The sequence below is a fragment of the Brevibacterium sp. FAM 24630 genome (assembly GCF_049804075.1).
Taxonomy (GTDB): domain Bacteria; phylum Actinomycetota; class Actinomycetes; order Actinomycetales; family Brevibacteriaceae; genus Brevibacterium.
Map to the genome: position 1 here is coordinate 57,672 of NZ_JBNBZD010000001.1, position 57,671 is coordinate 115,342.

General features: G+C 66.3%; 51 protein-coding genes and 1 pseudogene (2 of these 52 cut by a window edge). 8 read left to right on the forward strand and 44 right to left on the reverse strand.

Going from position 1 to position 57,671, the window contains the following annotated elements; all coding sequences use genetic code 11:
* The 12 genes from miaA to ACPUD7_RS00300 form a co-directional block, all read right to left on the reverse strand.
* Nucleotides 1-452 carry the beginning of a tRNA (adenosine(37)-N6)-dimethylallyltransferase MiaA gene (gene miaA / locus ACPUD7_RS00245; protein ID WP_135539330.1) on the reverse strand. 481 nt of this gene lie to the left of the window's left edge, so the window shows 452 of its 933 coding nt (coding positions 1-452); the start codon lies at nt 450-452; the stop codon falls past the left edge of the window.
* Nucleotides 439-1,152, reverse strand: a complete 714-nt coding sequence (locus ACPUD7_RS00250; RefSeq protein WP_135539332.1) for a hypothetical protein — start codon at nt 1,150-1,152, stop codon at nt 439-441. Before ACPUD7_RS00250 ends, miaA begins: the two co-directional genes overlap by 14 nt.
* Nucleotide 1,153: 1 nt before the next feature.
* Nucleotides 1,154-2,650: a tRNA (N6-isopentenyl adenosine(37)-C2)-methylthiotransferase MiaB gene (gene miaB, locus ACPUD7_RS00255; protein WP_425118769.1), complete on the reverse strand. Its 1,497-nt coding sequence runs from the start codon at nt 2,648-2,650 to the stop codon at nt 1,154-1,156.
* A 34-nt stretch (nt 2,651-2,684) separates the two neighbouring features.
* The gene (locus ACPUD7_RS00260) at nt 2,685-3,587 is read right to left on the reverse strand and encodes a regulatory protein RecX (RefSeq protein WP_425118770.1); all 903 of its coding nucleotides are present in this window, start codon (nt 3,585-3,587) and stop codon (nt 2,685-2,687) included.
* Entirely contained in the window at nt 3,568-4,659 is a 1,092-nt protein-coding gene (recA, locus tag ACPUD7_RS00265; RefSeq protein WP_135539336.1) for a recombinase RecA, read from the reverse strand. The genes ACPUD7_RS00260 and recA overlap by 20 nt, the downstream gene beginning before the upstream one ends.
* Nucleotides 4,660-4,883: 224 nt before the next feature.
* Nucleotides 4,884-5,111 carry a DUF3046 domain-containing protein gene (locus ACPUD7_RS00270; RefSeq protein WP_135539338.1) on the reverse strand — a complete coding sequence of 76 codons (228 nt, stop codon included), beginning with the start codon at nt 5,109-5,111 and terminating at the stop codon, nt 4,884-4,886.
* Nucleotides 5,111-5,440 carry a helix-turn-helix domain-containing protein gene (locus ACPUD7_RS00275; RefSeq protein ID WP_135539340.1) on the reverse strand — a complete coding sequence of 110 codons (330 nt, stop codon included), beginning with the start codon at nt 5,438-5,440 and terminating at the stop codon, nt 5,111-5,113. The genes ACPUD7_RS00270 and ACPUD7_RS00275 overlap by 1 nt, the downstream gene beginning before the upstream one ends.
* A 177-nt stretch (nt 5,441-5,617) precedes the next feature.
* Nucleotides 5,618-6,187, reverse strand: a complete 570-nt coding sequence (locus ACPUD7_RS00280) for a CinA family protein (RefSeq protein ID WP_425118773.1) — start codon at nt 6,185-6,187, stop codon at nt 5,618-5,620.
* The gene (gene pgsA, locus ACPUD7_RS00285) at nt 6,180-6,845 is read right to left on the reverse strand and encodes a CDP-diacylglycerol--glycerol-3-phosphate 3-phosphatidyltransferase (protein WP_425118774.1); all 666 of its coding nucleotides are present in this window, start codon (nt 6,843-6,845) and stop codon (nt 6,180-6,182) included. Before pgsA ends, ACPUD7_RS00280 begins: the two co-directional genes overlap by 8 nt.
* A gap of 107 nt (nt 6,846-6,952) precedes the next feature.
* The gene (locus ACPUD7_RS00290; protein WP_425118776.1) at nt 6,953-9,706 is read right to left on the reverse strand and encodes a DNA translocase FtsK 4TM domain-containing protein; all 2,754 of its coding nucleotides are present in this window, start codon (nt 9,704-9,706) and stop codon (nt 6,953-6,955) included.
* A gap of 714 nt (nt 9,707-10,420) precedes the next feature.
* Nucleotides 10,421-11,080 carry a response regulator gene (locus ACPUD7_RS00295; RefSeq protein WP_240689735.1) on the reverse strand — a complete coding sequence of 220 codons (660 nt, stop codon included), beginning with the start codon at nt 11,078-11,080 and terminating at the stop codon, nt 10,421-10,423.
* On the reverse strand, nt 11,077-12,855 hold the full coding sequence (locus ACPUD7_RS00300) for an ATP-binding protein (RefSeq protein ID WP_425118778.1): 1,779 nt from the start codon (nt 12,853-12,855) through the stop codon (nt 11,077-11,079). Before ACPUD7_RS00300 ends, ACPUD7_RS00295 begins: the two co-directional genes overlap by 4 nt.
* Nucleotides 12,856-13,000: 145 nt before the next feature.
* On the opposite strand from ACPUD7_RS00300, the gene ACPUD7_RS00305 reads away from it, so the two are divergent.
* Complete coding sequence (locus tag ACPUD7_RS00305; RefSeq protein WP_425118779.1) at nt 13,001-14,530, forward strand: CitMHS family transporter; 1,530 nt, start codon at nt 13,001-13,003, stop codon at nt 14,528-14,530.
* Nucleotides 14,531-14,541: 11 nt separating this feature from the next.
* Complete coding sequence (locus ACPUD7_RS00310; protein ID WP_135539349.1) at nt 14,542-15,003, forward strand: universal stress protein; 462 nt, start codon at nt 14,542-14,544, stop codon at nt 15,001-15,003.
* An 11-nt stretch (nt 15,004-15,014) separates the two neighbouring features.
* Here the strand turns inward: ACPUD7_RS00310 and ACPUD7_RS00315 are convergent, their stop codons facing one another.
* From ACPUD7_RS00315 to ACPUD7_RS00325, 3 genes are all read right to left on the reverse strand, one after another.
* A complete protein-coding gene (locus ACPUD7_RS00315; RefSeq protein WP_425118780.1) occupies nt 15,015-16,175 on the reverse strand; it encodes an FAD-binding oxidoreductase in 1,161 nt (386 codons plus the stop codon).
* A 207-nt stretch (nt 16,176-16,382) separates the two neighbouring features.
* Complete coding sequence (gene aceB, locus ACPUD7_RS00320) at nt 16,383-17,987, reverse strand: malate synthase A (protein WP_135539353.1); 1,605 nt, start codon at nt 17,985-17,987, stop codon at nt 16,383-16,385.
* Between the two features lie 163 nt (nt 17,988-18,150).
* Complete coding sequence (locus tag ACPUD7_RS00325; RefSeq protein ID WP_135539355.1) at nt 18,151-18,357, reverse strand: hypothetical protein; 207 nt, start codon at nt 18,355-18,357, stop codon at nt 18,151-18,153.
* Between ACPUD7_RS00325 and ACPUD7_RS00330 the strand changes: the two genes are divergently transcribed.
* On the forward strand, nt 18,350-20,341 hold the full coding sequence (locus ACPUD7_RS00330; protein WP_425118781.1) for an L-lactate permease: 1,992 nt from the start codon (nt 18,350-18,352) through the stop codon (nt 20,339-20,341). The genes ACPUD7_RS00325 and ACPUD7_RS00330 overlap by 8 nt on opposite strands.
* Nucleotides 20,342-20,846: 505 nt before the next feature.
* Here the strand turns inward: ACPUD7_RS00330 and ACPUD7_RS00335 are convergent.
* The gene (locus ACPUD7_RS00335; RefSeq protein ID WP_135539665.1) at nt 20,847-22,493 is read right to left on the reverse strand and encodes a ribonuclease J; all 1,647 of its coding nucleotides are present in this window, start codon (nt 22,491-22,493) and stop codon (nt 20,847-20,849) included.
* A 34-nt stretch (nt 22,494-22,527) separates the two neighbouring features.
* Complete coding sequence (gene dapA / locus ACPUD7_RS00340; protein WP_425118782.1) at nt 22,528-23,451, reverse strand: 4-hydroxy-tetrahydrodipicolinate synthase; 924 nt, start codon at nt 23,449-23,451, stop codon at nt 22,528-22,530.
* 264 nt (nt 23,452-23,715) lie between these two features.
* Between dapA and ACPUD7_RS00345 the strand changes: the two genes are divergently transcribed.
* Nucleotides 23,716-25,032, forward strand: a complete 1,317-nt coding sequence (locus ACPUD7_RS00345) for an AAA family ATPase (protein ID WP_425118783.1) — start codon at nt 23,716-23,718, stop codon at nt 25,030-25,032.
* Nucleotides 25,033-25,048: 16 nt separating this feature from the next.
* Here the strand turns inward: ACPUD7_RS00345 and ACPUD7_RS00350 are convergent, their stop codons facing one another.
* Genes ACPUD7_RS00350 through ACPUD7_RS00360 form a run of 3 tightly spaced genes read right to left on the reverse strand, consistent with a single transcriptional unit; the run spans nt 25,049 to nt 28,366 of the window.
* A complete protein-coding gene (locus tag ACPUD7_RS00350; protein WP_425118784.1) occupies nt 25,049-25,729 on the reverse strand; it encodes a VOC family protein in 681 nt (226 codons plus the stop codon).
* Nucleotides 25,730-25,745: 16 nt separating this feature from the next.
* On the reverse strand, nt 25,746-26,369 hold the full coding sequence (locus ACPUD7_RS00355) for a TetR/AcrR family transcriptional regulator (RefSeq protein WP_135539363.1): 624 nt from the start codon (nt 26,367-26,369) through the stop codon (nt 25,746-25,748).
* Entirely contained in the window at nt 26,366-28,366 is a 2,001-nt protein-coding gene (locus tag ACPUD7_RS00360) for an FAD-dependent oxidoreductase (protein ID WP_425118785.1), read from the reverse strand. The genes ACPUD7_RS00355 and ACPUD7_RS00360 overlap by 4 nt, the downstream gene beginning before the upstream one ends.
* Before the next feature lie 191 nt (nt 28,367-28,557).
* Here ACPUD7_RS00360 and ACPUD7_RS00365 point away from each other — a divergent pair, with 191 nt between their 5' ends.
* The gene (locus ACPUD7_RS00365; protein ID WP_425118786.1) at nt 28,558-29,832 is read left to right on the forward strand and encodes a heparan-alpha-glucosaminide N-acetyltransferase domain-containing protein; all 1,275 of its coding nucleotides are present in this window, start codon (nt 28,558-28,560) and stop codon (nt 29,830-29,832) included.
* On the opposite strand, the gene ACPUD7_RS00370 is transcribed toward ACPUD7_RS00365, so the two are convergent.
* The 8 genes from ACPUD7_RS00370 to ACPUD7_RS00405 form a co-directional block, all read right to left on the reverse strand.
* Nucleotides 29,795-30,253 (reverse strand): tetratricopeptide repeat protein, encoded by a 459-nt coding sequence (locus ACPUD7_RS00370; protein WP_135539369.1) that lies wholly within the window; start codon nt 30,251-30,253, stop codon nt 29,795-29,797. The genes ACPUD7_RS00365 and ACPUD7_RS00370 overlap by 38 nt on opposite strands.
* On the reverse strand, nt 30,253-30,999 hold the full coding sequence (dapB, locus tag ACPUD7_RS00375) for a 4-hydroxy-tetrahydrodipicolinate reductase (protein ID WP_135539371.1): 747 nt from the start codon (nt 30,997-30,999) through the stop codon (nt 30,253-30,255). Before dapB ends, ACPUD7_RS00370 begins: the two co-directional genes overlap by 1 nt.
* 204 nt (nt 31,000-31,203) lie before the next feature.
* Nucleotides 31,204-31,764 carry a GNAT family N-acetyltransferase gene (locus tag ACPUD7_RS00380; RefSeq protein WP_425118787.1) on the reverse strand — a complete coding sequence of 187 codons (561 nt, stop codon included), beginning with the start codon at nt 31,762-31,764 and terminating at the stop codon, nt 31,204-31,206.
* A 112-nt stretch (nt 31,765-31,876) separates the two neighbouring features.
* Nucleotides 31,877-32,503, reverse strand: a complete 627-nt coding sequence (locus tag ACPUD7_RS00385) for a superoxide dismutase (RefSeq protein ID WP_135539373.1) — start codon at nt 32,501-32,503, stop codon at nt 31,877-31,879.
* Nucleotides 32,504-32,679: 176 nt separating this feature from the next.
* Nucleotides 32,680-33,846 (reverse strand): acyl-CoA dehydrogenase family protein, encoded by a 1,167-nt coding sequence (locus tag ACPUD7_RS00390; protein ID WP_425118788.1) that lies wholly within the window; start codon nt 33,844-33,846, stop codon nt 32,680-32,682.
* Nucleotides 33,847-33,949: 103 nt separating this feature from the next.
* A complete protein-coding gene (locus tag ACPUD7_RS00395) occupies nt 33,950-35,593 on the reverse strand; it encodes a thiamine pyrophosphate-dependent enzyme (protein ID WP_425118789.1) in 1,644 nt (547 codons plus the stop codon).
* Between the two features lie 2 nt (nt 35,594-35,595).
* Nucleotides 35,596-37,638, reverse strand: a complete 2,043-nt coding sequence (locus ACPUD7_RS00400; RefSeq protein WP_425118790.1) for an acetate--CoA ligase family protein — start codon at nt 37,636-37,638, stop codon at nt 35,596-35,598.
* A gap of 4 nt (nt 37,639-37,642) precedes the next feature.
* The gene (locus tag ACPUD7_RS00405; protein WP_425118791.1) at nt 37,643-38,827 is read right to left on the reverse strand and encodes a Glu/Leu/Phe/Val dehydrogenase dimerization domain-containing protein; all 1,185 of its coding nucleotides are present in this window, start codon (nt 38,825-38,827) and stop codon (nt 37,643-37,645) included.
* 123 nt (nt 38,828-38,950) lie between these two features.
* On the opposite strand from ACPUD7_RS00405, the pseudogene ACPUD7_RS00410 reads away from it, so the two are divergent.
* A pseudogene (locus tag ACPUD7_RS00410) lies at nt 38,951-39,043 on the forward strand (short-chain dehydrogenase); the annotation flags it as partial.
* Between the two features lie 32 nt (nt 39,044-39,075).
* Here ACPUD7_RS00410 and ACPUD7_RS00415 read toward each other — a convergent pair.
* The 14 genes from ACPUD7_RS00415 to rimP form a co-directional block, all read right to left on the reverse strand.
* The gene (locus tag ACPUD7_RS00415; RefSeq protein WP_425118793.1) at nt 39,076-39,723 is read right to left on the reverse strand and encodes a TetR/AcrR family transcriptional regulator; all 648 of its coding nucleotides are present in this window, start codon (nt 39,721-39,723) and stop codon (nt 39,076-39,078) included.
* Nucleotides 39,724-39,738: 15 nt separating this feature from the next.
* Complete coding sequence (locus tag ACPUD7_RS00420; RefSeq protein ID WP_425118795.1) at nt 39,739-40,992, reverse strand: M16 family metallopeptidase; 1,254 nt, start codon at nt 40,990-40,992, stop codon at nt 39,739-39,741.
* A gap of 62 nt (nt 40,993-41,054) precedes the next feature.
* Nucleotides 41,055-43,277 (reverse strand): polyribonucleotide nucleotidyltransferase, encoded by a 2,223-nt coding sequence (locus ACPUD7_RS00425; RefSeq protein WP_135539382.1) that lies wholly within the window; start codon nt 43,275-43,277, stop codon nt 41,055-41,057.
* 449 nt (nt 43,278-43,726) lie between these two features.
* Nucleotides 43,727-43,996: a 30S ribosomal protein S15 gene (gene rpsO / locus ACPUD7_RS00430; RefSeq protein ID WP_135539384.1), complete on the reverse strand. Its 270-nt coding sequence runs from the start codon at nt 43,994-43,996 to the stop codon at nt 43,727-43,729.
* A gap of 91 nt (nt 43,997-44,087) precedes the next feature.
* Nucleotides 44,088-45,026, reverse strand: coding sequence for a bifunctional riboflavin kinase/FAD synthetase (locus ACPUD7_RS00435; protein WP_135539385.1), 939 nt, complete (start codon nt 45,024-45,026; stop codon nt 44,088-44,090).
* Nucleotides 45,027-45,192: 166 nt separating this feature from the next.
* Nucleotides 45,193-45,564: a hypothetical protein gene (locus tag ACPUD7_RS00440; protein WP_135539387.1), complete on the reverse strand. Its 372-nt coding sequence runs from the start codon at nt 45,562-45,564 to the stop codon at nt 45,193-45,195.
* Complete coding sequence (locus ACPUD7_RS00445) at nt 45,554-46,180, reverse strand: hypothetical protein (RefSeq protein ID WP_135539389.1); 627 nt, start codon at nt 46,178-46,180, stop codon at nt 45,554-45,556. Before ACPUD7_RS00445 ends, ACPUD7_RS00440 begins: the two co-directional genes overlap by 11 nt.
* Before the next feature lie 76 nt (nt 46,181-46,256).
* On the reverse strand, nt 46,257-47,195 hold the full coding sequence (truB, locus tag ACPUD7_RS00450; RefSeq protein WP_135539391.1) for a tRNA pseudouridine(55) synthase TruB: 939 nt from the start codon (nt 47,193-47,195) through the stop codon (nt 46,257-46,259).
* A gap of 11 nt (nt 47,196-47,206) precedes the next feature.
* On the reverse strand, nt 47,207-48,067 hold the full coding sequence (locus ACPUD7_RS00455) for a ligand-binding protein SH3 (RefSeq protein ID WP_135539393.1): 861 nt from the start codon (nt 48,065-48,067) through the stop codon (nt 47,207-47,209).
* Between the two features lie 119 nt (nt 48,068-48,186).
* Complete coding sequence (rbfA, locus tag ACPUD7_RS00460; RefSeq protein WP_425118796.1) at nt 48,187-48,621, reverse strand: 30S ribosome-binding factor RbfA; 435 nt, start codon at nt 48,619-48,621, stop codon at nt 48,187-48,189.
* Between the two features lie 153 nt (nt 48,622-48,774).
* Entirely contained in the window at nt 48,775-51,711 is a 2,937-nt protein-coding gene (gene infB, locus ACPUD7_RS00465; protein ID WP_135539397.1) for a translation initiation factor IF-2, read from the reverse strand.
* A gap of 130 nt (nt 51,712-51,841) precedes the next feature.
* Entirely contained in the window at nt 51,842-52,117 is a 276-nt protein-coding gene (locus tag ACPUD7_RS00470) for a YlxR family protein (RefSeq protein ID WP_135539399.1), read from the reverse strand.
* Between the two features lie 117 nt (nt 52,118-52,234).
* A complete protein-coding gene (gene nusA, locus ACPUD7_RS00475; RefSeq protein WP_135539401.1) occupies nt 52,235-53,197 on the reverse strand; it encodes a transcription termination factor NusA in 963 nt (320 codons plus the stop codon).
* Between the two features lie 157 nt (nt 53,198-53,354).
* Nucleotides 53,355-53,819 carry a ribosome maturation factor RimP gene (gene rimP / locus ACPUD7_RS00480; protein WP_135539403.1) on the reverse strand — a complete coding sequence of 155 codons (465 nt, stop codon included), beginning with the start codon at nt 53,817-53,819 and terminating at the stop codon, nt 53,355-53,357.
* Nucleotides 53,820-54,016: 197 nt separating this feature from the next.
* Here rimP and ACPUD7_RS00485 point away from each other — a divergent pair, with 197 nt between their 5' ends.
* Nucleotides 54,017-55,021 carry a hypothetical protein gene (locus ACPUD7_RS00485; RefSeq protein WP_425118797.1) on the forward strand — a complete coding sequence of 335 codons (1,005 nt, stop codon included), beginning with the start codon at nt 54,017-54,019 and terminating at the stop codon, nt 55,019-55,021.
* Entirely contained in the window at nt 55,018-56,037 is a 1,020-nt protein-coding gene (locus tag ACPUD7_RS00490; protein WP_135539407.1) for an aminoglycoside phosphotransferase family protein, read from the forward strand. The genes ACPUD7_RS00485 and ACPUD7_RS00490 overlap by 4 nt, the downstream gene beginning before the upstream one ends.
* A gap of 51 nt (nt 56,038-56,088) precedes the next feature.
* Here ACPUD7_RS00490 and ACPUD7_RS00495 read toward each other — a convergent pair whose 3' ends face one another.
* Both ACPUD7_RS00495 and ACPUD7_RS00500 read right to left on the reverse strand, forming a co-directional pair.
* Complete coding sequence (locus tag ACPUD7_RS00495; protein ID WP_240689744.1) at nt 56,089-56,913, reverse strand: TSUP family transporter; 825 nt, start codon at nt 56,911-56,913, stop codon at nt 56,089-56,091.
* Nucleotides 56,914-56,922: 9 nt separating this feature from the next.
* On the reverse strand, nt 56,923-57,671 hold the 3' portion of the coding sequence (locus tag ACPUD7_RS00500; protein WP_135539409.1) for a proline--tRNA ligase. It continues 1,126 nt past the right edge of the window; the window shows 749 of its 1,875 coding nt (coding positions 1,127-1,875); the start codon falls outside the window, past its right edge; the stop codon is at nt 56,923-56,925.

Sequence of the window (57,671 nt, forward strand, 5' to 3'; positions counted from 1 at the left end):
TCGAGTTCCCGCAGCTTCTTGTGCAGGCTCCAGCGATCGGCTGAGGCTTCTGCTTCGAGACGGGCACGGACAGCCGGATCGGTGCCGGGGAATTCCATATGATCGACGGCGGCGCGGACGTAGAGCCCGGACCCGCCGACGAGGATCGGTCGGTGCCCATGTTCACGCACCTGCGCGATGGCGGCCCGCGCACGCGCTTGGAAGTCCTGGACGTTCGCCTCTTCCGTGACGTCGAGGATGTCGATGAGATGGTGGACGATGCCTCGGCGCTCCGTGACCGGCAGCTTCGCGGTGCCGATGTCCATCCCCCGGTAGAACTGCATCGAGTCCGTGTTGATGATCTCCCCGCCGAGGCGCTCGGCCAGATCGAGGGCGAGCTCGGACTTGCCGGTGGCGGTGGCTCCGACGACGGCGATGATCGGCGGCGGATCGTGGTGCTCAGTCACGGTCATTCACGCCCGGGTGTTGGAGAGCGCCAGTCTCCGCTGCCGTCCAGGAACCTGTACCGCACAGTGACCGCACATCGTGGACGCGCTCGTCGAACCTCACGTCGACTGACGAGATCTCAGCGCCCTGTTCGATGAGGTGTTGGATCCCGGCCTCAAGGACGGAGAGATTCGCATGCATGGACTCCCCCTGGGCACAGAGGTCGACAACGGCGGCCGCCTCAAGGGTCGCGCCGGCGGTGAGTGCCGCGACGACCGCGGTGTCGAATTCTGCGGCTCCGTCGACCGGGGCCAGAGGAGCTTCTTCGGCCGCGGCTCCGGACAGGTCGACGGGCAGCAGCAGATTCGCACTCGACCCGAGCGCTCCGACCTCGACTCCGGTGGCATGAGCATGAAGGAGGGCGACGATGATGGCGGAATCGACCGCCTCGGCGAGGGACCGTTCGGTCTCGGTCAAAGATTCGACGAGCTCGACCCAGGCACCACCGGTGTGGAGTCGGTCGGTGCGGAGGTCGAGGCCGCGATCGATGCCCCAGCCGCCGAGCCCGGCCACGGGAGGCAGGGTGTCGATAGGCAGTGCCCAGTTCGAGTGGGTGCCCAGGATCTCGCGGATCTTGGCGCGCAGTCCGGCGGTGCGGACCGTTTCGGTCCGGTCGATGTCGTCGAGCAGCACGGGGGCTGCCGGGATGATGGCGAAGCCGCTCATCTCAGTCGCGGGGGCGGATGGTCGGCATGCCGAGGTTCGTCGCCCCGCCCGCGCCCTGTCCGGGCGCAGGAGCGCCGCAGCTGTCGGCCTGCGCACGGTCGTAGGCGTCGCCGGCGCGGGACGGGCGCAGCGAATATCCGGAATCGGCGAGCAGGAAGTAGGGTTTCGCCTCGGTGACGGTGGCGGTGACGAAGTCGCCGGGGCGAGGAGGCTCTGCGCCTTCGGGGATGCCGACGTGGACGAGTCGGTTGTCCGCGGCGCGACCGCTCAGTCGTGGGGAATCATCGTGCGGAAGCTTGGTCACGAGCACCTCGACCTCGCGGCCGATCTGCTTCTTGTTCTCGTCCCAGGCGATCTCGTCCTGGAGTGCCGTGAGGCGTTCGAAGCGTTCCTGGACGACGTCCTTCGGGATCTGGTTGTCCATGGTCGCGGCCGGGGTGCCGGGCCGGATCGAGTACTGGAAGGTGAAGGCCTGAGAGAAGCGGGCGCGGCGGACGATGTCCATGGTGCCTTGGAAGTCCTCCTCGGTCTCACCGGGGAAGCCGACGATGATGTCGGTGGTGATGGCCGCGTGCGGGATACGTTCGCGCACGCTGTCGAGGATGTTCATGAATCGCTTCGTCCGGTAGGACCGGCGCATGGACTTGAGGATGGTGTCCGAACCGGACTGCAGCGGCATGTGCAGCTGCGGCATGACGGTGGGGGTCTCGGCCATCGCTTCGATGACGTCGTCGGAGAAGGCGGCCGGGTGCGGGCTGGTGAAGCGGACACGTTCGATTCCGTCGACGTTGCCGACAGCGCGCAGCAGTTTCGCGAACGCGCCTTTGTCACGGAATTCGGCACCGTAGGAGTTGACGTTCTGTCCCAGCAGGGTGACTTCGACGACTCCGTCGGCCACGAGTGCTTCGACCTCGGCGAGGATGTCGCCGGGGCGACGGTCCTTCTCTTTGCCGCGCAGGCTGGGGACGATGCAGAAGGTGCAGGTGTTGTTGCAGCCAACCGAGATCGAGACCCATCCGGAATGCTGGGATTCGCGGCGGCTGGGCAGGATCGAGGGGAAGACGTCGAGGCTCTCGAGGATCTCGACCTGGGCTTCCTCATTGTGTCGGGCGCGTTCGAGCAGCTCCGGCAGGGAGCCCATGTTGTGGGTGCCGAAGACGACATCGACCCAAGGGGCCTTCTTGACGATGGTGTCGCGGTCCTTCTGTGCCATGCATCCGCCCACGGCGATCTGCAGGCCCGGGTGGTTCTCCTTGACCTTCGCGAGTTGGCCGAGGTTGCCGTAGAGACGGTTGTCGGCGTTCTCGCGCACGGCGCAGGTATTGAAGACCACAACATCGGCCTGGTCGTCGGTGTCGGCCTGAACGTAGCCGGCGTCGTCGAGGAGTCCGGAGAGACGTTCGGAGTCGTGGACGTTCATCTGACATCCGTAGGTCTTGACCTCGTAGCTGCGAGGTGCGGTCTCGGATGTCGCCGGGGAATCAATCAGTTCAGTCATGGCGCACCTATTCTAGCCCTTCCCCGGACTCGGTTCAGTCTTCGGCGAGGACCTCGCGGGTGACCTTGATGCAGATCGCCGAGGGGAAACCGCGGCGGGCGAGCATGCCGAGGATTCGGCGCTCTCGCACGTGGTATTCGAGACGGCGGGTCGAGGCCGCTTTCTTCGCCGCGACTTCGCGTGCGAGTTCTTCCTCGCCATCGACTTCGGCGACGGCATCGTCGGCGAGTTCGGGGCTGATGCCCTTCTTGCTCAGTTCGCGTTTGAGTACGGAGCGAGAGAGTTTCCGGTTCTCCCTCTGCGCCCGGACGAAGCGGTGGGCGAATTCTTCGTCGTTGAGCAGACGGGAATTCTGCAGCTTCTCAATGAGTTCGTCGACGGCCTCAGGCATGAGGTCGCGTTTGAGCAGCTTCTTGCGCAGCTCGTCGCTGGCATGATCGCGCATGGCGAGCATGTTCATCGCTGTCTTCTTCGCCTGCGCATAGTCGGCCTCGAAGTCGGGGGCATCGTCTTCGTCGTCGAAGTGCAGGCCGCCTTCGAGGTCGGTGCCGGCGTCGGTGTCATTGTCCTCAGATGCGAAGTCAGGGGCGAGTGTGCCATCGAGTGTCTGCGCGGAGTCCGGAACAACGACGAAGTCGGGAAGCGCGTCGGTCCCACCTTCGACCCAGCCGTTTCCCGCGTCCTTCTGCGGACGTGGGCTGCGGGACGCCTTTTTCTTCTTTCGCGGCGCATTCCTCGGAGCAGGGTCCGCGTCGATACCAGAGAGCCCGGCGAAGAACCCGCCTTCGCCTTCGGCATGGCGCTGGTCGATCTCGGTGATCGCACTGCGCAGCTGGGAAAGCGTCGTCGCTTGACCGGAGTCTCCCGCACCGACCTGGGCGGCCGGTGCGGTGGACTCGTCGTCAGGCATCGGGGTGTCAGGAGACTTCGACGTCATCCGTCTGTGCTTCTCCGGCCGCTTCGGCGTCTTCCTCGGGTTCGTCGACCTTGATGAGACCCAGCTTGTGCTTGATCTTCAGTTCGATCTCCTCCGCCAGTCCGGGGTTGTCGCGGAGGAAGTTGCGGACGTTCTCCTTGCCCTGGCCGAGCTGATCGCCGTCGTAGGTGAACCAGGAGCCGGACTTGCGGATGATGCCGTTGTCGACGCCCATATCGATGAGGCTGCCTTCGCGGGAGATGCCGTGGCCGTAGAGGATGTCGAATTCGGCCTGCTTGAACGGCGGGGCGACCTTGTTCTTCACGATCTTCGCGCGCGTCCGGTTGCCGACCGCGTCCTGGCCCTCCTTGAGGGTTTCGATGCGGCGGACGTCGATGCGTACGGAGGCGTAGAACTTCAGCGCCTTACCGCCCGAGGTGGTCTCCGGCGAACCGAAGAAGACGCCGACCTTCTCACGCAGCTGGTTGATGAAGATCGCGGTGGTCTTCGACTGGGCCAGGGCGCCGGTGATCTTACGCAGCGCCTGCGACATCAGACGTGCCTGCAGGCCGACGTGGCTGTCACCCATCTCGCCCTCGATCTCAGCCTTCGGCACAAGCGCGGCCACGGAGTCGATGACGATGACGTCGAGGGCTCCCGAGCGGATGAGCATATCGGCGATCTCGAGCGCCTGTTCACCGGTGTCCGGCTGGGACACGAGCAGCTGATCGGTGTCGACGCCGAGCTTCTTCGCGTACTCCGGGTCGAGCGCGTGCTCGGCATCGATGAAGCCGGCGATTCCGCCCGCCTTCTGAGCATTGGCCACAGCGTGGAGGGCCACGGTTGTCTTACCGGAGGATTCAGGGCCGTAGATCTCCACGACGCGGCCGCGCGGCAGACCGCCGATGCCCAGAGCGATGTCAAGCGCGATCGAACCGCTCGGGATCGAGGCGATCGGCTCCCGGACCCCATCGCCGAGACGCATGATCGCGCCCTTGCCGTAGTTGCGATCGATCTGCCCCATCGCCGCTTCGAGCGCCTTCGACTTGTCGCCGCCGGTGGGGACCTGAAGGTTCTTGGGTGTACGTGCCATGACGTCTCCTCTTCGTTGCTTTTCCGTTGAGACCAAGGCTAGAAGATGGCACTGACATAACGACAGAGGAAGGATTTCCCCCGTGGATAACCAGCCACTCATGGTCACAGGTCCCGTGATTCCCTACCAGCATAACCGACATGGGAACAGGTGTTCTATATATCGGGGTGTGTCGCGCATTTCGTTCGAGCGCGACGTCTGCTGTCAGCGGGAATCAGCACGAATCAGAACGGGGTGGCGCGCGGTTTCTCTTTGCCGAGGCGGCGAGATTCGGGCACACCCATGGAATCGCAGACCGCGATCCAGATGTCGCGGGGTTCGACTCCTGCCGAGAACGCCTCTGCGGCGGTGCGTGAGCCGAGCGAGCTGAGGGTGAGGTCGGTGTGCAGGGAGGCAGCACGCGCCTCACCGAATTCCTCGTTCATGAGGATCCAGTAGAGCGTGTGCCGCATCAGGGCTTGGCGGCCAGGCGTGGCCCGGAGTAGCTCTCGGGATGGCCGAGGATCTTGTCCGACAGTTCCTGCGGAATGGTGTCGGGGATCTGCACTCCCTCTTCGAGGGCGAAGCGATCGGAAACCGAGGACAGCAGCGCTGACAGCGGCAGATCGAGTGCCTCGCAGATGGCCGACAGCAGCTCCGAGGAGGCTTCCTTCTGTCCGCGTTCGATCTCGCTGAGGTAGCCGAGCGAAACGCTGGCACCGGTGGAGACATCGCGAAGGGTGCGTCCTTGACGACGGCGGGCGGAGCGTAGCGCGTCGCCGATTTCGACTCTCAATAACATAACGCGGCCCTCCCTTTGTCAGCGCGTTCCGTCGTGGTGGTTCCAATAACCTTACAACCTGGCCGTGACACAGCACCAACCTGGTTCCCCGAGCGGATGGTTTTGCCAGTCCACTCGAAGACTTTGGAGAGATTACGTCCGATGGTCATCACTCGGTCAACCTCTTAAGCATCGAAGTTATTCCCCCGACGGCCCGAGCGCCCCGGGCTCGGTGCTCTCGGCAGGGGCAGGCTGCGACTGTTCGCGGGCCGGGCCGAAGGCGAGTGCGGTGACGAATTCGTCGAGGTTGACCGCCATCGCCTGCACCGTCTGATTGCGGATGGCATTGCGGTCGCCGCTGAACTCGTGTTCGAAGATTGTGGCTTTGCCGCCGAAGGCGATCGCCGTGTAGGCGAGCCCCACCGGCTTGTCGTCCTGCGGGTCGGGTCCGGCCACCCCGGTGCATGAGATCCCGATGTCGGCCACGCATCTCTGAGCGGTGCCGACGGCCATCTGTGCGGCGACGACCGGGTCGATGGGCCCGGTCTCCTCGAGGTGGTCGGCATCGACTCCGGCGAGGCTGGCTTTGAGGTCCGTGGCGTAGGTGACCAGTCCCCCGCGCACAACGGCTGAGGCGCCCGGAACGTCGACGAGTGAGGCGACGAAGCGCCCTCCGGTCAGGGATTCCGCCGAGGCCAGTGACAGACCCAGTCGTGTGCAGGTGGCGATGATGCGCCGGTTGGATTCGAACAGCTCGGTATCAGTCACGGGCCCCGTCCCCTGCCGCCCTCGAACCGCCGGCCTTCGCCTCCTTGTAGAGCTTCGCCGCCTGCACGCAGTAGTCGATGCCGGTGACGAGGGTGACGACGATGGCCCCGGTCATGACGACCCACGCGAAGACGAGCAGGATGACGTAGACGACGGGCGGGACCAGGTGCGCCAACGGGAAGATGAGCAGGAAGAGTCCGATGGCGACGGTCTGCAGCACCGTCTTGATCTTCCCGCCGCGTGAGGCGGGCATGACGGCGATGCGGATCATGAAGAACCGCAGCACGGTGATGCCGAGTTCGCGCACGAGGATGATCACCGGCACCCACCAGGGCAGTTCGACGATGATCGCGAGCCCGATGAGGGCGGCGGCCATGAGAGATTTGTCGGCGATCGGATCGGCGATCTTGCCGAAGTTCGTCACGAGGTTGTATCTGCGGGCCAGATCACCGTCGATCTTGTCGGTGAGCATCGCCAGGAGGAACACGACGAGGGCCCACCAGCGGGTGGTGACATCGTCGCCTCCCTGGGCCAGGAGGAGGACCAGGAAGACGGGCACCATGAGCATGCGCAGCACCGTGAGCGCATTCGGAATGTTCCATGGGCTCGGTTCTGCGGCGGGCTGCTGAGAGGCTCCGGCCTCGACTCGATCGTTCACGACTCCACCCTATCGGAGTGAGCTGGACAGATCATCGCAGCCACAATCGCCGAGGCGGCCGTCCGTGGTCACGGACGGCCGCCTCGGCGAAGGGGTGGGTTCGAGACTCACCGCCCGGTGAGCTGCCAGGCGTCCTCTCCGCTGGCTTCGACGACTTCGAGCCCGGTCTCCGGGTCGATATCACCGACGCTGAAGTCTTCGGCGTGGCCGACACCGTGGGCGTAGCGGTCGCGTCCGTGATCCGACGACTGCGAGCCGGGGTTCGACGACTGTCCGTAGTCCTCGAACTCCTCGTCGTAGTCTCCCGCCGCCGAGGCATGCCCGGACTGGCCATGGTCCTGTCCTTCGGGTTCGGCCGCGGCCCCGGAGGAGTCATCTTCGGGCGGAGTATCGCCCTTGATGATGGCCAGGGTTCCCGGCAGGTCGTCGGGGCGTACGAGCACATCGCGGGCCTTCGAACCCTCGGAGGGCCCGACGATGCCGCGGGACTCCATGAGGTCCATGAGCCGGCCGGCCTTGGCGAAGCCGACACGCAGCTTGCGCTGGAGCATCGACGTCGAACCGAACTGGGTGGTCACGACCTGTTCGACGGCCTGGAGCAGGAGGTCGAGATCGTCGCCGATCTCCTCGTCGATGACCTTCTTGGGCGCCTCGACGGCGACGTCTTCGCGGTAGTTGGGCTTGAGTTGGCCCTTGACGTGGTCGACGACCTTCTCGATCTCGGACTCGTTGACCCAGGCACCCTGGACACGCATCGGCTTCGCCGCACCCATGGGCAGGAACAGGGCGTCACCCTGACCGATGAGCTTCTCCGCACCGGGCTGGTCGAGCACGACTCGCGAGTCGGCCAGCGAGGAGGTTGCGAAGGCCAGTCGTGAGGGCACATTGGCCTTGATGAGGCCGGTGACGACGTCGACGCTGGGACGCTGGGTGGCGAGCACCAGGTGGATGCCGGCGGCACGGGCCAGCTGCGTGATGCGCTGGATCGAGGCTTCGACGTCGCGCGGGGCGACCATCATGAGGTCGGCGAGCTCGTCGACGACGACCAGCAGGTAGGGGTAGGGCTGGAGGACGCGTTCGGATCCGGCCGGCGGATGGATGCGGCCCTCGCGGACGGCCTTGTTGAATTCCTTGACGTGTTTGAACCCGTACTGGGCGAGGTCGTCGTAGCGGGCGTCCATTTCGCGCACGACCCACTCGAGCGCCTCGGCGGCCTTCTTCGGGTTCGTGATGATCGGGGTGATGAGGTGCGGGATGCCCTCGTAGATCGTCAGCTCCACGCGCTTGGGGTCGACGAGGATCATGCGCACCTCGTCGGGTGTCGCGCGCATCATGATCGAGGTGATCATCGAGTTGACGAAGCTCGACTTACCGGCACCGGTGGCACCGGCGACGAGCAGGTGGGGCATCTTCGACAGGTCGGCGACGACGAATCCGCCCTCGACGTCCTTGCCCACGCCCATGACCATCGGGTGGTCGGTCTTGCGGGCGGCCTTCGAACGCAGCACATCGCCGAGGGCGACGTTCTCACGGTCGGAGTTCGGGATCTCGATGCCGATGGCCTTCTTGCCGGGAATCGGCGAGAGGATGCGGACGTCGGCGCTGGCCACCGCGTAGGAGATGTTCTTCGACAGCGCCGTGACCTTCTCGACCTTCGTGCCGGCGCCCAGCTCCACCTCGTAGCGGGTGACCGTGGGGCCACGGGAGAATCCGGTGACCTCGGCGTCGATTTTGAACTGCTCGAGCACATCGCGCAGGGCTTCGACGACGCGGTCGTTGGCCTCGGAGCGTTCCTTCGCGGGAGGTCCGGGCTGGAGGTTGTCCGAGGCGGGCAGGGTGTAGGTGACGTCGCCGGCCAGCGTGAGCTGTTCGACGCGTTCGGGCAGCTGCTCCGTGGGCGGCGGCGGGGGTGCATTCGTCACCGGCACCGGCGTCGAGGCGGCTGCGGACTCGGACTTCTTCGCCTGGTTCGCGTCGTCGTCCATGCCGATGGTCTTCTTGAGCTCGGCGACCTCGCGTTCGGCCTTGGTCGGACGGCGCTGGCCGGGCTTGAGCTTCGGTTCGGTGTCGATGACCGTGGTGTCGGCCTCTTCGTCGCTGACATCGTCTTCGTGGATGTAGGCCTTGTCGTAGGCCTTGGTGACAGCGTCGTCGTCGGACTTCTTGTCGGAGTCCGGGATGTCGGTCTTCTTCTTCCGGCTCCGGCGCTTCGCGCCCATCACGGGCTTGAGGTCGGAGGTGCGGCTGTTGTCGGCGACGAGGTCGACGGGGTTGCCCTCAGAGTCCACCTCGGCGGTCCTGCTGGGTCGGGCACCGCCGGTGAGTCGGTAGTACAGGTCGGTGAGACGCTTCGGAATCGCGCGCACCGGGGTCGCGGTGACCACGAGCAGGGAGAAGAGTCCGAGCAGGACGAGCAGCGGCACCGCCACGTAGACGGTGGTCGCGACGACCAAAGGCGAGGACACGACGAAGCCGAGGGCTCCTCCCCCGTTGGCCATGGCTTCGCGGGAGTTCGTGAAGGACGGGTTGCCGGCGGCGATGTGTGCCAGGCCGGATGCGGCGAGCAGGCCGAAGATCATCCCGATGAGGATGCGGTTGTTGCCGCGATTGTCGTCGCCGCGCAGGAACAGGCGGATCGCGTAGCAGGTGAAGATCACGGGCAGGGCCAGGGCCACTCGCCCGAAGGTGCCTTCGACGATGCCGCGGACGCCGTCGCTGATCGCGCCGGGGATATTCCACCATTCGAAGGCGGCGATGACGATCGAGAGGCCGATGAGGAAGAAGGCTGTGCCGTCCCGCTTCGTCGGTGACTGATCGGTCGGTTCGTCGCTGAGAGTCTTTCGCGCACGGTTTCCGGCCATGTGGGCCACTCCCCTCCATGCACCGGTGACAACGTTTGTCCCGGGTTCTTCGGTCCCCGCTTGACCGGACCGACCAGCGTTTTTGCGCGCTGTGCGTTTCCCGGAACCAGAAGCGGGGGAAGTCGTTCTGGTTGCCATGTCTCTCATCTTAGGACGATATTGCGCTCCTGCCCAGCAAATCCGCAGGTTTCGGCGTGTGGCGAGGCGGGTGGTGTGGCGTGTGGTGGACGAGCCGTGCCGGACAAGTATCGACGTCAGCTGGGGTGTCGGAGGCCCGATCAGCCGGATGTTCCACCCCTGAAGTTCGCCGAATTCGAAGGAACCTCATCCCGGGCACCGTCTCGCCTGGGTTGTCTGGTCGATCCCTCGTGGCTTCCCGAGCGAATTTCGCCGTGGATCCGCCGGCAAACCCGTCTGCACCCCAAACGTAGGTCACCTTCGGAGAGAAATTTCGCGAAAAAGTATCCATTACCGACCTATGTTTGCCCGAAGCCGCTGCTGCGGATGCGCGAGCTGCCCTGCGAACACGATCTCCTCGCCGGTGATGCCGCCTCGCGTGCGACCGATGAATCTCAGAACCGAGTCGCCTGAAGCGGTCGTCCTGCACGAATCTCGCAGAAGTACACCTCGCCGGTCGTTCTGGGCCGTTGTTCCCGCGCCGCGTCCGCCCTTTTCGCCCACTCAGCGCAGGCGGCCCCACTCGCCCGTGCAGGTTCAGCGGGTGGCGTAGAGGTGTTCGGGCCTGCCCGTCGACCCGTACTGCAGGGAGACGGTGATCGTGCGCGCTTCGGCGAGCTTCGCCAGATGCCGCTGCGCGGTCGCGCGGGAGGCCCCGACCGCCTCGGCGACTTCGAGGGCCGTCATCGGACCGCTCGCCTCCTCGAGGGCTTCAAGGATCCGACTCGTCGTCGACGACCCGGCCGGACTCGCCCCGGATCCGCCCGACGCGGACGCATCGTGGAGGTTGCGCAGCTGACGTTCCAGATCGGCCTGCCCGACCTTCTCCCGCTCCCAGTACCGACGGAACCGGGCATAGCGACGGAGGAAATTCTGCAGCACCTCGGCCGCGAAGGGTTTGACGATGTACGTCATCGCCCCGGCCCGCAGCGAGGCCCTCACCACCTGGGGATCCGTCACCGCCGAGAGCACGATCGCATCGATATCGGTCTCACGGACGAGCTCGACCCCGGTGCCTTCGGGCAGCACATAGTCCGCGAGCAGCAGGTCGACACCGCCGGAGGCGATGACCTCGCGCGCCGTCTTCAGGTCGCGCACGGGTTCGAGCGCGGTGAAACCGGGCACCTCGTCGACGTAGCGGGCGTGGATCTGCCCGACGAAGAAGTCGTCATCGAGCACGAGAACGTTGACCATCATCTCTCCTCAGATCGCTGTGAGCTGTCGTCTGCCGTATCGTCGAGCGCCTCGGGCAGGACCATTCCGAAGCTCGCCCCGCCGAGGTCCGGATCGCGGCCGTCGATGAGCCACACCCGGCCGCCTCCGGACTCGGCGATGCGGCGGCTGAGTGCGAGACCGATGCCCAGCCCATGAGCGTCCCCGGTCCCGGTTCCCGTTGTCAGTCCTATGCCGAAGTCCGTCGCCGAGGCGGCCTCGACGGTGGAGAATCCCTCGTCGAAGATCGTCTCCGACAGGTCCGCATCGACCCCGTCGCCGGTGTCCGTGACGACGGCGTGGAGTTCGGCGCCGGCGCTGAGGAGCTGCACTTCGACGCGGCCGCCCGATCCCGGGAATCGGTGCCCGGCAACGGCCGCACGCACGGCATTGTCGATGAGGTTGCCGAGGATGAGTGTGACCGCCTCGGGATCGCGGACCGTACCCACAGCCAGTGAATCCGGGGTCACGGCCAGGGTCACTCCCGCCTCGGCGGCAGTGGTCCCCTTGGCCTCGAGAACGGCACGCAGATACGGGTCGGAGATCAGATCGATGTCCTCGACTGGGGTCGTGATCGGCCCGGTGCCCAGCAGCGAGGACAGATACGTGTGGGCCTCGTCGGTGGCTCCGGTGTCGACGAGGCCGAGCACGGTGTGCAATCGGTTGGCGAACTCGTGGCGCTGGGTGCGCAGGGCCCGCGCCATGGCCGTGACGGATTCGAGCTGCCGAGCCATGGCGAGCATCTGGGTCTCATCACGCAGAGTCACGACCCCGCCGACGGACACCCCGTCGCGCTGAACCCGCACAGCGGTGGCCAGGAGGATCCGCTCACCGATCGTGATCCGCCGGCGCAGGGCTCCTTCGGCCGGGGCTTCGGCCATCATCGCGGTGATTTCGTCGGGCACGTCGATCTCGTCATCCCCGTCGAATCCCCGCGCCGAGGCGGCCCTGCCCGTACCGGCGACCCTGTCCTCCCCCGAGGCCGCCCCAAGCAGCTCCTTCGCGTTCGAGTTACTCAGGGTCAGCGCGCCGTCGTTGCCGAAGCCGAGCACTCCGTCGTCGAGACCGCGCAACACGGCTGCCTGGTCTCGCGCCATCTCGGCGAGCTCTTCGGGCCCGACTCCGAGAGTCTCCCGACGCAGCCGACGCCCGAGCAGGTACGACACGACACCTCCGAGCGCCAATGCCAGCACGGCCACGGTGCCCAGCAGCAGCATCTCCCGGCGCACATCGGCATCGAGCACCGAGGCGTAGATACCCACAGACACTTCGCCGACGACCGTCTTTGAATCCTCACTCGAATAGATCGGGACCTTCGCTCGAACGGTCTCACCGAGCGTGCCCGATTCGTGGGAGACGTTCTCGCGTCCGGCCAGCGCCTCATCCGGTGAGGTCGAGACCTTGTGCCCGATCTTCGTGCGGTCCGGGTGAGTCAGCCGAATGCCGCGGTCGTCGGTGATGACGGCGAAGCTGATACCAGTACGGTCACGCAGATCGTCGGTGATCTTCAGCATCGACTTCACAAGCTGCTCATCGGGCGCAGAAGCGTGCTCGGCCGAGGCCTGTGTCGCGGCGGCCCGGACATCCGGGTCGATCGCGAGAGTGCGGGCAGTGGACAGCGCTTCGGTCTCGGTCACCTCGGTGACGGTGCGCGCCCCCATCCACCCGAACACCCCGGTCACCAGCGCCAGGATGACGACGACGAGCGCGAGCTGAGAGATCAGCACACGACGGGAGAACGATTGGCGGGGCCTTGGCACGCGGCAAGCGTAGACCGGTTTGAGCGCAATGCGCAAAAGGTGGTCAATGATCTAAACGCCATCAGTGCACACAAGCGCGCGAAGCATGTGACCTGGACCCTACGGTGTTCTCAGCCTCACATTCGCCTTCGAAGGAGAAGCTCTCGTGCTCGTCATCCTCGGTTTCGCCATGATCGGTGTCTTCATGACGCTGATCATGACCAAGCGACTCTCACCGATCCTCGCACTCATCCTCGTGCCCACGGTCTTCGGCCTCTTCGCCGGAGCCGGTCTGGGCATCGGAGAGATGGTCATGGACGCGATCGCCTCGATGTCGTCGACGGCAGCGCTGCTGCTCTTCGCCATCATCTACTTCGGCATCATGATCGACGTCGGCCTCTTCGACAAGCTCGTCGAATTCATCCTCAAGGTCGCCGGCCACGACCCGGTCAAGGTCGTCATGGGCACCGCCCTGCTCACCGGAGCGGTCTCCCTCGACGGCGACGGATCGACGACATTCATCGTCGTCACCGCCGCAATGCTGCCGATCTACCAGCGCCTCGAGATGCCCCCGGTCGTGCTCACCTGTGTGGCCGGTCTCATCAACGGCACGCTCAACATCGTCCCCTGGGGCGGGCCGACCGCACGTGCGTCATCGGCGCTGCAGATCGACGCCAACGAGATCTTCGCCCCGATGGTGCCCTCGCTGGTCGCGGGTCTGCTCGTGTGCTTCCTCTTCGCATATCTGCTCGGCCTCTCCGAGCGTCGTCGCCTGGCGAAGAACGGTGTGGCCTGGGTCGAGGAGTCCGGATCCGGCCGGTCCCGGTCGGATCTCGTCGGCGCCATAGCCGGAGGCAAGGCGGGCCGATCGTCGACGACGACCACCGCGGGCAAGTCAGCGACGGCAGGCACCGGGCAGGCAGCGACTGCGAGCGGGCACGGCACGGCCGCCTCGGGGACGGGATCGGACGGCACCGCCACCGAGGCGACCCTCGACTCCCCTGCCCCCGCAACTGGATCCGCCGGTTCGGGTTCGGCCCTGGCGAACACCGCGCTCGATCCCCATCGCGCGACACTGCGGCCGAAGCTGTTCTGGTTCAACCTCGCACTCACCGTGGCCGTGATGGTTCTGCTCATCGCCGACATTCTGCCGCTGCCGTACCTGTTCATGATCGCCACCGTCATCGCGCTCATGGTCAACTTCCCGAAGATGAAGGACCAGCAGGAGGAGCTCGCCAGCCACGCGACTGCGATCATCTCCGTCGTCGCCATGGTCATGGCCGCGGGCGTGCTCACCGGAATCATGTCCGGCACGGGAATGGTCGATGCGATGGCCGCGTGGCTCGTCGACGTCATCCCGAACGCGATGGGCCCCTATATGGCCGTCATCACCGGTCTGCTGTCGATCCCGATGACGTTCTTCATGAGCAACGATGCCTTCTACTTCGGCATCCTGCCCGTGCTCGCCGAGACCGCTTCCCACTTCGGCATCTCGGCAGCCGACATGGCCCGCGCTTCGATCACCGGCCAGCCCGTGCACATGCAGTCACCGCTGGTGCCGGCGATCCTGCTGCTCGTGTCCCTGTCCGGCGTCGAACTCGGCGACCACCACAAGAAGGTGCTGTGGCGGGCACTCATCGTCGCCCTCGTCATGCTCGCCGTGGGTGTGGCCATCGGCGTCATCGGAATCGGCTGAGCGGAGCAACCATGACTGATCTCTATTCGACTCCGCACCGCCGCTTCCCGGCCCCCACCCTGCGGGTGACGGCGTCACCCGGTCTCGGATCTGCGACCGCGACCGTCGTCCTGGCCCTGCGAACGGATGCCTCGGAGGCCGTGCTCGAGCAGGCGATCGCGGCGGCCCGACGTGAGAACGCCTGCGTGCGGGCGGTCGTGTTCGGCACGGACACGACCACCGCCCCGTCGACGTCCCCTCTGGCCGAATGCTCCCGTTTGGGCACCGCCCTCGCCGAGGCGGGCCTGGAGTTCGAGGTCCACCGTGCCGGTTCCGACCTCGCCGAGCAGATCCTCGACCTGGCCTCCACGCATGCGGCACGGCTCATCGTCATGGCGGCCAAACGCCGCTCCCCCGTGGTCAAGCTGCTGCTCGGGTCGAGTGCCCAGCAGGTGATCCTCGAAGCCGACTGCCCGGTGCTGTTGGTGAAATAGAGCAGTCGGGTTCAGATCCCGCCGAGGCCACGGCCCGGCGCGAGGATTCCGCGCGGGTCGAGCAGGTCCTTGATCTCCTGCAGCCCGCGACTGCCCGGCAGCGGCCCCCACGCGTCGAGTTCGTCCCAGACCGGCGCCGGAGCATGGAGCAGCCGTGCGCTGATGCGGTGCAGGCCGAAGGAGCGCAGGTGTTCGAGCACGACGCGTGTGGCCACTCCCGGTTCGGTCTCCGGGGCGCCGACTCCGAGTTCGACACGTCCCGACGCACTCCCCCGCAGCTGCAGCGGATAGCCGATCGCGGTTTCGAGCCGGTCGATCGTCGTGAGCAGGCTCGGCAGGAAATCCGGGGCCACGGACACACTGATCGTCACGGGAGTCCGCACCCGTGTGCCCCACCAGCTCGGACGGGCGCAGGCGGTGGCGCCGGGGATCCGCTCGACGAGGCGGTCGCTCTCGGATTCGACGAGCTCGCCTGGGCCTTCGAAGAGGACCACCGTCGCCGCCGGTGAACCGGGCGGGCGTTCGAGGACGACCGCATCCGGCACACGGCGAGCGCCCACGAGGGCGGGGGCCGCCTCGGCGCCGGGTATCCACACGAATCCGCGGGATTCGGGTCGGGCTCTGACACGGATTTCGGCCTCGACGATGATCGCCCTGCTTCCCCACGAGCCCGTGACGAGTCCGGGCAGCTCGCAGCCGGCCAACTCCGGCGAGAGTCCTTCGGTGGTGCGGGCGATGGTCCCGTCGGCGCCGACCGTGGTCACGGCCAGCACCGTCTCGGGCAGTCGGGGACGGTTGAGGTGGGCCGGGCCGGTCGCGGCCGTGGCGATCATCCCGCCGAGGCTGGACCCGGCATTGATGCGATCAGCGGGCAGGTCGGCGAGGATCTCCTGCCCTGCGTTCTCAAGCTGCCGATTGAGTGCGCTGATCTTCGCTCCCGCACCGGCACGAAGGGTCTTATCGTCGCGGGAGTGTCCGGCCACCTCGGCGAGTCCGGACAGGTCGAGCAGCAGCCCCGGCGTGGGCGCGGGCGGATGGTCGTCGAAGGCGGTGCCGCCGCCGAAGACGGCGACGGTGCGGGATTCGGCATGGGCGCGCGAGAGGAGTTCGGAGAGCTCGGCGATGCTGCCGGGGCTGGCCAGCCGGGGCAGTTCGTCAGTGGTCCGGGTCATCCCTGTCTCGGTTCCTGCTGGTGGTGGCACTGCTGGTCGCTCTTCGTCGTTGCGGTTGTTCTTCGTCGTTGCGGTCGTTCCTCCGACCGTTCCTCTGTGCGGTCATCGGGCCGCGCCGATGTATGTCGAGCTTAGCGAAGAACGCCCCCGAAATCGGCGCTCTGGGCACAGATTTCGGGGGCGTTCGGTGTCAGCACCGAATCCGGATCACGGCATGCGGGCGTAGGCCGGCAGGGTGAGGAAGTCGACGTAGTCGGGAGCGAGCGCGACCGAGACGAAGGTGTCGGTGGCGTCCTTCCAACCGGCGTCGTCACCGGGCAGCTTCGCGACCTCCTCGGCGACGACGCGCTCGACGAGCTCCTTCGTCACCTTCTCCCCCGAGTCGAGGGTGATGCCGGCATCCAGCCACTGCCAGACCTGGGACCGGGAGATCTCCGCTGTCGCGGCATCCTCCATGAGCCCGTTGATGGCCACCGCGCCATTGCCCTCGAGCCAGGCGCGCAGGTACTGGATGCCCACGGAGACGTTGGTGCGCAGACCCTGCTCGGTCATCGACCCCGGGGTCGACTTCACATCGAGGAGATCAGCGGCGACGACATTGACGTCCTCGCGCTTGTTCTCGATCTGGTTCGGCTTGTCGCCGAGGGTCTCGGTGAAGACCTCCTTGCAGAGGGCGACCATGCCGGGGTGGGCGACCCAGGAGCCGTCGAAGCCGTTGCCGGCCTCACGGGACTTGTCATCGCGGACTTTGTCGAAGGCGGCCTTGTTCTCAGCCTCGTCCTTCGACGGGATGAACGCGGACATGCCGCCGATGGCGTGCGCCCCGCGCTTGTGGCAGGTGCGCACGAGCAGTTCCGTGTAGGCGCGCATGAACGGCACGGTCATCGTCACGTCCGAGCGGTCCGGCAGCAGGTAGTCGTCGCCGCGCGAACGGAAGTTCTTGATCACGGAGAAGATGTAGTCCCAGCGACCGGCGTTGAGACCGGCGGAGTGCTCGCGCAGTTCGTAGAGGATCTCCTCCATCTCGAAGGCCGCGGGGTAGGTCTCGATGAGCACGGTCGCGCGGATGGTGCCGCGGGCCAGGCCGAAGGCATCCTCGGCGACCTCGAAGACCTGGTTCCACAGACGGGCCTCGAGGTGGGATTCCATCTTCGGCAGGTAGAAGTAGGGACCCTTGCCCTTCTCGATCTGGATCTGACCGGCAGTGGAGAAGTAGAGGGCGAAGTCGACGAGCGAGCCCGAGGTCTCCTCACCGTCGATGCGGATGTGCTTCTCCGGCATGTGCCAGCCACGGGGGCGGACGACGATGGTCGGCAGCTCCTCCTCGGGGGCCAGGGTGTAGGACTTGCCCTCGGGCGAGGTGAAGTCGATCTCGCGGTTGAGCGAATCGAGCAGGTTGATCTGGCCCTGGATGACCGAATCCCACTGTGGGGTGTTCGCATCCTCCTGGTCGGCCAGCCACACCTTCGCACCCGAGTTCAGGGCGTTGATCGTCATCTTCTTGTACGTCGGTCCGGTCATCTCCACCCGGCGGTCCTCGAGGCCGGGTGCCGGCGGTGCGACCTGCCAGCTCGGGTCGTTGCGGATCTCGGCGGTTTCGGGCAGGAAGTCGAGGTCCTTGCCTGCGGCGATCTCGGCCTGACGTTCCTTGCGAGCTTCGAGACGGGCCAGGCGCTCGCCGTTGAACTTCCGGTGCAGGTCGACGATGAGCTCAAGCGCTTTGGGGGTGAGGACCTTTTCAGCCCCGTCCGGCAGCTCACCGGTGATCTCCATCCCGGCGGGGATGTCCAGGTTTTCGATATGAGCGGTCATCGATGGTTCTCCTTAGTCAGCACAGAGTTGCTGCGTCTTTGTCCGCACCGCGTGGTGCGGAGTTCTCGCTGGTCAACGGGGTTTGGCCTGCGAAACTTTCACATCGTGAAAATGTATGTTCACACAACGAAAGACTATGAGGTGATGCACGTCTCGTCAAACCCTATCCCGGATTCGAGACGGTGTGTTCGTTGACTCCGCGACGCGGGCCGGAGACGATGTGCAGAGCACCATCTTTCGTGGACTCGCCGAGGCGGCCGACCAGCACCGACCACCCGAAGTTCTCGGTCGGAGAAGGGACAGCGTCGCCCAGGCTGCGTCCTTGGATCGACGCGGCAACGACGCCGCAGATCGGACTCGCAGTGGACAACCTCGCTGTTGCAGCTCTACTGGCCCTCTCCCCCATTCTGTTGGCGGGAATCCTCCTCATCGGCTTTCGCTGGCCGGCCAAATACGCGATGCCCGTCGGACTGATCGCCGCCGCGCTCGTGGCGAACTTCGCGTGGAAGATCGAGTGGGTGACGATCGGCGCCTCCGTCGTCCAAGGTCTCCTCGTGGCGATCGGTCTGCTGTGGATCGTCTTCGGCGCGCTTCTGCTGCTGGCCACGATCACCCGCTCGGGAGCGATCGAGACGATCCGCTCCGGCTTCATCGCGATCTCACCGGACAGGCGTGTGCAGGTCATCATCATCGCGTGGCTCTTCGGCTCCTTCATCGAGGGCGCTGCAGGCTTCGGCACCCCGGCGGCCGTCGTCGCTCCGCTCATGCTCGCCCTCGGCTTCCCGGCGATCGCCGCGGTCCTCGCCGGTCTCATCATCCAGTCGACGCCGGTGAGCTTCGGCGCCGTGGGCACACCGATGGTGCTGGGCATCGGCACCGGACTCGCACAGGAGGACGGATCGATGTCGGCCGATGTCGCCGCACGTGCCGGGCAGCTCGGTCTCAATCAGGCCGAGTTCGTCGCCCACACCGCCGCACAGGTCGCTCTCATCCACGCCATCTGCGGTATCCTCATCCCGCTTCTTCTGGCCTGCATGATGACCGGGTTCTTCGGAGCCAATCGTCGGTTCGCCGATGGACTGGCCGTCGCTCCGTTCGCGATCTATGCGGCGCTGGCGATGATCGTCCCCTATCTCATCGTGGCGAATCTGCTCGGACCCGAGTTCCCGTCCCTGCTCGGTGGTCTCATCGGTCTGGCGATCGTCGTGACGACTTCGCGGATGGGCTTCCTCATGCCGAAGAAGACCTGGGACTTCGCGCCCAGGGAGAAATGGCCGGCGTTCTGGATGGGCACCGTCGACCCGAACAAGGAGAAGGCTCAGCTGCAGAAGAAGATGTCGATGGTCCGCGCCTGGTCGCCCTACCTCATCGTCGTCGCGCTGCTGCTCATCACCCGCAATGTTCCGGCTATCAAGGAGTTCCTCAACGGCCCCGCGGTGATCAAGATCGACGGCATCTTCGGCACCGCGATCAACCAGAACATGGATCTGCTGTGGTCCCCGGGCGCGATCTTCGTCCTCGCCTGCGGGCTGACCTACTTCATCCATCGGATGACGAAGAAGCAGATCGCCGGGTCCTGGCAGATCGCCGGTTCGCAGATCGCCGGTGCCGCCGTGGCCCTGCTGTGTTCCCTGCCGCTGGTGCGTGTCTTCATCAACTCCGGTGCCGATTACAACGGGGCCGGGCTCGAATCCATGCCGGTCACCCTCGCCGAGGCGGCCGCCTCGACCGTCGGAGACGCGTGGCCGCTGCTTGCCCCGTTCGTCGGTGCTCTCGGCGCGTTCATCGCCGGTTCGAACACGGTCTCGAACATCATGTTCTCGCAGTTCCAGTTCTCGACCGGCACCGCCATCGGTGCGGCCAGCCCCGAGACGGTCGTGGCCGCGCAGGCCGTGGGCGGTGCCGCGGGCAACATGGTCGCCGTACACAATGTGGTGGCCGCCTCGGCGACGGTGGGGCTGGTGGGCCGCGAGGGCGAGCTCATCCGCCGCACGTCGGTCCCGATGCTCATCTATTCGCTGGCTGCGGGCGCCTTGGCGTTCATCGGCCTCAACGGCCTCGGGTTCAATGCCGGCACCGTCGTGCTCACGGCACTCATCGTCGGCCTCGCCGTGGCCGTCGTCCTCGCCCGCAGGTCACCGGGCAAACCCCTGCCGGGCATCGAGGTCGGTGCCGGAGGCCATGCAACTCAGGGCGACGGCAACGGCTCTGCCGCCGGCGGTTCGAACGGCGGCACGACTGGCACAGGCGCTGCCGCCGGCGATTCGCACAGCACCGGCGCGGAGACCAACGGCTCTGCCGCCGATGGCTCTGCCGCCGATGACGACGAGCCGGAGCCCACCGCCCGCGCCTGACACCCGCTTCGGCGCCGGAGCGTGCATCAAGATGGGCGTGCCCTGACACCACATTTGGTACGCGGATCACCACATTTGGTGCAGGTCGCATTACATTTCGTACCGTGCATCAGCTTTTTTACTGATGCACGGTACGAAAAGTGGTTAGTGAGACGAGCAGGCGCATGGAAGCGCCCACGCAGGCCTGTGAATGGCATCAGCGCGGTCGTCCGACTTCAGCTCGGGGCAAAGACCGTGCTGTTTCCGGACGACCGCGCTGAAAAGCACACGCCGTGGGCGCAGGAACTCGTAGGCGCGCTGCCAATGTTGCTCGGCAATGCGCGCGCTGCCAATGTTGCTCGGCAATGCGCGCGCTGCCAATGTTGCTCGGCAATGCGCGCGTTGGCAAAGGTGCTGCTCGGCAATGCGCGCTTTAGCAAAGGCGCTGCTCGGCGCGCTGCTGCTCGGCGATGCGCGCTGCTGACGGCAGGCGGCCCTCATGAGCGCGCCTGCCGACAGAGCCGACTCAGACGATGACGACCATAGGGACGATCATCGGCTTGCGACGCAGCTTCGACGACACCCAGCGGCCGACCGTGCGGCGCACGACCTGCTGCAGCTGGTACTGGTCGGTGGTGCCGTCGCGCAGAGCATCCTCGACGGCCTTCTGGACCTTCGGCATGATCGAGTCGAAGACATCGTCGGACTCGGCCACACCGCGGGCATGGATCTCGGGGCCGGCGATGAGCGACTTCGTCTGCGAGTTCACGGCCATGAAGATCGTCACGAAGCCCTCACCGGACAGGACGAGACGATCCTTGAGGTCGGCCTCGGTGATCTCGCCGACCGACGAGCCGTCGACGAAGACGTAGTTGCAGTCGACAGCCCCGACCACCTCGGCGTGGCCGTCCTTGAGGTCGACGACCCAGCCGTCGTCGGCGAGGACGATGTTGTTCGGGTCGACTCCGGTCGCCTCGGCGTGGCGGGCATTGGCCAGCAGGTGGCGCCATTCTCCGTGGACGGGCATGACGCCGCGGGGCTTGACGATGTTGTAGCAGTAGAGCAGCTCGCCGCCGGAGGCGTGGCCGGACACGTGGATCTTCGCATCGGCCTTCGAGATCACGCGTGCACCGAGCTTCATCAGGCCGTTGATGACCTTGAACACGGAGTTCTCGTTGCCGGGGATGAGCGAGGAGGCGAGGATGACGGTGTCGCCGTCGCCCACGTCGACGCGGTGGCTGCGGTTGGCCATGCGCGACAGTGCCGCCATCGGCTCACCCTGAGATCCGGTGCACATGAGGACGATCTGGTCCTCCGGGTAGTCATCGACCTTCTTGATGTCGATGAGCGTACCGTCCGGCACGTCGAGGTACCCGAGGTCGGCGGCGATCTTCATGTTGCGCACCATCGACCGGCCGACCAGTGCGACCTTGCGTCCGTGGGCGGTCGCAGCGTTGAGCACCTGCTGCACACGGTGGACGTGGGAGGAGAAGGAGGCGACGATGATCCGGCGCTCGGCGGTGCCGAAGAGGTTTTCGAGCACGGGCCCGATGTCCTTCTCCAGCGCGGTGAAGCCGGGGACCTCAGCGTTCGTCGAGTCCGTCATGAACAGGTCGACGCCCTCTTCGCCGAGGCGGGCGAAGGCACGCAGGTCGGTGATCCTGCCGTCGAGCGGCAGCTGGTCCATCTTGAAGTCACCGGTGTGGAGGATATTGCCGGCCCCGGTGCGGATGAACACGGCCAGGGCATCGGGGATCGAGTGGTTGACGGCGACGAACTCGAGGTCGAAGGGACCGAGCTGATCGACATCGTCTTCTTTGACCACGCGGGTGATCGGCTTGATCCGGTGTTCTTTGAGCTTGGCTTCGATGAGCGCGATCGTCAGCTTCGAGCCGAGGATCGGGATGTCTCCCTTGCGGCGCAGCAGGTAGGGAACCGCGCCGATGTGGTCCTCGTGGCCGTGGGTGAGGACGAGGCCGACGATGTCGTCGAGGCGGTCATCGAGGTACGAGAAATCGGGGAGGATGAGGTCGACGCCCGGCTGGTCCTCTTCGGGGAAGAGCACGCCGCAGTCGACGATGAGGAGTTTGCCGTGGTACTCGAACACGGTCATGTTGCGCCCGACTTCGCCGAGGCCGCCGAGTGCGACGATGCGGACGGCTTCCTTATCCATCCTCGGCGGACGGGACAGTTCTTGGGTCAATGCATTATTCACTGAGGTAACCACTCCTGGTCAATTGGGCGGTGACGAACGCCACCTGCTCCTCATCAGCTGGGAGCAGCGGCATCCGCACATCGCGGTTGTCGAGTATTCCTTGGGCCTGCAGAGCGGCCTTCGCCGAGGTCACTCCCGGCATGTGGTTCATGAGCGCATCCACGACATCCGCGGTATCGCGGGAAAGGATGCGGGCGGTGTTGAGATCGTTGTTCGCCACTGCGGCCACCATCGCCGCGAAGCGGTCGGAGCACACGTGTCCGGCAACGGATACGAGTCCGAGCGCGCCGAGGGACAGCAGCGGCAGGTTGAGGGCGTCTTCGCCGGAGTAGTAGACCAGCGATGAGTTGTTCATCACGAACGAGGACGCGAAGAGGTCGCCTTTGGCGTCCTTGACCGCGAGGATGTTCGGATGATCGGACAGCCTCAGCAGCGTATCCGTGATGATCGGTGCGCCGGCCCGTCCGGGGATGTCGTAGAGCATCACCGGCAGGTCGGTCGAGTCGGCGGCCGCGCGCATGTGCGCTTCGATCGCCGGCTGCGTCGGCTTCGAGTAGTACGGGGTGACGATGAGGATGCCGTCGGCTCCCGCATCGGCCGAGCGCCGCGAGAGTTCGATGGTGTGGGCGGTGACGTTGTTGCCGGTTCCGGCGATGATCTTCGCCCGGTTGCCGATGACCCCGCGCACGACGCGCAGCAGTTCGACCTTCTCGTCGTCAGTCGTCGTCGGTGATTCGCCGGTGGTCCCGGAGACGACGAGCATGTCGTTGCCGAGCTCGACGAGGTGGTTCGCCACCTTCTCCACGGACGCATAGTCGATGCTTCCGTCGCGTTTGAATGGGGTCACCATTGCCGTGCCGACGGTACCGAACGCGTCAATGGCAGTCGCTGCTGCCCTGTCACCGAGAATCGCCATAGTCCCAGGATACCGCCCACGTCGTCTCACGAGTGCAGTGGTCCACCCGCGTTGCGGATGGACTTCGTCGCGAATCACGCGCACGAGCGATCACGATCCGGTGAACATCCTCACGGGATCGCGTTGTCCGCGCCCTCGCGCCCCCGGCTCCTTTCCCTCACCGAGGCGGCCCCGCCGTTCGTCGGTGAGAGACAGATCACGGCCGGTGGCCGGGAGTCGTTTACGCTTGGACCCTGCCCGCCACCGAAACCGAAGGAGTTTTCGATGACCCGCACCCGCATCCGCGATTTCCATGATGATGATCTCGACGGAATCATCCGTCTCTTTGAGGCCGCCATGCCGGAGTCTGCGGCGACCGCTCCCCCGCTCTATCCGCTTTCCGAAGTGCTGGCCGCCTGCCAGCGCAATCAGGCGGTCGTTGCCGTGCGCGATGAGGAGATCGTCGGCGCCGCCGTCGGCCGTGCCGCCCATGGACAGGGCGTGCTCGTGTTCTTCCATGTCCTGGAGAGGGTGCGTGCCGATCCGGGGCAGGGACCTCGCGCCGAGGCGGGGCTCCTCGATGCGCTCGAACGTCGCCTCATGCCGCTGGGTTTGGGCAAACTGTCGATGCTCATTCCCGCCGGAACCCCGGCCTGCGATGGTCTTGTGGCCAATGGTTTCGAGGCCCGTTCCGGGTTGAAGTACGTCGAACGGCACCTGCCCGTCCAGCGCCGTGAGCTCGACCGGCTCAAAACAGTCGGAGGACGGATCCTGCCGCGCCACCTCTGGGACGGGGTGAGCGGAATGCAGGAGGAGAAGGACATGCTCGAGGACCGCCTCGTCGTGCCTTTGGCCGAACCGGATCTCGCCGATCATTTCGGGGTGGTCCCACCTCGAGCGGTCATGCTCTTCGGTCCTCCGGGGACGGGGAAGACGACGTTTGCGAAGGCGGTGGCGTCGCGTTTGGATTGGCCGTTCGTCGAGGTCTTCCCCTCACGCCTCTCCGGTGAACCCGGTGGTGTGGCCGCTGGTCTGCGCACGACGTTTGAGCAGATCAACGAGCTTGAGCATGCTGTTGTGTTCATCGACGAGGTTGAGGAGATCGCGTCGAAACGCGGCGGTGAACCGCCCTCGCCGACTCAGGGAGTGACGAATGAGCTGCTCAAACAGGTCGCGGAGTTCCGGGACCGGGAGGGCCGGCTGCTCATCTGTGCGACGAACTTCGTCCGTGCTCTCGATGCGGCGTTTCTACGGCATGGGCGTTTCGACTACGTCATTCCGATCGGTCTGCCCGATGCCACGGCCAGGGAGGCGATCTGGTCGCGCTACATTCCCGAGCACACGATCTCCGGTGTCGATCTTGCGGTACTCGTCGATGCCAGTGATGGGCTGACCCCGGCCGATATCGAGTACGCGGCCCGGCGTGCTTCGCAGGAGGCCTTGGCATCATCACTGCGTCAGGAGCTGGTCGACATCGCTTCCCGGACGGATGTGCTGTCGACGGCCGACTATCTCGAGGCGCTGCGTGCGACCCGTGCGACCGTCTCCGACGAGACCGCCCGGCAGTTCGGCGAGGACGTGCAGACCATCGCGCGGCTGTGAGCTCCGCCGCGTGGGCCTAGACGATCATCGGTGCGCACACGCATGCCCGATTGCCGTCCGGGTCTTCGAGGACCCAGTACGAGGGAGCCGCCGCATCAGAGACAAGGCGTCCGCCGGCCGATATCGCAGCGGCGATCCTTCCCTCTGCCTCATCGTGGCTGACCCACACATCGAGATGCCAGCGTTGGTCGACGGCTGAGTCCGGCAATGGGAACCGGCTGTCGGTCTTGGGTTCCTGCCACCACAGAAGCGTATTCACCTGTCCGCTGGGGTCGACGAGATCACCGTTCGAGTGGATGCCGGCCGGCACACCGTCGAGGAGGGCCGCATAGAACGGTGACACACGATCGCTGGCCGAAGTGTTGAGAGCGAATTCCGCTTGGATGAGATGCGTGGTGTCCGCGGGCAGTCCGACATCAGCTGCGATGGCGCTGATCTCTCGTGCGAGGTCGATCTCGGAAGCTGTCACGCCCCCAGCGTCAATGCTGGTCAGAGTGATGATGACCTGGCCGCCGGTGAGGAGGACTTCGGGAGGATGGGTCACCGCACCGGGGAGCTCGCTGATGCGGCTGACGAAGGCTGCCGCATCGGTGAAGCTCCGCGGGAGAAATCGAGCACGGATCGGGCCAGCCAGCTGCCTCCAGTCGTCGAGACCGGCGTCGGCGATCCGAGCGGGGCTGAACACTTCTTCACTCATCTCGACGCTCTTCCTCTCAGCTTTCGAGCAGCTTGTCGGCGGTTTCGATGAGCATACGCGCCATCGTCCGCGGATTCGGTCCGTGCCCGGCGACGGTGGCGAGGTCGAAGCCGTCGATGATCGCGGTCAACGTGTCGACCACCTCGGCCACGGTGAGCCCGCCGAGGCGGAACTCGCCCTTTTCCACCCCGTCGTCGATGATCTGCCGGAACAGTCCCCGCCAGCCGTCGAAGACGGCGTCGACGCAGTTCTGCAGCCCCCGGTCGGTGCGGGCGACGGTGACGAGTTCGAGCCAGATCCGGGATCGCTGCTCGTGCCTGCCGACCTCGTGAATGGCGGCAAAGGCGGTGTGCAGGCGATGCCGCGCGGTGTGTCCACGGTTGTCCTCGCGAGCATTCGCGATCTTCTCGATGTCGGTGAGCACGGTCGCAGTGTGAGATGAGAACGACTGCGCGAGCAGCTCGTTGCGGGAGGCGAAATAGTACTGCACGGTCCCGACCGACATGCCCACCGCACTCGCCACATCGGCCAGTCGCACGGCGGCGGGCCCACGGTCGACGATGACGTCGAGGGTGGCCCGGATGATCGCTGATCTCTTCGCTTCGGCCCGTTCGGGCGGCTGCGCCGGACGGGGACTCATGCCGGAACAGTCCGCTGCCAGGCCGCGATCTCGGTGGCCGCGGTGAGTCCCTCGTACACGGCTTCCTCGACCGTGCGCGGGGCCAGCGCGTCGCCGATCACCGTCACCGAGGCGGTCCCGAAGTCGAGATCGACCGGCACCGATCGCGGTGCTGCCGAAACGATCGTGGCGGCGACGTCTGCGACCTCATGGACGATTTCGCACAGCGTGGATTGCAGATACCCGGTGTCGGCGTCGACTCCGACGAGCCGAGCGTCGTTCAGGAACTCGATGCGCCCGGTCCGCAGAGCTTGAGAAACGAGCAGGGTGCGCGTGCACTGCTGGATGGCGGCACCCGCGAAGTTCGCCGCGGTCGCCAAGGTCACGTGCCGGCCGGCCGCGGCCAGTCGCAGCGCGATGCCGAGGCCGATCCAGTCGCCTTTCCAATCCGTGACGAGCACCCGGCCGGTCGGCAGGTTCGGGTCCTCGCGCAGATATTCGCGGGCTCCGATGACGAGAGAATCGTCGGCGATCTCGAGCGCGGGCAGACGCTGCTGGGCCCCGGTGGCGACGATGACATGATCGGGGACGATGTCGTCGATCAACGCCTGGGTCACCGGCGTCGAGGTGCGGATGTCGACGCCAGCGCGGGCCGCCTCGGCGGACAGATTCGTCGCAGCTCCCCCGAATTCGGATCGATACGGAAGTTCCTGAGCCAGCAGCACAGCTCCGCCGAGGTGGGGCTCCTTCTCACACAGCACCACCTCGTCGCCCTGTTCGCCGGCGACGGCCGCGGCTTTGAGCCCGGCCGGTCCCCCACCGATGACGAGGACCTTGTCTCGGGCGCGAACGCGGGGTCGGGGCAGGAAGGTGAGTTCGCGACCGGATTCGGGGTACTGAATGCACGAGATCGGCACTCCCTGCTGGAAGTGACCGATGCAGGCCTGGTTGCAGCCGATGCAGGCACGGATCTCGTCGACTCTGTCGGCCTGGGATTTGTTCGCGATCTCGGGGTCGCAGATCATCGCGCGAGTCATGATCGCCATGTCGGTGCGGCCCTCGGCGATGGCCGCTTCGGCTTCATGGGGCTGGTTGATGCGGCCGGCGACCATGACGGTCTTATCCGTGATCTTCTTGACCTGCTCGGACAGGTTCGTCGCATAAGCGGCCTCGACCTGCATCGAAGGCACGATATGGACTGCTCCCTGCAGGGTCGAGGAATCGCCGGCTGTCACGGAGTAGTAGTCGAGACAGTCGCGGCCGTCATGGTCAAGGCCGTCGAGATGGTCGATGAGGTCGAGGATCTCGGTGGCGACGAGTCCGTCTTCGGTCTTCTCCTCTCCGGAGATCCGCAGGCCCACCACTGCGTCGGGACCGACTGATTCGCGGACGGTTGCGACCACCTCGGCGAGGAACCGGCGGCGGTTCTGCGGACTGCCGCCGTATTCGTCGGTGCGGGTGTTGACTCCCGGATTGAAGAACTGGATCGGCAGGTAGCCATGGCTGGCGACGATCTCGACGCCGTCGATGCCGGAGTCGGTGATGCGTTTCGCGGCACGGCCGTATCCGGCGATGATGTCTTTGACCTCGGCGGTGGTCAGCGCTTCGGGGACGACCTTGAATCGCTCCTGCGGTTCGTCGCTGGGGGCTTTGGCTCGCGGGGCCATGCCGCGCTCACCGTCCATGACCTCCCGGCCCGGGTGGAAGAGCTGAGCGAAGATCGTGGCACCGTGGCGGTGGACCGCCTCGGCGACGGCTTGATATCCGGGCACGGAGGATTCGTCGGTGGCCATGAGCACGTGGCTGGTGTAGCGGGCGGTTTCGTGGACGCCGGAGACCTGCAGGACGATGAGTCCGGCTCCGCCCTGCGCGCGGGCTTCGTGGTACGCGACGAGATCGTCGCCGATGTGACCGTAGTCGTCGAGGACGGTGTCATGGCCGGAGGAGACGATGCGGTTGCGGACGGTCAGGGGGCCGAGGGCGATGGGGTCGAAGAGGTGCGGGAACAGCTGAGACATGATCGTCCTTGATCACTCGAGGATGCGGCTGACCCCGTTATTCATATCACCATATGACGAATGGCGGCAAGGGTTCGTCCTCGCACAGATCCTCGAGGCAGGGGACAGTGCCGGAGCAGTCATGGCATAAAGATGCCGTGGCCGATCCGGCATCGGCCACGGTTGCCCTGAACTCGTGTGAGAATCGTTCCATGAGCTCTCAGCAGGCGAACTCCCACCGCGGGCACGGATCTGACCCGGCCACCGCCTCGGCGATGGTGGCTGACCGACTCAGCCCCGCCGGTCGACTCATCGGACTCGATGCCGCCCGCGGGATCGCACTGCTAGCGATGATGATCACCCATATCTTCGCGCTGGCCGACGAAACGGGGATGCCGACCTGGGCGGCGGTCTTCGCCGGTCGCGCCTCGGCGCTGTTCGCCGTCCTCGCGGGCTGTTCACTGGTCCTGTCCACCCGCGGGCGGCTCTCCGAACGGGGCCGGCTGCGCGATGCCGCGCCGAGCGTGCTCATCCGGGCGGCGGCGATCGTGCTCGTCGGACTGTGCCTCGGGTCGATCTCCACGCTGCTCGCGGTCATCCTCGTCAACTACGGGATCATGTTCGCCCTCGCTCTGGTGTTCCTGCGTCTGCGGGCCGGTGCGCTGTTCGCGATCGCCGGGGCGTGGATGCTCATCTCCCCCGCGGTCTCGATGCTCGTGCGGTCGACGTACTTCCTCGAGCCGAGCTACCTGCCGATGGGCTTCTTCGACTTCGCGACTCCGGGGACGATGCTCACCGATCTCCTCCTCACCGGCTACTACCCCGTGCTGCAGTGGATGTCCTACATTCTGCTGGGCATGGCCGTGGCCAAGCTCGACATCGACAGGCATCTGCTCGGACTGTTCACTGCCGGACTCGGACTCTTCATCCTCGGGCGCGGCACCTCCTGGATCCTGCTCAACGTCTTCGGCGGCGATGCCGCACTCGTGCAGGACTCGCAGATGTGGGGCATCGATCTCAGCGCGGCGCTGTTCACCGGCAGCTACGGGGTCACTCCCGCGACCTCGTGGTGGTGGCTGGCAATCGCCGGACCGCATTCGGGCACACCGTTCGACCTGCTCTCCACCGGCGGGACCGCGGTGATGACGATCGCGGCGTGCCAGGCCGCCGCGGTGCTGTTGGGACGCAGGTCCTGGGCACTCGCGCCGCTGTCGGCACCGGGATCGATGCCCCTGAGCGTCTACGCGGCACATGTGGTGCTGATTGAGATCACCCGGCCGCAGATCGTCGGCGACCCGGTCGAAGGTGCGGCGACCGTGGCCGAGCAGACCACGGAATACTCGATCCACGCACTGGTCTTCGTGCTCGTCCCGCTGCTGTGGAAGATGTGCGTCAACTCGCGCGGACCCTTGGAAGGCGGAATCGCGGCTCTTATTCGGGCGTCTTCGCTCAGGCGCCCTGCTTCTGCCCTTCGCGGAAGAGGCTGATCGACTTCCGCATCGTCGCCCGGGCGCGTTTGCGATCCCCGCTGGCGTCATAGGCGCACGAGAGTCGGAACCAGGAGCGCCAGTCTTCGGGGGCGGATTCGGCTTCGGCCTGGTATTTCACGAATTCCCGATCGGCGGCTTCGCGGATGATCTTCCCGCCCGGCGTGCGCGGCAGATCGTCGACGGGCAGTCCGCCTTCGGCGCCGAGGATGCGGGCAAGCTTCTCGGTCCGTGCTCCGAAGATGAGTTCGACGGTGAGCGTCCACGCGCCGATGAGCGGGAGAACGAACAGGGCGATGCCCATGATGCGCGGGATGAGGTCGGGTTCGCGCACGAGGATCCACGCCCGCTGCCCCATGAGGACGAAGTAGAAGACGAGGACGACGGAGACGATGATCGCCCCGATCTTGGCCTTCGACATCAGAGGTCGAGCATGTTCTCGAGGCCGTGGATGAGCCCCGTGTAATCGGCGATCGAACGCACCGCGGTGATGATGCCGGGCATGAACGCCGAGGTGGAATGCGAGTCGGTGCGGATGGTCAGTGCCTCGCCGTCGGAGCCGAAGAGGATCTCCTCGTGGGCGTTCATGCCCTGTTGGCGGATGGCGTGGACATGGATGCCGTCGATGACGGCGCCCCGGGCACCCTGCGGGTCGGATTCCGTCGAGTCGGGCACAGCGGGCAGTCCGGCGGCGTTGCGGGCCGCGGCGATGCGCTGGGCCGTGTGGTTCGCGGTGCCCGAAGGTGCGTCGAGTTTGCGGGTGTGGTGGATCTCGACGACTTCGGCGGAGTCGAAGTAGGGGGCGGCGAGTTCGGCGAAGCGCATCGCCAGAACCGCACCGATCGAGAAGTTCGGGGCGATGAGCACCGCGGTCTGCGGATGAGCCTCGAGTGTCGATGACAGCCGGGCCAGGCGGTCGTTGTCCCAGCCGGTGGTGCCGACGACCGTGTCGATGTCATGTTCGACGAGGAAGGTGACGTTGTCCTCGGTGGATTTGGGCACGGTGAGTTCGACGGCGACGTCGATGTCCTCATCGAGCAGGGTCTCGAGCGAATCGCTGCTGCCGAGTGCCGCGACGAGTTCGATGCCCTCGGCGTTCTCGATCGCTTCGACGGCGTGGGATCCCATCCGCCCCTTGGCTCCGATGACGGCTACGCGAATGCTCATGTGTCTTTGACTCCTTGTGTGATGATCCCGGCGATCTCCGCCAGCCAGTCTAGCGACCCAGGGGGGTGACTCCTCACATCCGGTGCCCCAAAGAACACTCCCATTTGCTACCTGACGGCGGCGCAGCAACCTGGCGCGAGGTTGCTGGGCAGCCGTCAGGTGCTTCTGGGCGGACTCCTACGGCAAGCAATTGTGCGGTAGAGGTCAGTGAGGCGGAAGGATCGGCAGACGCGGCCCTGCGGTTCGAGGATCGTCGGCGAGCCGGGCGCAGACTTCGGTGTCATATCGGATGCCGTCATAGAGCAGCTTCTGGCGTTCGCGACCTTCGATGATGAAACCAGCGTTCATCGCCACTGCGGCCGAGGCGGGGTTGTTCACTCGGTACCCGAGTTCGAGTCGATAGATGCCGAGTTCGTCGTGGAGGTGATCGACGAGGCTGCGCAATCCCGCCGAGGTCAGCCCTCGGCCTCTCCCCTCGGCGGCAGTCCAGTAGGAGATCCACGCAGTCGAGTGCCGGTGTTCGATCCCGGAGGCCATGACGTTGCCGAGGATACGTAGATCAAATCCGTCGGCATGATCAACGACGGCGAAGGCACAGACCTTGCCCTCCGCCTCGGAGCCGGTGACGATCTCGATCCACTTACGAGCACCATCGGGACTGCGGTCGTCGGGAACGTTCGACAGCAGAGCCGCGTCGGCCTGCTCAAAGACGCGGCCCAACCCTGCGGCATCATCGTCTCGCCAGCGCCTGAGGTTTGCGTTCATAGGATCACCCTGACTTCGACCATGTGTGCGATAGGCACTCCCTCCACACACGTGACGGCGGCCCAGCTACCTCGCGCAAGGTTGCTGGGCCGCCGTCAGGTAGCAATTGGGGTCAGCCGAGGAGAAGGCCCTTGGTCTGTGCGACAGCGCGGTCGAAGCGTGCGCCGGCGTCGGCCCAGTTGACGATGTTCCACCAGGCCTTGACGTAGTCGGGCTTGACGTTCTGGTAGTCGAGGTAGAAGGCGTGCTCCCACATGTCGAGCTGCAGAACGGGGGTGCCGCCGAGCTGGATGTCGGACTGCTGGTCCTTGAGCTGTTCGATGAAGAGGTTTCCGCCGAGCTGGTCGTAGACGAGGACGGCCCAGCCGGAGCCCTGGATCGTGGTGGCTGCGGTCGTGAAGTGCTCGCGGAACTTGTCGAACGAACCGAACTGGTCGTCGATGGCTGCGGCGAGTTCACCGACCGGCTTGTCTCCACCGTCCGGGGACATGTTGTTCCAGAAGATCGAGTGGTTGACGTGTCCGCCGAGGTTGAATGCGAGGTCGCGGGTCAGCTTCGGCACGTTCGCGAGGTTGCCGGACTCGCGGGCCTCGGCCAGCTGCTCAACGGCGGTGTTGGCGCCCTTGACGTAGGTGGCGTGGTGCTTGTCGTGGTGCAGCTCCATGATGCGAGCCGAGATATGCGGCTCGAGAGCGGAGTAGTCGTAGGGCAGTTCCGGAAGTGTGTACTGCTCAGCCATGAGATTCCTCCTGATGAGATTTGATGACCACCACATCGGTGGCTTCATTTCGACCCTATCCCAGGGTCTCATCTCGGACAACAAGGGTTCCCCGAGTCCTATTCCCTTTTCCGCTGATCAGCCCGTCGAAGACACGACCGCCCCGTCTCGATGACACATGAGCCCCTTTCCGCTTCTCAACCGAGGTTGCGCGAGATGAGCAGCCGCATGATATCCGAGGTGCCCTCTTCGATCTCCTCGAGTTTGGCGTCGCGCATCCACTGTTCGACCGGGTGTTCGCGTGAGTAGCCCCACCCGCCGAGCGTCTGCACCGCCGCCCAGGTGCAGAACATCGCCGTCTCCGAGGCGATGAGCTTCGCCATCGCCGCCGCAGCCGTCATCTTCTGCCGCTCCACCGCGTCCCCAGCGTCGAGCATCCGTGCGGCGTTGAGCACCTGCAGCCACGCCGCATCGATGCGCGAGGACATGTCAGCCAGGCGGAAGGCCACAGCCTGGTGGTCGATGATCTTCGTCCCGAACTGCGTGCGCTCGTGCGCGTAGTCGCGCGCGTATTCGAACGCCGCCCGCGCCGTGCCCAGGGCCGCCGCCCCGAGCACGACCCGTGAGATGTCGAAGGTGCGCATGAGGCCGTAGAAGCCCTTGCCCTCCTCGCCGAGGCGGCCCGACGTGGGCACGAATGCGTCGGAGAAGAAGATCTCCCGGCATACGATCGCCCGCTGGCCCATCTTCTTCATCGGCGCCCCGAACTCCATCCCCTCGGTCTCGCGCGGCAGCAGGAAGGCGCTGATTCCGCGTGAGCGCTGAGTCGGGTCGGTCTTGGCGAAGACGACGTAGTAGTCCGCGAGTCCGGCATTGGAGATCCACGCCTTCTGCCCGTTGAGCACGTATCCGCCGTCGACGGCGTCCGCGCGTGTGATGATCGACGCCGAGTCCGATCCGGATCCCGGTTCCGTCGTCGCCAGTGCGGTGATCACCGGCTCCGATCCGGTCAGGGGGCGCAGCCAGGCCTCCTTCTGCTCATCGGTGCCGAGCGCGAGGATCGGATCGGCGAAGAACCCGTTCGAGCACACGAAGTTCCCGATGCCCGGGTCGCCGAAGCACAGCTGCTCCTGGACGAGGCACTGGGTGAAGACATCGGTGAACCCGCCCCCGCCGAACTCATCGGGGACCATGAAGTCCGTGATCCCGAGCTTGGCGGCGGCCCGGAAGATGTCGACGGGCGATTCGGTGTCGGCTTCGTCGACGCGGCGTCCGGCGGGCCGGATCGTGTCCGCGGCGAATCCGCGCACCAGGTCGAGGATGTCATGCTGTTCATCCGACAGCGGCCAAGGCGTGTAGCTCATGCTGATCTCCTTCAGATTCGTGTGCAGGTCGGACGCGCCGTTGCGCCCGACCGAATTCCTTCGTTCTCCACCGGTTGACGACAGCGGCCCCGGCGCGTCCGCCTCACCGGCGAAGCATGTCCGCCCCGGCCCGTGAGTCCTCTGTGATGTGGATGAGCGTCGGACCCTCCGCTGACTCGGCGTCGGTCAGCGCGTCCAGCAGCTCCTGCGAGCCGTCGACGTGGATGCCTCGGGCGCCCATCGCCTGCGCCAGGGCGGGGAAGTCGGGTCTGGTGAGCTTGACCCCGGAGGGCGTATCGCCGCGGTCTTCCATCTCGTTGCGGATCTCGCCGTACCCGCCGTTGTCGACGACGATGAGCGTCATCCGCACGCCGGCCTGCACGGCCGCGGCGAGTTCGGCGATGGTGAACATCGACCCGCCGTCGCCTTCGACGGCAACCACTCGAGCTCGGGGTGAGGCGAGTTTCGCGCCGATTCCGGCGGGCAGTCCGTAGCCGAGCGTTCCGGCCCCGGCCGGGTAGAGGAACCGGTCACCGCGGCGAGCCGCCCACCCGGTCTGCACTCCGTAGTAGCAGGCCATCGTCGAATCCGCGGCGACGATGAGCGGAGATTCCTCGGCTTCCGCGAACGCAGTCAGCGCTGCCGAGAGCTCGGCCCAGGGCCGACCTTCGGATTCCGCCGCCGAGGCGGTCCGCGCCTTCCAGCCGGCCGTCCAGTCCCGTGCGGCAGCCGCGTCGGCGTCGCTCCGCAGACCCGCCACACGAGTGTTCAGATCAGCGGCCGCGGTGGCAGCGTCCGCGAGGATCGGGTGGGTCACGGTCGCGTTCGTGAGCATCTGCACCTCGTCGATGTCGATGCGCACGACGGTCTCGGGCAGCGACAGCGGCTCGGGCCAGAAATCGCTGGACGCCAATTCGGTGCCGATCGCAATGACGGCATCGGCATCGCCGAGGAGTTCGGGCAGCACTTCGAGGAACCCGACAGCGCCGAGGCAGCTCACCGTCCGATCGTCGAGAAGCCCCTTGGCGTTCGAGGACAGGAGGATCCCGGCCCCGAGCGTGTCCGCCAGCGCTTCGATCTCTGTGCCGGCACCCCCGCCGAGCGCGCCGGCGCCGGCGATGATGAGAGGGCGCTTCGAGGCGGCGATCGCCTCGGCGGCGGTGTCGATCTGGGTCTGTACCGGGGCCGGCAGGGCACGGGTCACCGACGGGTGGAGGCGGCCGGGTCCGGTGGTTTCGATGAGGTCGAGCGGAATCTCGATGGCGGCCGGCCGCTTGCGTCCCGAACGCATCGCCGACAGGGTCTGTCCGACGGCCAGGGACACCTCGCCGGGGCTGGTGACGCGGTGGACTTCGGTGAGGACCGCGGACAGCGCCGCCTCCTGGTTGCGCACCTCGTGGAGGAGCCCGTTGCCGCGGCCCGGGTGGGTCAGCGGCATGCCCGGGGTGATGAGGAGGACCGGTACGGAGTCGGTGAATGACTGCAGCAGCGCGGTCAGGGCGTTGAGCGCGGCCGGACCGGTGGTGGTGACGATGACCTGCACCTCTCCGGTGGTGCGCGCGGCGCCGTCGGCCATGTACCCGGCGCCCTGTTCGTGGCGGGGAGAGACGATGTCGATGCCGTGGGCGCTCAGCTGCGCGAAGATCTCGAGGTTGTGGGTGCCGGGGATCCCGAACACGCGGGTGATCCCCTCGGCCTGGAGCGCGCGGGCCAGGTGGGCACCGCCGGTGATGGTCATCTGTTCCATTCTCATTCCTCGCTGTCAGGGTTCTCTGTGGTCACGACGAGTGCGTCGACGGCAACCGCCCCATCAGGGGCGACTCGCACGGGGTTGATTTCGATCTCGGCGATGTCATTGCTGCCGGCGACCAGCCGTGAGACGGAGACGATGACTTCGGCGAGTCCGTCGATATCGGCGGCGGGTCGCCCCCGCCACCCGGTCAGCAGCCGCGAGCAGCTCAGTCGCGAGATCATCTCGAGCGCTTCGGTATGCGACACGGGCGCCAGTTCGAGCCACGTGTCGGCAAAGAGTTCGGTCTCCGTTCCGCCGGCCGCGACCATGACCAGCGGCCCGAAGTTCTCATCCTGCCGACCGCCGACGAGGATCTCGACGACATGATCGCGGGTGTCCATCTCCTCGAGAATGTACTCCCCGTCACCGAGGCGGCCGACCATGTCCGCATAGGCCTCCTCGACGGCGCTGAGATCGTTCAGCCCGAGAGCAATGCCGCCGACTTCGGTCTTGTGCGCCGGCCATCCGGCCTTGAGGGCGAACGGCGGGTTGAGTCCGGAGTCCGGGACCACCTCGGCAGGTTCCCGGCCTCTGCCCAGGCTCACGGCGGCGGGGACGGGAACACCGGCGGTGGCGATGACGTCGCGGGCGGCGGCGTATCCGGTCCCCCACGGAGTGACGGGGCCGGTGACGTCCTGGGTATCGGTGAGTCGGCCGGAGTGGGCGGCGTAGAAGCCGGCACGGCAGAGCACGCGCATGGCGGCCTCGATCGAGGTGTAGGCGGGGACACCGAGCTCCCACAGTCGGGTCACGGCCTGCGAGTCCGCGCTCATCGAATGGACGATGACGGGCTTCTTCGCCTCCGCGACGATCCGGCCGAAGCGTTCGACGACGGCCAGCTCGGTCTCGAGGAGTTCGGGGATGTCTTGGCCGTAGCAGCCGAAGTAGCCGCTGAGGACGACGGCGTCGATGTCCGGGCCGGCCAGCAGCACCTCGGTGAGGTCGGCGTAGGTATCGAGATTCTTCTCCCCGGCCCCGTCGAGGTCGATGGGGTTGTCGACATGGTCGGCTTCGGGCAGTGCGGCACCGATTCGGGTTGCAGTGTCTGAGTGGAGTTCGTGCACATGGAGTCCCCAGTTCTCGGAGGTGTCGGCGGCGATCGCGCCTTGGCCGCCGGAGTCGGAGAGCACGGCGATGCGCGGGCCGGCAGGCAGCCACGCGGTGGTGAAGAAGCCGGCGAGTTCGACGAGCTGGCCTGGGGTATTCAGCCGGATGGCCCCGGCCGCGCGGCAGGCGGCATCGACGGCATCCATCGTCGAGGTCAGCGAACCCGTGTGCGATTTCGCCATCCGCGCGCCCGCCGAGGAGGCTCCGGTGGTGAGGATCATCGTCGGCTTCCCTGCTGCCCGCAGCGCTTTGAGCGCGGCGACGAGGGCGGGGCCGCCGGCGAAGGATTCGAGGTACAGGGCGACCTGAGTGGTGGCGGGGTCGTCGACGAGTGCGGTGAGGATCTCGGCGGCGCGGACATCGGATTGCCCGCCGATCGAGGCGAAGCGGGAGATGCCCAGTCCGCTGCGGGCCGACAGAGTCGCGATCTCCGTGCCGAGCTGCCCGCTCTGCGTGACCACGGCCAAGGAGCCGGGGGTGAAGTTGCCCCAGGCCAGGAGCAGGTCGTTGCTCGAATCGACGAGGCCCAACGAGTTCGGGCCGATGAGACGTCCGCCGGCGGCTCGGATGGTGGCGGCCAGCCCGGCCGCATCGGGCACGCGTGCGGAGATGACGAGGAAGGCGCGCACCCCGAGCTCGAGCGCCTCGGCGACGACTCCTGCCACGGTGGGACCGGGCACGGAGACGACGAGGAGTTCGGGCACCTCCGGCAGTTCGCCCAAGTGCGCAAAGGTGGGGTGGCCCTGGATCGAGGCGGCCTTCGCGTTGATGAGGTGGACACTGCGGCGGTCGGCTCCGCGCAGTGCTCCGGCGGCGAGCCAGAATCCCCATTTGCTGGAATCGTTCGATGCTCCGAGGACGGCCACACTGCCGGGATCGAAGAACGCGTCCATGCCGCTAGCTTTCCGGCACCGAGGCGGGGGCTGGGCTGAGGTCCGCGAGTTTCACGAGGTTCGTGTCGACCTTTTCCTGGGCGGCCTGACGTGGGCTCATGCCCTGGTCGCGGGCGGTGGTGAGCACCTCGGTGGTGAGGTCGCGCAGGGTCGTGGTGACGAGGGCGCGGCTGTCGTCCCAGCTGCCGTCGACGTCGCCGAAGGTCACCCACCACCACCAGGCGTTCGTCGCGGAGTTCGCGAGGAAGTCCGGGATCACGGTGACTCCGCGGGCCAGCAGCTTCTCTTCGGCGGCGGGCAGGACGGGCATGTTCGCGGCTTCGACGATGAGTTCGGCGCGGATCCGGTCACAGCTGTCAGCGGTGATCGCGTAGCTGACGGCGGCGGGGACGAGGACGTCAGTGGCGGCGGCCAGCCAGTCGTCGCGGTCACCGTCGTGGTCTGTCGGCCGCAGTCGGGCACGGTCGATTCCGCCGAATGGGTCGCGGCTGGCGAGCAGGGTTTCGACGTCGAGTCCGTCCGGGTTGGAGACGAATCCGTCGGCATCGGCGATGCCGACGATACGCAGTCCCGCCTCGGCGAGGTAGCGGGCGGTGGCTCCGCCCATGGAGCCGAAGCCTTGGATGACGGCGGTGGATTCGCTGGGTTTCCGGCCGGCGGCTTCGAGTGCGGCGATCACCGAGGTGGCCACGCCGAGTCCGCCGACGAGTTCGTCCTGAGCGACGCCGTCGACGATCGTGGAGAATGCGGTGTTCGCGCGGGCTTCGACGGCGTCCGGATCATCGACGAGTTTGTTCACGGCGGAGAGTCCGGAGCCGAGTTCGCGACGGGCGAGGATCTCGTCGATGTCGTCCTGGCGGACTCCGAAATCTTCGCCGAGGGCCCAGTAGGTGCGCATGATCGGGTTCATGGCGACGAGGAAGCGTTCGAGGACGTCTTTGGCTCCCGGTGCGCGGGGGTCGAAGTCGATCCCGCCTTTCGCCCCGCCGACCGGGACGTAGTGGCGGCCTTCGCGCAAGTGGATGGCTTCTTTCCGCGTCATGCCTTGAGCCAGTCCGCGCACCTCTTCGAGGGTGCAGCCCTTGCGCATGCGCAGTCCGCCGGAGGCCGTGCCGCGCACGAGGGTGTCGATGACGACGTAGCCGAGTGCGCCGGTGACAGAATCCTGCCACGTGATGTCCATGAACATAGGGCCTCCAGGAGGGCATCGGGGTCAGACCGCAGCAGAAGGTTACTGAACCGCGATTCAGTAGCGCTGTGACACCAGTCTGACTCGGCGAGGGCTGGCGCGTCAAGACCACGTGCGACGAGGGCTGGTCTCACCGCATTCCTGCTCTCCGAGGAGGGACGATGGATCAGCGGTCAGCTGCTCTCCGCTGACGGTGGGTTCTCTGCTCGCTATTGACGCGAAGGAATCAACTGAGATGGCTGAAGGAGTCAGGCGAGTTCGCGGGCGAGGAAGTCCTCGACCCAGACCGCGATCCGCTCGGCGTCGACGGTGTCGGGATTGACCATCATCTGGATCGCCAGGCCGTCAAGATAGGCCAGCATCCTCGTCGCACAGGCTTCCGTGCCGCCTTCAGGAGGCCGGCACTCCCCCGCGGCTATGCCCTCGTCCATGAGACCGCTGAGCACCGACTTCCATTCGCGGTCGAGTCCGGCGAACGTCGACTTCACTTCCTCGTCGAAGAGACCAGCCGACCAGGCGTCGATCCAGATCCGCCAACTGCGCGACGAGCCGCTGGGCATGTACCACCGGATGACATTCCACAGACGCTGCCGAGCCGAGAGCGCCGCTGAGTCCGGCTCCGCAACCGCGTCGGCGGCAGTGGCAGTGGGATGCGCGGGCGGCGCCCCCGAAGCGAGGTCCCGGGCATGGTCGATGTCCTGACGTCCGGCATAGCCGAAGGCCTCGGAGACGAGAGCTTCCTTCGTCTCGAAGTGATAGATGACGAGGCTCGCGCTCAAACCGAGCCGAGCAGCGACATCGGAGACGCGCAGGGTCCGCAGACCGGAGGCTTCGATCTCCTCGACCGTCGCCGCCAGGATCTCGTCCCGGCGCACGGCCGCGTTCTTCCGCGCCATCGTCTCAGACTCCCTTCAGGGCAATTCGACCTCGGCCGTCGGGCCGACCATGGCCAGGGCCTTCGGCCGCGAGAGCAGCCGACCGGCCATCGCACTGACGTCCTCGGCCGTGACCGAGCGGACGCGTTCGATAAGGTCCATCGGCGATTCCATCGGCAGTCCGAAGATCTCCGACCGCGCCAGACGATTCATCCGCGCCGCCGAGGATTCGAGACCGAGCACCATCGAGCCCGAGAGCTGTGAGACGATCTCGTCGAGTTCGAACTGGCTCGGAGCCTCCTGCGCCAACCGGTCCCATTCGCTCAGAGCCAGATCGACGACAGCCTGCGCGTTCTCCGCAGTGCATCCGGCGTAGATGCCGAAGGTGCCGACATCCGTGAACTGGCTGGCCACGCAGTTGACAGCATAGGCCAGTCCGCGTTCCTCACGAACGCTCTGGAACAGACGCGACGACATGCCGCCGCCGAGCATGGTCAGCAGGACCGAGTAGATGAACCGATCCTCGTGACCTTCTTCCAGGCCTTCGCAGCCGAGCATGATGCCCAACTGCTCGATGTCCTTGACGGTATGGGAGATTCCGGCATGGAAGTCCGGGCGCACGCGTGCGGCCCCACCCAGATGCGATCCCTTCTCGACCCCCGCACCCGACCAGACGTCGGCACGGGATCCGAGCCCCGCCTCGGAGAGGGCATCCTCAACCATCGCCAGCACATCCTCATGGGTCGCCCCACCGGCGGCAGCGATGACCAGCCGCGGCGGAATGTACGTCGAGGTGTAGTGGTCGATGACCGTGTGATGGCCGAGCGCCCGGATCTGGTCCTTCGTCGCCCCGACCGGGCGCGCCAGCGAATGCGAACCGAAGACGAGCGAATCGAAGTCGTCGAAGAGCACATCGCCGGGATCGTCGGCCGACATCGCGAGCTCTTCGATGATGACACCGCGCTCCCGCTCGAACTCCTCGACGTCGAGTTGGGCGTTCGAGACCATGTCGAGCAGCAGATTCGTGATGTTCGGCAGATCGGTCACGAGGCACCGCGAGTAATAGCAGGTGAGCTCCTTCGCGGTGATCGCGTTCGAGTCACCTCCAGTGCGGTCGAAGGCCGCGGCGATCGTCTTCGCGTCACGGCTGCCGGTGCCCTTGAACAGCATGTGCTCGAGGAAGTGCGTCGAACCCGCGGTCGCAGCGGATTCGTCCCGGGAGCCGGCGGCGACCCAGATGCCGATCGTCTCCGAGGCCAGGCCCGGCATGTGTTCGGTGGTCAGCGTCAAACCACCGGGGAGGACAGACCGATCGATTCGGCTGCCCTCCCCGGTGTGTGAACTGTTGAGTATCAGTTGTCTGATCCCTCGTCGTCCGACTGCTCATCGTCATCGGAGACCGGAGCCAGCGAAAGCTTGCCGCGGTCGTCGATCTTCGTGATCTCGACCTGGACCTTCTGGCCGACACCGACGACGTCTTCGACGTCCTCGACGCGCTTGCCCTCATTGAGCTTACGCAGCTCCGAGATGTGCAGCAGACCGTCCTTGCCCGGCGTGAGGGAGACGAAGGCACCGAAGCTCATCGTCTTCACGACGGTTCCCAGGTAGCGTTCGCCGACCTCGGGCACCTGCGGGTTCGCGATCGCGTTGATCATCGAGCGGGCGGCCTCGGCAGCCGGTCCGTCGGTGGCACCGATGAGGACGGTTCCGTCGTCTTCGATGCTGATGTCGGCGCCCGTGTCCTCCTGGATCTGGTTGATCATCTTGCCCTTGGGCCCGATGACCTCACCGATCTTGTCGACGGGGATGTTCACGGAGATGATCCGCGGAGCCGTCGCAGCCATCTCGGCGGGAGTGTCGATGGCGTCGTTGATGACGCCGAGGATGACCATGCGGGCCTCGTGCGCCTGCTTCAGCGCTGCGGACAGCACCGAGGCGGGCAGACCGTCGAGCTTCGTGTCGAGCTGGATCGCGGTGACGAAGTCCGGGGTGCCGGCGACCTTGAAGTCCATATCGCCGAAGGCATCTTCAGCGCCGAGGATGTCGGTCAGCGCCGCGTATGCGGTCTGCTCACCCTGGTCGGTGGAGATGACGTCGGAGACCAATCCCATGGCGATGCCGGCGACAGGGGCCTTGAGCGGCACACCGGCCGAGAGCATGGCCAGGGTCGAGGCGCAGACCGAACCCATCGAGGTCGAACCGTTCGAACCGAGGGCCTCGGAGACCTCGCGGATGGCGTACGGGAAGTCCTCGCGACTGGGCAGGACCGGCACGAGCGCACGCTCGGCAAGGGCGCCGTGACCGATCTCGCGGCGCTTCGGGCTGCCCACACGGCCGGTCTCACCGGTCGAGTAGGGCGGGAAGTTGTAGTGGTGGATGTAGCGCTTCGACGTCACCGGCGACAGCGAGTCGATGTGCTGTTCGAGCTTGAGCATGTTGAGCGTGGTGACACCGAGGATCTGGGTCTCGCCGCGTTCGAACAGGGCCGAACCGTGGACGCGCGGGATGACGTTGGTCTCCGCGGTCAGCGGACGGATGTCCTTGAGTCCACGTCCGTCGATGCGGACCTGATCGGTGAGGATGCGCTTGCGCACGACCTGCTTGGTCAGAGCGTTGAGCGCGTTCGCGATCTCCTTCTCACGTCCGGCGAAGCGCTCCCCGAGCTTCTCGAAGAGCTCGTCGAGGAGGACGGCACCGGCGGCTTCGCGCTCCTGCTTGTCCGCGATCTGGAAGTTCTCGGTCTGCTTGGCCTCGGCGAGCTCGCGCACGGCCTCGTAGACATCGTCCTCGTAGTCGCGGAAGACGGGGAATTCGACGGTCGGCTTCGCGGCACGACCGGCGAGTTCGGACTGGGCGCGGCAGAGCTCGGCGATGAAGGGCTTGGCGGCGTCGAGGCCTTCGGCCACGACTTCCTCAGTGGGAGCCTGGGCGCCGGTTTTGATCTTGTCGATGACGTTGTCGGTGGCTTCGGCCTCGACCATCATGATGGCGACGTCGTCACCGACGACACGGCCCGCGACGACCATGTTGAACACGGCGTCTTCGAGCTGCGAGTGGTTCGGGAAGGCGACCCACTGACCGTCGATGAGCGCGATGCGCACAGCGCCGATGGGGCCGGAGAACGGCAGACCGGACAGCTGGGTCGACATCGAGGCGGCGTTGATCGCCAGGGCGTCGTAGAGGTGGTCGGGGTTGACCGACATCACGGTGACGACGACCTGGACCTCGTTGCGCAGGCCCTTGACGAAGGAGGGGCGCAGCGGGCGGTCGATGAGGCGGCAGGTGAGGATCGCGTCGGTCGAGGGGCGTCCCTCACGGCGGAAGAACGAGCCGGGGATGCGTCCGGCGGCGTACATGCGCTCTTCGACGTCGACGGTCAGGGGGAAGAAGTCGAAGCCCTCACGGGGGTGTTTGCCGGCGGCCGTAGCCGACAGCAGCATGGTGTCGTCGTCGAGGTAAGCGACGGCGGAACCGGCGGCCTGCTGGGCCAGACGCCCGGTTTCGAAGCGGATGGTGTGCGAACCGAAGCTGCCATTGTCGATATTGGCAACGGCGGATTCAGGGTTGAGTCCCACGTAGTCTCCTATGTTGTGCCGGTGCGCGGTGGCCCTCATCGATGTGAGGCCTGCAGCGCTCGAGGAATGGCCCTCGACGTATGAGGCATCGCTCTGCCTTGTGCAGCGCGAGGCCCCGCGTCCTGCCGGCGGGATATTGGCTGTGGACTCTCCATGGATCCAGGCCGGTCATCGATCGGGGCCCACGGAACCGGCGCTGCACACAGGTGAAAGCAGATGCAGACGCGCATTCCTCCGGAGGCCACTACCGAAGACCGAAACGTCCATGGCAAGAGTGTCCACGTCCGAGTCTACCGCAGAAGCACGAAACCGCCGAAGCACCGTTGCGAAGCGGCACGCACCGGGCCGGACCCGGCCGCGGAAGCACGAAAGCGCCCCACCGAGTGGTGGGACGCTTCCGAATCGATCGGTGAGAGAAGATCAGCGTGAGCTGATCGGCTCAGACCGAATCAGCGGCGCAGGCCGAGGCGCTTGATGAGCGAACGGTAACGCTCGATGTCGACCTTCTGCAGGTACTTGAGCATGCGGCGACGCTGACCAACGAGGAGCAGCAGGCCACGACGCGAGTGGTGGTCGTGCTTGTGATCCTTGAAGTGCTCGGTCAGATCGGTGATCCGGCGGGTCAGCAGTGCAACCTGAACCTCGGGAGAACCGGTGTCGCCCTCGTGAGTTGCATATTCCTTGATGATCTCTTGCTTCACAGCAGTGTCGAGAGCCATGGAGTTCTCCTTCGTATCGTTGCGCGGCGCGAAGACCTGAAATCCTCGCACTCTGGGACCGCGGCCGGTGAAAACGGCAGAGTTCAGCGTATCAGGTGTGCAGGACCTCGCGCACATCGGCGATGTCCTCATGCATCTGCACGATGAGGTCGTCCATCCCGGTGAACGCGACCTGGCCGCGGATGCGGGAGACGAATTCGAGAGTCATCTCACGGTCGTAGACGTCGAATTCGCCGAACTCCTTGTCGAGCACATAGGCCTCGACCCGACGCGTCTCACCGTGGAACGTCGGATTCGTGCCCACGGAGATCGCCGCCGGATACGCCTGACCCTCACCGGAGAACGTCGCCCATCCCGCGTAGACGCCATCGGCGGGCACGAGCCCTTCGGGGTCGGTCGAGAGGTTCGCGGTCGGGAACCCGAGGTCGCGGCCGCGCGCATCGCCGTGGACGACGGTGCCGTGCAGGGCGTGGTAGCGACCGAGCTGGTCGGCCACCTCGGCGACATCCCCGGCTGTGAGCTGTTCGCGGATGCGCGAGGACGAATATCGTCCCCCACGTCCGACTTCGTCGATCGTCTCGGTCCGGAACCCGTACTTCTCGCCGAGGCGGCGCAACGTGTCGATGGTGCCTTCGTTGTCGCGCCCGAAGCGGACATCGTCGCCGACGACGACGATCTTCGTGGCCAGGCCCTCGACGAAGTAGGTGCGGACGAACTCCTCGGCCGTCTGGGCGGCGAAATCGAGATCGTAGGGCTGGATGAGGAGGGCGTCGATGCCCGTCTCGGCGATGAGGTCGGCCCGCTGCCGGGTCGAGGTGATCATCACGGTCGGGTCGGCTGGACGGTGCACCGTGCGCGGATGCGGGTCGAAGGTCATCGCGATCGAGCGCAGTCCCTCTTGCCGAGCGAGGGCGGCGACGGTCTTGAGAACCGTCTGGTGCCCGCGGTGCACGCCGTCGAAGTTGCCGAGGGTGACGACGGTGCCGACAGCGTCGGCCTCGACTTCACCGAGTCCGTGATACAGCTCCACCAGACATTCGCTCCTTCCGTGCACCGATTCAGATTATCGCAGAGATCTCACGCCTCCTAACCCACACCTCGCCGAGGCGGCTCCACCCGATCTCGGGCGCGGACGAACCGGCGGAGGCGGGCGGGTCACGCCGGTCGGGCGATTACGGTCGTCTGCGCGTCTGCGCTCAGGCGATGATCGCCCAGCCGACGACCCCGACGAGGGAGGCGAAGGCGATCGAAACGAAGGTGCCGATGATGAACCGCTCCCCCGCTGCCGCCGAGGATTTGATCTCGGCGAAGCGACCGAGGCCCTTGACCGCGATGACCACGGCCATGAGTTCGGGACGGCCGAGGACGATGGCCCCGGCGATGAGGGCACGTTCGACGATGCCGACCCACAGTCCTCCGCGCAGGACTTCGACATCTTCGGCTCCGGTGCGCTCGGGTCTGCTTCCGGGACCCGAATGGGTCAGCCGCAGGAAGGCGGGGACGAGGGGCCAGCCGATGAGTGCAGCGACGAGTGCCGCGCCGACGGCGACGAGGACTTCAGTCCACATCGAATGCTCCTTCCGCCAGCTCGAGATGGTGACGGGCGAGTGTCTGGGCGCCGGCGACGATATCCGCGGTCCCGGGAGCGAGCACTCGCGACACGGCCTGCTGGGAGACGTCGAAGCGGGCGGCGATCTCGGCCTGAGTCGCCTCGGGGTGGTCGAGCCGGTAGTCGACGTAGCCGCGCGATTGTGCGCGCAGTTCGGCCAGTGTGCTCACGAGCAGGCGCAGGGCCGCCTCGGCGAGCGAACAATGGTCCGCCGTCGCGGACCTCTCCCCCGGGTCCTCCCCGGAGCGGACGACGAGGTGGGCGGGAGCGGATTTCGCGGCTTCGACGGCTTCTCGGGCGACGTAGAAGGCCGGGCCCCGGCCCGCGGCCGTCGCTTCGGGCAGCGGTTCGTCGACCTCGCCGATGCCGATGCCGATGTGCCAGCCGGTGCGGACCGCGAGTCGGCGCACCGCCTCGGCGACGGCGTTCGCATCCTCCAGGGCTCCCTGGACCTCATCGCCGATGGTGCGGGCGAAGGGCACGACGGTCGCAATGGGGGCCAGCACCGCGAGGACCTCGGGCACGGCGTCGGCGCTCGTGCGCGAATTCTGCTGGTCGATGGTCAAGACGAACATGGTTCCAGTACAGCAGACCCTCGGCCGCAATACAAGAGTTTCCATTGTATTGATCGAATACAATCTTTTAGGTTGTTCAGGCGAGGTCGATGGCGAAGGCAGTGACGGATTTGAGTCCTCCGTCCGCTCGCACCTCTGCCACGGAAACGAGCGTGTCCTCGCAGATCACGGACACTTCCGTGCCGGGGAGGGCGTCGGCGGCCGAGTCGCCGGCCCAGTCGCGGGAGGCGACGATCTTGCCCTGCATGAGCGCCGTGGCCCGGTCGCGCGTGACCGTGACGACGGGCAGAAGGGTGCGGGCCGCCTCGGCGAGGGGGATGAGCCCGGGAGCAGGGTCGTCGAGGTCCTCGGGCAGGGTCACGGCCTGGTCGAGCTCGAAGTCGCCGACGCGGATGCGGCGCAGAGCCGTGAGGTGGCCGTAGACGCCGAGGTCGGCGCCGACATCGCGAGCCAGGGCACGCACATAGGTGCCCGAGGAGCAGTCGATTTCGACATCGACGTCGATGTGCCCTTCGTCTGCCGCGAAGCGGATGTCGATGACCTCGAACGCGGAGACTTCGACCCGGCGGGCCTTGAGCTCGACGTTCTCACCGGCGCGGACGCGGGCATAGGAGCGTTTGCCGTCGACCTTGATCGCCGAGACGGCGCTGGGCACCTGGTCGATCGGGCCGCGCAGGGCTGCCACGGCGCCCTCGATGGCGGCGGCGTCGATGCGCGCGAGCGCTGCGGGCTCGGCGAAGCGGTCGGGTTCGGAGTCCGCGTCATCGGTCGGGGTCGACGCGCCCAGTCGGATCGTCGCGAAGTAGGTCTTCGAGACTCCGGTGATGTAGGTGAGCAGTTTGGTGCCGCGGCCGAGGCCGAGCACGAGCACACCGGTGGCCATGGGATCGAGCGTGCCGGCATGGCCGACCTTCTTCGTGCCGAACCAGCGCCGGATCCGCGAGACCACACCGTGGGAGCTCAGGCCCTGCGGCTTGTCGCAGACGAGGATGCCCTGTGGGGAACTATCGCTCACTGAGGCCGACTTCAGTTGAAGGAGGCGTGCACGTGGTCGAAGTGGTTGGCAGTCGTGCTGCCGCGGTCCTCCATGCCCTTCCAGCCCTGGCCGGGCATCCAGATGCGCTGCTTCCAGATGACGTACTTGACGTTGAGGCTGCCCTGGTTCTTGATCAGGTAGTCGGCGATGCGGTCACCCGTGGCGCCGCTGATCATGATGTCCACGGCTTCACCGGTGTTGTGGTCCGACCCGGTGCCGGGGCGACGGCCGCCGAAGGTCTTGACTTCGGGGAACTTCGCGCACACGGCACGGTATCCGTTGACGGCGTTGGGCAGCAGACCGGATTCGATCGACGATGACACGCTGCACGACGGGGCGGAGGTGTCGTCCGAGGTGCCTCCGCCCTCGGTGGACTTGTCCTTGGACGAGGAGTCGCTGCCGCTCTTGGTCGCCGCGGTCGAGGATTCGGCGGTCGGCTCCGGCTTCGGCGTCTTGACCTCGAGGGTGGACTTCGAAGACTTGTTCTTGTACTTCGGGTTGTCCTTGACCTTCTCGAGGTACTCTTCGCCGGCCTTCTTCCGCTGCGCGTCGATCTCGTCCTGGCTCACAGACGAGGGACTCGCCTGCTCAGGCGTGGTGCTGGCGGCTTCGCTGGTGACCTCGCCGGATTCCGGCGGGCCCATCACGACGGTCGAACCGACCACGGCCGCGGTCGCTGCGGCCGGAACGGCGATCGCGGCGACGACGGGACGCTGCTTGACGGTCGCCAGCACGGATGTCGCCGTCGACGGCGCAGTCGCTGCGCGTCGTCCCGCGGGGCGCCTGCCGGGAGTCAGGTCCCGGATGAGCTGCTTCGCGAACGACGGCTTCGGTGAAGAGTGCTTACCCAATGCAGAATTCCCTTAACAGAGTCGTGATCATTTCGTTACCCGAAGAAGTCTACGACATCTCGGAAACATAACAAAACTGTTACGACGACGTTTTCTGCATTCGTGACGAAGATCGCCGATCACTCGTCGTCGGCGCTCTCGCTCTTCTTGTACGGATCGGCGTCTCCCGCGTGCTCCGCGTTCTCAGCCAGATCGGCCACGCGGGCATCGTCGGCGGCGGCCTGAGCGAGCAGTCCATCGAGACGGGCGGCCGCCTCGGGGACGGCATCGGCGATGAACTCGAGGCTCGGGGTCAGACGGATCGTCAGCCCCTTGCCGACCTCGGAGCGGATGAAGCCCTTCGCGGATTCCAGCGCTTTGCCGGTGCCGATGAGGTCCTTGTCGTCACCGTAGACGGTGTAGAAGATGGTGGCGTGCTGCAGATCTCCGGTCACACGCACATCGGTGACGGTGACGAAGCCGAGGCGCGGATCCTTGAGCCGACGCTCGATCGTGCTGGCGACGATGACCTTGATCTGATCGGCGATCTTGCGAGCCCTGGTGGGGTCTGCCATAGTGCTGTCCTTCGTGGTTCGGGGCCGGAGCGTGTCTCCGGCCCTATCTTAGACGTGGAATCGAACCGGCTCCGGCCGGTCCCCTGTTCCAGGGGCCGACCGGAGCCAACGGTTGCGACTCACATCGTGAGCGTGCGACTCAGACTGGTCCGCTCAGTCGCGCGGCTTCTCCTGCATCTCGAAAGTCTCGATGATGTCTCCGACGCGCAGGTCGTTGAACTTGCCGAGTCCGATACCGCACTCGTAGCCCTCACGGACCTCGGTGGCATCGTCCTTGAACCGGCGCAGCGACTCGATGCTGACACTGTTGCCGATGACGACTCCGTCGCGAGTGACGCGTGCGGTCGAGTTCCTCTTGATGTGACCATCGCGGACGATCGAACCGGCGATGTTGCCGAACTTCGAGGACCGGAAGACCTCGCGGATCTCCGCGGTACCGGTCTGGACCTCTTCGTACTCGGGCTTGAGCATGCCCTTGAGCGAGCTCTCGATGTCGTCGATCGCCTGGTAGATGACCGAGTAGTAGCGGACGTCGACGCCTTCGCGGTCTGCCAGGTCGCGAGCCTTCGCTTCCGGACGGACGTTGAAGCCGATGACGATCGCGTTGTCGACCGTGGCCAGGTTGATGTCGTTCTCGGTGATCGCACCGACGCCGCGGTGGATGATCCGCAGATCGACTTCCTCGCCCACATCGATCTTGAGCAGCGAATCCTCGAGTGCTTCGACAGCACCGGAGACGTCGCCCTTGAGGATGAGGTTGAGCATGTCGACCTTGCCCTCGGCCAGCGCCTTCGTGAAGTCCTCGAGGCTGATGCGCTTGCGACCGCGGGCCTGAGCGGCATTGCGCTCGATGGCGTCGCGCTTCTCAGCGATCTGACGTGCGGTGCGGTCGTCATCGGTGGAGATGAACGAATCACCGGCACGCGGGACCGAGGACAGACCGAGGACCTGGACCGGACGGGAGGGACCGGCCTCCTCGACGAGGTTGCCGTTCTCATCGAACATCGCCCGCACACGTCCGTAGGCGGTGCCGCAGACGATGGCGTCGCCCTGGCGCAGGGTGCCGGACTCGACGAGCACGGTCGCAACCGCGCCGCGGCCCTTGTCGAGCTTGGCTTCGATCGCGATGCCGCGAGCGGACTTGTCGGGGTTGGCCCGCAGGTCCAGTGCCGCATCGGTGGTCAGGAGCACGGACTCGAGCAGCTGGTCGATGCCCTCACGCTTGAGCGCGGAGATCGGCACGAACATGGTCTCGCCGCCGTACTCTTCGGCCACGAGGTTGTACTCGGTCAGCTGCTGCATGACCTTGGCCGGGTTCGCCCCCTCCTTATCGACCTTGTTGACAGCCACGACGATCGGCACATTCGCCGCCTGAGCGTGATTGAGCGCTTCGATGGTCTGCGGCATGACACCGTCATCGGCGGCGACCACGAGGATCGCGAGGTCGGTCGACTTCGCACCGCGGGCACGCATGGCGGTGAACGCCTCGTGGCCCGGGGTGTCGAGGAAGGTGAGCTTGCGCTCCTGGCCCTCGTGGTCGACCTCGACCTGGTAGGCGCCGATGTGCTGGGTGATGCCGCCGGCTTCCCGTGCTGCCACATTGGCCGAGCGGATCGCGTCGAGCAGCTTGGTCTTACCGTGGTCGACGTGACCCATGACGGTGATGACCGGCGGACGAGCCTGGAGGTCTTCATCGTCTTCTTCGGCGGCTTCGGCATCGAGATCGATGTCGAAGGTCTCGAGCAGCTCACGGTCTTCGTCTTCGGGCGAGACGATCTCGATCTTGTAGCCGAGCTCCTCGCCGAGGATCTCGAAGGTCGCCTCGTCGAGGGACTGGGTGATCGTCGCCATCTCACCGAGGTGGAAGAGCACGGTCACGAGGTTCGTGGGATCCGTGTTGATCTTCTCGGCGAAGTCGGCCAGCGAGGAGCCGCGACGCAGACGCAGCGGCGTGTTGCCGTTTCCGCGCGGAACGGTGACGCCACCGACCGACGGAGCCTGCATCTGCTCGAGCTCTGCGCGCTTCGCCCGCTTCGACTTCCGTCCCTTCTGACGGGGACCGCCGCCGCGGCCGAATGCACCCTGGGTGCTTCCGCGACCGCGACCTGAACCGCGTCCGCCCGGACCGCCGGGACCGCGACGCGGACCGCCGCCGGGACCGCCTGCCGGAGCACCGGGACCGCCGCCGGGGGCATTGCCGCGTCCCCCGCCGCGACCGCGGCCGGGAGCGGGCTTGTTCAGTGCCGAGTTCTTCAGCATCGACGGGTTCGGGCGAGGTGCGCCCGGACGCGGTGCCGGACGCGGACCTGCCGCGGACTCCTCACCGGTGCCGCGCGGCTTCTGGCCGGGCTTCGGCATTCCCTGCGAGGGAGCAAACGGGTTGTTGCCGGGGCGTCCGCCCTGACCACCCTGACCGCCGGGACGGCCGCCGGGCTTCGGGCCGCGACCGGGCTTCGGCATTCCCTGCGAGGGAGCAAACGGGTTGTTGCCGGGGCGTGCCGATGACCGGCCCCCGGGCTTCGGCGCACCGGGCTTGGGCGCACCCGGCTTGGGGGCACCGGGCTTCGGCGCACCGGGCTTCGGCGCACCCGGCTTGGGTGCGGCAGCCGGCTTCGGTGCATCGGGCTTGGCGGAGGCGGAGCCTTCGGGCTTCGTCTCGGCCGCGGGAGCCTCGGCGGGAGTCTCTGCCTTCGGGGCAGCCGGAGCTGCGGGCTTGGCGCCCGGCTTGGCTGCCGGCTTCGACGCCGGCTTCGCTGCGGTCTCGTCCGCCTCAGCGGACTTGGACTTCTCCGGGGCCGGCTTGGCCGTCGACTTCGCGGCGGGCTTGGGTGCCGGCTTCGCACCGGGCTTCGGGGCTCCGGGCTTCGCCGCGGGCTTGGCAGCGGACTTCTTCGCGGCACCACCGGCAGACTTCTCGCCAGCGGCGGGTGCGGAATCGGCGAAGGCTTCCTTCACTCGGCGCACGACGGGCGCTTCGAGCGTCGAGGAAGCAGAGCGAACGAATTCGCCCATGTCCTGAAGCTTCTCAAGGACGTTTTTACTGGTTGTGCCGAGCTCTTTCGCGAGCTCATGGACACGGGGCTTTGCCACAGTTCTCCTGTCCGGGTTCTTTCCCGGTCAGGAAAGAACCTCATCAATGAAGAGCAGTACTCATTTCACTGCTCTCTCGATTTCCGTCTGGGTGTCATCGTGCGACACTCACAACTTGTCATCCATTCGGCTACCCGTTCTCTTTGGGTTCGGTGTCCGGCTTCGGGAGGTCCGAGGCCGTGATCTTCGTTCGAAAGGCTCGAGCGAAGGGGGCAGCGGTCCGTGCCTTGGTCAGGCACTTCTCGTCAGGGTGCACCCAGGCGCCGCGTCCCGGCAGTGTCGCTGACACGTCGTGGACGACGGCGGGGTGCTGATCGGGGCGGAAGACGAATCGCGTCAGCTCGCTCCGATCGGCCTTCTGCCGACAGGCGATGCACGTCCTTACGGGTCCATCGCCAACATTCACAATGAATGATTCTACAGCACCGACGCCACGGCGCGCGCCAAGGGGCCAGTGGTGAGGATCACTGCGGAAGGCTGTTCGCCTGCGGCGATGTCGACCGGTGGGCCGCCTCGGCGAGGATCAGTCGGCTGCGACGATGTCGATCTTCCAGCCGGTGAGCTTCGCGGCCAGGCGGGCGTTCTGCCCTTCCTTGCCGATGGCCAGTGAGAGCTGGTCGGTCGGTACGACGGCGCGGGATTCTTGGGCGGCTGCGTCGAGGATCTCGACACTTCTGGCCTTCGCCGGCGACAGCGCGTGGGCGATGAACTTCGCCGGATCGTCGGAGTAGTCGACGATGTCGATCTTCTCCTGGCCGAGCTCGTTCATGACTGCCCGCACACGGGATCCGAGCTCGCCGATGCACGAGCCCTTCGCGTTGACGCCGGGCTTCGTGGCGCGCACCGCGAGTTTCGTGCGATGGCCGGCCTCACGGGCCAGGGACACGATCTCGACGGTGCCGTCGGCGATCTCCGGGGCCTCATGGGCGAAGAGACGGCGCACGAGGTTCGGGTGGGTGCGGGAAACGGTGACCGAGGTGCCCTTCTGCCCCTTGTGGACGTCGGCGATGTAGACGCGCAGACGAGTGCCGTGGGTGTATTCCTCGCCGGGGACCTGTTCGTGCGGGGGCAGAACGGCCTCGACATCGCCGAGGTCGACCTGGACCATCTGCGGATCCCTGCCCTGCTGGATGGTACCCGAGGCGATCTCGCCCTCGCGGCCCTTGAACGTGCCGAGCACGGTTTCGTCCTCAACGTCGCGCAGGCGCTGGTAGATGACCTGCCTGGCGGTCTGGGCGGCAATGCGGCCGAAGCCGGTGGGGGTGTCGTCGAATTCGCCGATCGGGTTGTCGTCGTTGTCGAACTCAACAGCGAGAATGCGCACCTCACCGGAGGACTTGTCGAGCTCTGCGCGGGCGTCGGGCCACGCACCCTCGGTCTTCTGGTAGGCGAGGTAGAGAGCCTGTTCGATGAGTTCGACGAGGGTCTCCAGCGGAATCTCACGCTCTCGTTCGATCACGCGCAGAACATTGAGATCGATGTCCATATGCCTATGTCCTCTCCGGCTCACTCAAGCATTGCAGCTCACTCGAGCGTTGAATTGTCTGTGTTCACTTATGCAGGCGTAACAGTCTATCCCAGTCCGCGCCCGCACCGTATCAGCGAAGCCCCACGTTCGGCCGCGGCGGAACGTCAGTTCGACCTCAGCGGAACTTCAATTCCACCTGCGCCGTGCGGATGTCGTCGAGCGGCACCTGCTTCGTCTGCCTGTTCTGGGGGTTCGTTCCCGTGATCGAAGTCTCCCCCACCTCGGCGAGGTCGAGTTTGAAAGTGTCCTTCTTCGTCGTGATCTCCAGGCGGCGGCCGATCACGCGGCGGAAGTGACGCGGGGTCTCGAGCTTGCGTGTGGCACCGGGGCTGGTGACCTCGAGCTGGTAGGGCTTGTCTCGGAAGATCTCGACCTCGTCGAGGGCGGCGCCGACGATCTTCGTCGATTCGGCGATCTTCTCCATCGACATCGGATCCGTGCTCGACTCATCGAGGTCGACGACGACGGTGAGCGTGCGGCGGGGGCCTGCGGCGACGGCCTTGACGTTCTCCAGGTGGAATCCCGCGGATTCCAGGGGTGGGGCGAGCAGACCCTTGATCCGTTCGATGTCCTCGTCCATATCTCCTCCTCGTCACTGGACGGCCCACTCGCCGAGGCGGCGGCGTGGGTGCGGTGGCCCGTGCGCATGCCCGGTCGACCGTTTCACCCCACCCTAAGCGACACCCTCGCTCGACGTTAAGCATCCGATCCGCGGGGCGAGTTTCCGCCCGGACTGTGCGTCCGGGCCGGCCGGTGGGCATCCGATAGGATTGCCGTATGCGTTTTCCCGTCAGTCGCCGCGTCCTCCTGACTACCGGCGTCAGCGGAATGAGTCTGAGTCTGCTCACGGCCTGTGGCCTGCGCATCGACTCCGACCCCGACATCCCCACCCTCGATTCCACGCAGCAGCTGCGCAACCGCATCGCACGCATCCTCGACGCCGCCTCCCCCGGCTCCGGTGACCCGGAAACCGCTGGTGAGGATCTTGCCGATTTCAAGACGGCGATCGGCCCCGAGTGGAACCCGCCGACGGAGTTCGCCACCGATCCTCCCCCGACGGAGGAATCACGCCCATTCGTCGACGCCGCCGAGGTCGTCCTCAAGGCCGTCTTCTCAGCGTCGTCGCCGCTCGGATCGGGCCTCATCCCCGTCCTGGCCGACGTCGCGACCGGGCTGGCACTGACGGCCGGGACGAAGCGGCCCGAGCTCATCGACACTGCCGATGACCTCATCCGCACCGGGCGTGAGGACATGTCCGACCGTGCGCAGCCGTCGGCAGCCGCCGAGGATGCCGAGGGCGGCGAGGATGGCGAGGGCAGCGAGGATGGTAACGGCAGCGGCGATTCCCCGTCCGGCGGTGCGGAGGATCGGCAGGCGATGTTCAACGCGATCCTCAATCAGTCGCGGGCGGCGGCCTACGGCTACGAACGCCTGGCCGTGAATTTCCCGGTCAAGTCCTCTCAACGCATGAGGGCGCTGGCCCGGCTCGAGTCCCTGGGGGCCCTGTCCGGGGAGATGCTCGAACTCCTCGGCGAGAAGCAGGCGGACCCGAACGCCTCGGCGTGGAAACTCGAGCCCACCCCCACGGATGCCGAGTCGGCGAAGGAGCTCGCCCTCAATCTCGAAGACGGCGTGGCCGCCTCGGTGCTGCCGTGGTTGGACGGTGACGCCTCGGCGATCCTGCGGTTGTGGGAATCGGCGCGGGCACGCACGGTCTTCGCCGCACCGCAGCCGCTGCGTTTTTCCTACGACGATCCGGGACGGGCGGAGGCGACGAAGTGAGGGTTCCACCTGTTCTCTACCGGTCCACTCGCGACATCATCGGCGAGTTCCGCACCGATGCCTGGGTCGCGGCGCTCGATTTCATGGCCACTGAGCTCCTCGATCGGTGGAAGCTGCGCTTCGACGATGTGCCCGGCTCCCCGTGGGCCGGCTGCGAATCGCTGGTCATTCCGGTGCTCACTCAGGAGAACTATCAGGGTGTGCTGCGGTTCGCGGCCCCCACCTCGGCGCATACCGCCGCGCATGCGCAGGTGCTGCGCGCGTTGAAGATGTGGAACGGGCACGGCGCCGTGCGGGTCATCCGCGATGATCGCAGCTTCCGCGTGACCCTGCAGGAGCGGCTGCGCACGAAGGACAATCTCTCGGTGCTGCCCTTGGCCGATGTGCCTCCCGTGTGGGGTGCCCTGCAGCGGTCTCTGGAGATTCCGGCGGCGGCGGAGTTCCTGCGCGTCCAGGACGTCGTCGGCGGGTGGCTGAACAGCTTCGATGCCGATGCCGGGCTGCTCACCGGGTGGTCGGAGGCGGGTCCGAATGATCGGCTGCTGCTGTCGTTCGCCCGCAATTGGATGCAGACCTTGGCCTCCTCGGATGAGAACTGGCTCATCCACGCCGACCTGCACTACTACAACATCCTTGCCGGCAATCCGGATCCGACGGGCATTTCGACGTGGAAGGCCATCGACCCGCAGCCTCTGGCCGGGCCGACCGCCTATACCTTGGCCCCGGTGCTGTGGAATCGTCTGGCTGAGATCCCATCGAACCATCCGCAGGCGCAGGCGGCGTGGCTGCGCGGTTTCGCCACGGACCTGGCCCTGTGCGCGCGCATCGACCCGCAGTACGGGATGGGCGCGACCGTGGCCCGCGAGATCACGAACATGTTCTGGTATCTGCGCTCGGCCTCCGAGGGGTCGACGTCGAGCCTGGCCGATGCGGCGCGTTCCCTGTGGGTCGCCCGCGCCCTGTCCGGCGCCGACGTGGCCGGAGTCAACGCCCACGCCCTCAAACCCATCGGCTAATTGCTACGTGACGGCGGCCCAGCAACCTCGCGCGAGGTTGCTGGGCCGCCGTCAGGTAGCAAGGGGTGGGTGGATGAGGGTGGTCAGGATGTCGAAGCCGAGTTTGAGGATCATCGCGGAGACCACGACGACGAAGATGACGCGGACGAACCCGGACCCCTTCTTCAGCGCGGTCCGAGCCCCGAAGATGCCGCCGGCGACGTTTCCGACCGCCACGACCATTCCGAGCAGCCACACCACCTGACCATCGGGGACGAAGTAGACGAGCGCACCGAAGTTCGTCGCCCAGTTGATGACCTTGGCCGTGGCCGAGGCCTGCAGGAACGAGAACCCGATGACCGAGACGAAGGCGATGACGAGGAACGATCCCGTCCCCGGCCCGAGCACCCCGTCATAGACGCCGATGACGAGCCCGATGAGCCATGACAGCGCATGGTGCCGCTTCGACGTCTCCCCGAACCGCAGGCTCGCATCCGCGCCGAGGCTGGGGTTGAGCAGCGTGAACAGTCCGACCCCGATCAGAGCGAGCAGGATGATCGGCGTGAACAATGCGGAGGGAACCAGGGTCGCAAGCTTCGCCCCGAGCACAGCGCCGAGGAACGCCGAGGCAGCCGCCGGGATCGTCGCCGACCGATCCGGGGTGATCTTGCGCAGATACGTGATCGCCGAGGCGGTCGTGCCCGCGATCGACCCGATCTTGTTCGTCGCGACCGCCTGGACCGGGGTCATCCCCGGGACGAGCAGCAGCGCGGGCAGCTGGATGAGTCCACCCCCGCCGACGACCGCATCGATCCACCCGGCCAGGACTCCTGCGGCGAGCAGCCACAGGACCATGGCCACGGTGACATCGATGCCGCCGGTGAGCGCTTCGAACACCGAGGAGGCTCAGTCGTTCGCGTCGGCGGTGTCGGACGCGTCCGCGCCGTCGGCAGCCACCGCCGCATCGGCTGCATCGTTCGCCTTCGCATATGCTGCGCGCACTCGTGCCACGGTCGACGGCACCACCTCGGCGACGGGGACATCGCCCTTGCCGTCACCGAGACGGTCGCGGACCTCGACGACACCGTCGGCCAGCCCCCGTCCGACGACGATGACCGTGGGGATGCCGATGAGTTCGGCATCGGCGAACTTGAAGCCCGGTGAGACCTTGTTGCGGTCGTCGAGCAGGACGCTGACACCTTCGGCTTCGAGCTCGGCGGTCATGGTCTCGGCCGCTTCGGCGATCTCGTCGCCCTTGCCGGCGACGACGATGTGGACATCGGCCGGGGCCAGATGCTGGGGCCACAGCAGGCCGTTCTCCGAGTGGTACTCCTCGGCGATGCAGGCCATGACGCGGGTGACGCCGAGCCCGTAGGAGCCCATCGTCACGGTCTGCGCCTTCCCGTTCTGGTCAAGCACCTTGAGGTCGAGGGCTTCGGCGTACTTGCGGCCGAGCTTGAAGATCTGACCGATCTCAACGCCGCGAGCCAGTTCCAGGGGTCCCGAACCGTCCGGTGCGGGGTCGCCGAGAACCACCTGGGCGGCTTCGATCGTGCCGTCGGCGGTGAAGTCACGACCGGCGACGAGGTCGAAGACGTGACGTCCGGGTTCGTTGGCTCCGGTGATCCAGCGCGTGCCGTCGACGACACGGGGGT

Bases quoted from the DNA above. Each gene is read 5' to 3' on its own strand.
- ACPUD7_RS00310 (WP_135539349.1), top strand. From the start codon at position 14,542: ATGACTGATCTCTATTCGACTCCGCACCGCCGCTTCCCGGCCCCCACC.
- ACPUD7_RS00385 (WP_135539373.1), bottom strand. From the start codon at position 32,503: ATGGCTGAGCAGTACACACTTCCGGAACTGCCCTACGACTACTCCGCT.
- ACPUD7_RS00295 (WP_240689735.1), bottom strand. From the start codon at position 11,080: ATGATGGTCAACGTTCTCGTGCTCGATGACGACTTCTTCGTCGGGCAG.
- ACPUD7_RS00275 (WP_135539340.1), bottom strand. From the start codon at position 5,440: ATGTTATTGAGAGTCGAAATCGGCGACGCGCTACGCTCCGCCCGCCGT.
- recA (WP_135539336.1), bottom strand. From the start codon at position 4,659: ATGGCACGTACACCCAAGAACCTTCAGGTCCCCACCGGCGGCGACAAG.
- dapB (WP_135539371.1), bottom strand. From the start codon at position 30,999: ATGAGCATTCGCGTAGCCGTCATCGGAGCCAAGGGGCGGATGGGATCC.
- ACPUD7_RS00365 (WP_425118786.1), top strand. From the start codon at position 28,558: ATGAGCTCTCAGCAGGCGAACTCCCACCGCGGGCACGGATCTGACCCG.
- miaB (WP_425118769.1), bottom strand. From the start codon at position 2,650: ATGACTGAACTGATTGATTCCCCGGCGACATCCGAGACCGCACCTCGC.
- ACPUD7_RS00380 (WP_425118787.1), bottom strand. From the start codon at position 31,764: ATGAACGCAAACCTCAGGCGCTGGCGAGACGATGATGCCGCAGGGTTG.
- ACPUD7_RS00335 (WP_135539665.1), bottom strand. From the start codon at position 22,493: ATGGATAAGGAAGCCGTCCGCATCGTCGCACTCGGCGGCCTCGGCGAA.
- ACPUD7_RS00390 (WP_425118788.1), bottom strand. From the start codon at position 33,846: ATGAGCTACACGCCTTGGCCGCTGTCGGATGAACAGCATGACATCCTC.
- rpsO (WP_135539384.1), bottom strand. From the start codon at position 43,996: ATGGCTCTCGACACTGCTGTGAAGCAAGAGATCATCAAGGAATATGCA.
- ACPUD7_RS00315 (WP_425118780.1), bottom strand. From the start codon at position 16,175: ATGACCCGGACCACTGACGAACTGCCCCGGCTGGCCAGCCCCGGCAGC.
- ACPUD7_RS00400 (WP_425118790.1), bottom strand. From the start codon at position 37,638: ATGGACGCGTTCTTCGATCCCGGCAGTGTGGCCGTCCTCGGAGCATCG.
- ACPUD7_RS00485 (WP_425118797.1), top strand. From the start codon at position 54,017: ATGCGTTTTCCCGTCAGTCGCCGCGTCCTCCTGACTACCGGCGTCAGC.
- ACPUD7_RS00440 (WP_135539387.1), bottom strand. From the start codon at position 45,564: ATGTGGACTGAAGTCCTCGTCGCCGTCGGCGCGGCACTCGTCGCTGCA.
- aceB (WP_135539353.1), bottom strand. From the start codon at position 17,987: ATGACCGCTCATATCGAAAACCTGGACATCCCCGCCGGGATGGAGATC.
- ACPUD7_RS00370 (WP_135539369.1), bottom strand. From the start codon at position 30,253: ATGTCGAAGGCCAAGATCGGGGCGATCATCGTCTCCGTCGTCCTCGTC.
- rbfA (WP_425118796.1), bottom strand. From the start codon at position 48,621: ATGGCAGACCCCACCAGGGCTCGCAAGATCGCCGATCAGATCAAGGTC.
- rimP (WP_135539403.1), bottom strand. From the start codon at position 53,819: ATGGACGAGGACATCGAACGGATCAAGGGTCTGCTCGCCCCACCCCTG.
- ACPUD7_RS00270 (WP_135539338.1), bottom strand. From the start codon at position 5,111: ATGCGGCACACGCTCTACTGGATCCTCATGAACGAGGAATTCGGTGAG.
- ACPUD7_RS00395 (WP_425118789.1), bottom strand. From the start codon at position 35,593: ATGGAACAGATGACCATCACCGGCGGTGCCCACCTGGCCCGCGCGCTC.
- ACPUD7_RS00260 (WP_425118770.1), bottom strand. From the start codon at position 3,587: ATGACGTCGAAGTCTCCTGACACCCCGATGCCTGACGACGAGTCCACC.
- ACPUD7_RS00360 (WP_425118785.1), bottom strand. From the start codon at position 28,366: ATGTCTCAGCTGTTCCCGCACCTCTTCGACCCCATCGCCCTCGGCCCC.
- nusA (WP_135539401.1), bottom strand. From the start codon at position 53,197: ATGGACATCGATCTCAATGTTCTGCGCGTGATCGAACGAGAGCGTGAG.
- ACPUD7_RS00350 (WP_425118784.1), bottom strand. From the start codon at position 25,729: ATGAGTGAAGAAGTGTTCAGCCCCGCTCGGATCGCCGACGCCGGTCTC.
- ACPUD7_RS00355 (WP_135539363.1), bottom strand. From the start codon at position 26,369: ATGAGTCCCCGTCCGGCGCAGCCGCCCGAACGGGCCGAAGCGAAGAGA.
- ACPUD7_RS00405 (WP_425118791.1), bottom strand. From the start codon at position 38,827: ATGTTCATGGACATCACGTGGCAGGATTCTGTCACCGGCGCACTCGGC.
- ACPUD7_RS00345 (WP_425118783.1), top strand. From the start codon at position 23,716: ATGACCCGCACCCGCATCCGCGATTTCCATGATGATGATCTCGACGGA.
- ACPUD7_RS00445 (WP_135539389.1), bottom strand. From the start codon at position 46,180: ATGTTCGTCTTGACCATCGACCAGCAGAATTCGCGCACGAGCGCCGAC.
- ACPUD7_RS00290 (WP_425118776.1), bottom strand. From the start codon at position 9,706: ATGGCCGGAAACCGTGCGCGAAAGACTCTCAGCGACGAACCGACCGAT.
- dapA (WP_425118782.1), bottom strand. From the start codon at position 23,451: ATGGCGATTCTCGGTGACAGGGCAGCAGCGACTGCCATTGACGCGTTC.
- ACPUD7_RS00415 (WP_425118793.1), bottom strand. From the start codon at position 39,723: ATGGCGCGGAAGAACGCGGCCGTGCGCCGGGACGAGATCCTGGCGGCG.
- ACPUD7_RS00250 (WP_135539332.1), bottom strand. From the start codon at position 1,152: ATGAGCGGCTTCGCCATCATCCCGGCAGCCCCCGTGCTGCTCGACGAC.